Source organism: Achromobacter sp. UMC46 (assembly GCF_014170335.1).
GTDB lineage: Bacteria > Pseudomonadota > Gammaproteobacteria > Burkholderiales > Burkholderiaceae_B > Achromobacter.
Map to the genome: position 1 here is coordinate 1 of NZ_LZZS01000025.1, position 42,552 is coordinate 42,552.

Sequence of the window (42,552 nt, forward strand, 5' to 3'; positions counted from 1 at the left end):
GCACCCTCCCCCTTTCCAGCCATGAATCCCCCTGACTCGCCGCCCGAGAACCGCGGCGGTTTTTCCACCCTGCGCACCCTTTTCCCCTATCTCTGGCCCCCGGGCAGGACGGGGCTGAAGGTGCGCGTCGTCGCCGCGCTGCTCTGTCTGTTCGCCGCCAAGGCGGCGACCGTCTATGTGCCGCTGATCTACAAGCACGCCATCGACGAACTGGGCAAGGGCGCCCCCGGCGCCGTGACGGTACCGCTGGGGCTGATCCTGGCCTACGGCACCGCGCGCGTGCTCTCGCTGCTGTTCTCGGAACTGCGCGACGCCATCTTCGCCCGGGTCGGCCAGCACGCCATCCGCGCGGTCGGCCTGCGGATCTTCCGGCACCTGCATGCCCTGGCGCTGCGATTCCATCTGTCGCGCCAGACGGGCGGGCTGACCCGCGCCATCGAACGCGGCACCAAGGGCATCCAGACGCTGCTGTCGTTCCTGCTGTTCAACATCCTGCCGACGTTCTTTGAAATCGGCCTGGTCTGCATCGTGCTCTGGAAGATGTTCGACGTCTGGCTGGCGCTGGCCACCGGCGCGACCGTGATCCTGTACATGGCCTATACGCTTGCCGTCACCGAGTGGCGCGCCAAGTTCCGGCGGCAGATGAACGAGACCGACTCCGAGGCCAACACCAAGGCCATCGAAAGCCTGCTGAACTACGAGACCGTCAAATACTTCGGCAACGAAGAGCACGAAGCGCGCCGCTACGACGCGTCGTTGACCCGCTATGAGCGCGCCGCCGTGCGCAGCCAGGTCAGCCTGTCGATCCTGAACGTAGGCCAGGCCGCGATCATTTCCGTCGGCCTGACGCTGGTCATGTGGATGGCCGCCACCGGCATCGCCGAAGGCCGCTACACGCTGGGCGACTTCGTCCTGGTCAACACCTACCTGCTGCAGCTGTACCAGCCGCTGAGCTTCTTCGGCTTCATCTACCGCGAGATCAAGCAGGCCATCATCGACATGGAACGCATGTTCGAACTGCTGGGCCAGGACCGCGAAGTGGCCGACCGCCCGGACGCCCAGCCGCTGCAGATCGCGGGCGGCCAGGTCGAATTCCGCGACGTGCATTTCGGCTACGACGCGCGCCGCCCCATTCTGAAGGGCGTCAGCTTCACCATCCCGGCCGGCAAGACGGTCGCGGTGGTGGGCACGTCCGGGGCCGGCAAATCCACGATCGCCCGCCTGCTGTTCCGCTTCTACGACGCCGACAGCGGCGCCATCGTCGTCGACGGCCAGGATGTGCGCGACGTCACCCAGGCCAGCCTGCGGGCGGCGATCGGCGTGGTGCCGCAAGACACCGTGCTGTTCAACGACACCATCCACTACAACATCGGCTACGGCCGGCCCGGCGCCACCGACGCCGAAATCGAAGCTGCCGCCCGGCTGGCGCACATCCACAACCTGATCATGACGATGCCCGACGGCTACCAGACCATGGTGGGCGAGCGCGGCCTGAAGCTGTCCGGCGGCGAGAAGCAGCGCGTGGCGATTGCGCGGACGATCTTGAAAAACCCGGCCATTTTCCTGTTCGACGAAGCCACCAGCGCGCTGGACACCCACACCGAACGCGAAATCCAGGCGAACCTGCGTGAAGTCAGCCAGGGCCGCAGCACGCTGATCATCGCCCACCGGCTGTCCACGGTCGCGGACGCGGACGAAATCATCGTGCTGTCCGAGGGCCGCGTCATCGAACGCGGCCGCCACCCGCAGCTATTGGCCCAGGGCGGCGTCTACGCCGGCATGTGGGCCCGCCAGCAGGACGGCGCCGTCGCCGTCCCCGCCGATTGACAAGCCCGCCGCCCTGTCCGAAGATCGCACCCTTTTCCCAAAAGGCCCACCATGCAGGATGTTTCCGCCGCCCCCGAAGTCCGAGTCTGTGCCGCCGCCGAGCTCGTCAACGGCGGCCTGGGCGTGAAAGTGCCGGTGACCGACAACTCGGGGCGGACGACGGCATTCTTCGTGCGCTATCAGGACCGCGTCCACGGCTACCTGAATCGCTGCGCCCACGTCGGCGTCGAACTCGACTGGGAAGGCAGCTTCTTCACCCGGGCCGGCGACCTGATCATGTGCGCGCGCCATGGCGCGACGTACGAACCCGACACGGGCCTGTGCGTAGGCGGACCGTGCAAGAACGGCCGCCTGACCGTGCTTGCCGTCGATGAACGCAACGGCGACGTGTTCTGGCAGCCCAGCGGCAAGATCCGCCCCCTGGACGAGCCGGCCTGACGGCGCGGCTCATCCCTAGGCGCCGGCCACCGCCACCCGGGCCGGCTCGCCGCGTTCCGCATAGCGGCGCGCCAGGACGGCGCAAACCATCAGCTGCATCTGGTGGAAGATCATCAGCGGCAGCACCACCACCCCCATCTGCGCCGTGCCGAACAGCACGGCCGCCAGCGGGATGCCCGAGGCCAGCGACTTCTTCGATCCGCAAAAGACCAGCGTGATCTCGTTTTCCTTGGCCAGGCCCAGCTTGCGGCTGCCCCACGTCGTGATCAACAGCACCGCCCCCAGCAACAGCGCATTCACCAGCACCATCGTGGCCAGGTCGATCGCGGGAAACGCGTGCCAGATGCCCTGCGCCACGGCTTCGCTGAACGCCGTGTAGACAGCCAGCAGGATCGAGCTGCGGTCAACCTTGGACAAGGCGCGGTTGTTGCGCTGGGCCCACGCGCCGATCCACGGCCGCAGCAGGCTGCCCACCGCGAACGGCAGCAGCAGCTGCAGCAGGATGCGGCCGGCATCGGCCAGCCCGTGCCCGCCGCCCTGGCGATGCAGCAGCACGGCCACCAGCAACGGCGTCAGCACGGTACCCAGCAGATTCGATGCCGTCGCCGCGCAAATGGCGCCGGGCACGTTGCCGCGCGCCATGGACGTGAACGCGATGGACGACTGCACGGTGGAAGACAGGGTGCAGACGAACAGCACGCCCAACCACAACGACGGCGTCAGCAGGCCGGGGAACAGCGCCCGCAGCCCCAGGCCCAGCGCCGGAAACAGGATGAAGGTGCAGGCCAGGATCATCGCGTGCAGGCGCACATCCTTCACGCCCGCCACGATGGCGTCGGTGGACAGGCGCGCGCCGTGCAGGAAGAACAGCAGCGAAATGGCCACGTTGCTGGCCACCATCATGAACGACGCGCCCTTGCCCACTGCAGGGAAGAAGCTGGCGAAGACCACGGTGGCGATCAGGGTGAGCGTGAAGGAGTCAGGCAGGAAGCGGCGCATGGCGAAAAGGTTTTCCGGGTAGTTGCGGAAAACTATAGGCGCCCCTCTTGCCATCGTGAAGCCCACTGATTACTTTAACTGTTATCGGAAAATCCCATGACAAACTTTCGCCGCCATGCTTAATCCCCTGTGGCTCAAGACCTTTGCCGCCGCCGCCGCCGCGCCCAGTTTCACCGAAGCCGCGCGCCGCCTGGGCCTGACCCAGCCCACCGTCAGCGAACACGTCCGGCAGCTGGAGCAGGCCGTCAACCGCCGCCTGTTCCTGCGCGACACGCATTCGCTCGCGTTGACCAGCGACGGCCGCAGCCTGCTGGTGCACGCGGAAATCATCCTGGACGCCCATGAACGGGCCGAACGGCTGTTCGATGCGCCCCGCCTGCGCGGCCGCGTCCGCCTGGGAACGTCTGACGATCTGGCAATGGGGCCGCTGCCCGACGTGCTGGCCGCCTTCCGCCTGGCCCATCCCGAAGTGGAACTGGACCTGACCATCGGCGTCACCAGCGAGCTCTACAAGCTGCTGGACGACAACGGGCTGGATGTGATGATCGGCAAGCGCCGCCGCGGCGACCGCCGGGGCCAGACCCTGCACAAGGAGGCCCTGCTGTGGCGGGCCAAGGAAGGCTTGCGCATCGCCGCCGATGAACCGCTGCCGCTGATCCTGCTGCGCGAACCCAGCGTGACGCGCACGCTGACGCTGGATGCACTGGCGCGTGCCGGCCGCAGCTGGCAGATCGTCTGCACCAGCACCAGCTACGCCGGCTGTCAGGCCGCCGCCCGCGCCGGCCTGGGCATCACGGTGCAGCCTTCCCATCTGTCCACGGCTGGCTTGGCGGCGCCCGCCGCGGCCGCCCACTTGCCGGCCTTGCCGCAAGTGGAATTCATCGTCATCGCTGCCCCCGCCCCCAACAAGCCGACGCGCGCGCTGGCCGAGATCCTGATGCGCAGCACGTTAACGTGATGCGCGCTACTCCGGCAGGTGGTCCGGCACGCCGTCCTCGTCCACGCTTTTCACGCGGTCCAACGCGTTGCGCGCCGCCGACATGGCTTCGATCGCGCTGCGGAAACGCCGGCTGACGAAGATCTCGAAGGGCTGGCCTTCGGGCTTGTCCGCGTCCGTGTCTGTATCCAAATCGGCGGGCGGCGTCCCGGCGGCGTTCGCGTCCGTACCCGCCTCCGCGGGCTTGGCCTTGGGCGCAAGGCGCCTTGTCTCCAGGAACGCGCGCGCGGGCGTGCGGCCCTCGGGTTGCGTCGCGTACGCCACCACCGAAAATCCGTTGATCGTCTTCTCTAGCATTACGGTTCCCTATCGCCGCAGCCAAAGGCGGCGCAGCTCGTTGTTAGCGACAACGGCCGGCGATAAGAAAACTTAAGAACCCGATGGAAATCCGGAATTGATCTGCATCAACCCCGGCCTCGTACCCGTGTATACGCCCGCGATTACACCCGCAATCACACACGCGACTCTATTTTGTCGACGTGACGGCGTTCATGCGCACGCGCACATAATCCGCCACCTGTTCCAGCACTTGCGAAAGATGGCCGCGCAGCAGTTCAAAGCCCGCGTTGCGCTCGCGCGTGGCCTCGTCCATGTACAACGGGCGCCGGATCTCCACTTGCAGGCTGTGCCGGTTCAACGCCGGCTGCCCGATCTGCGCGATCAGTTGCACGCCCTTGTAGGGATCGTTGCGCGCCACCGTGTAGCCCAGATCGCGCAGGGCCTTCTCGATCAGCGCGATGAACTCGGGCTCGCAGGTCGTGCCGTCCCGGTCGCCCAGCACGAAGTCCGCCAGCGGATGTTCGCTCTGGCGGCCCAGGCGCTCGTAGGCGTCGTTGGGCATCGAATGCAGGTTCAAGTGCCAGACGGCGCCAAAACGCTGCTCGACCCGGCCGATCGCCTGCGACAGGGCCGCATGGTAGGGCTCGTAATACGCCTGGATGCGGTGCCGCACTTCGTCCAGCGTCAGCTTGCGGTCATAGATCGGCGTGGCCTTGTCCATCCGGCGCCAGATCAGGCCCTTGCCCAACCGGGTCTTCTCGCCCGGTTCCAGCGGTTCGGGCCAAGGCTCGGCCAACAGCTCCGGGTCCAGGTCCTGCAAAGTCCGGTTCGGGTCGATGTACACGCGCGGGAAGTTCGCCGCGATCAGCGTGGCGCCCAATGCGGGCGCCGCCGACCACAACGCATCCACGTGCGTGTCTTCGCCCTGGCGCAGCTGCGAACGCGTCGCGGCCGCCCCGAAGTCTTCGGGGTAGCGTTCGCCGCTATGGGGCGAATCACAGACCAGCGGCAACGCCGGCCCTTGGGGTTCATGCACGGAAACCGCGTTGAAGTCGGCGTTTCTCATCGTCAGTCAGCCTGGATGTTGGCGGCCTTGGCCACCTTGGCGTAGCGGGCCAGGGCCTGTTCGATCTGGACCTGGAACTCTTGCGGGGTCGTCGGCATCAGCGTACCACCCACGTCCTCGGCCTTCTTGCGGAACTCGGGGTCCTTCATCGCGGCGCGCACAGCCTGGTTCAAGCGGTCGACCACTTCGGGCGGCGTGCCTGCCGGCGCCACCAGGCCGAACCAGCCGCCCGTGCCCATGTCGGGATAGCCCAGCTCGATGTAGGTAGGCACGTCGGGCAGCAGCGGTGAACGCTCGGCCCCCAGCACAGCCAACGGACGCAGCTTGCCGCCCAGCACCTGCGGCAAGGTCGACGACAGGTTGTCGGTGATCGCATCCACCTGCCCGCCCATCACGTCGTTCAGGGCCGGGCCCGCGCCGCGGTACGGCACGTGCAGCAGCTTGATGCCGGACAGCATCATGAAGTTCTCGATGTTCACGTGGCCCAGCGAGCCCACGCCCGGGGACGCGAAGCTGTAGCGGTCGGCCGGTGCGCCCTTTGCCAGCGCCACGAATTCGGCCATGTTCTTGGCCGGCAGGTTCGGGTTGATCGCGAAGATGCTGGGCACGGCCACCACATTGGCCACCGGCACGAAATCCTTCACCGGGTCGTAGTTCATCTTGCGGTACACGGCCGGGTTCGAGCCGTGCGTGCTCATCGTGGCCATGCCGATCGTGTAGCCGTCCGGCGTGGAACGCGCCACTTGCTCCATGCCCATCGAACCGCCGGCGCCCGCCTTATTCTCGACGACGATGGTCTGCTTCAGGTCGCGCCCGGCGTACTCCGCCACCAGGCGGGCGACGATGTCGGTCGAACCGCCCGCGGCGAACGGCACCACCAGCTTGATGGGACGGGAAGGATAGTCGGCGGCTTGGGCAAAACCGGCGAAGGACAGGGTGGCGAACATGCCGGCAAGCGCGAAACGCGCGGACCGGCCCAACTGGCGGCGGGACATGGGGCGACTCCGAAAATTGAAATGTCGTTGTGGGTTTGCAGATACGGCCGCCAGTGTCCAAACTTTACGATCGCCTTTCAAACGACTATATTGCATTCCTTCATTACCAAAGATCATGCTCAATGCGCCTGCACTCGCCGTCCATGTCCGAGCTGCATGCCTTCATCACGGCAGCGCGCCTTGGCAGCTTCACCCAAGCCGCACAGACGCTGTGCGTGACCCAGGGCGCCATCAGCCGCGCCATCTCCCGCCTGGAAGCGCATTTCGGCCAGCCGCTAATGCATCGGAACGCGCATGGACTGACCTTGACCGATACTGGGCGCCGCCTATACGAAGGGGCTCAAGCGCCGCTTCACCTCATCGAGGCGCTCAGCACGGAGTTGCGCGCGGACGACCGTCGGCTGCGCCTCACGCTATCTACCGTCCCGACGCTCGCCAGCACCTGGCTGGTACCCCACTTACCCGACTTTCATCGACGTCACCCCGATATCCAGCTCACTTTCGCCGCGTATCGCCGCCACGAGGATTTCTCGGGAGCCACGCCTGACGCCAGCATCCTGTTCGGCACGCCCGAGCAATGGCCGGGTTGCCAGGCCGACTACCTGTTCGGCCGCGACGTAGTCGTCATCTGCGAGCCCGGACGACTCGCGGCACGGCAGGCGCAAGGACGATGGACAACCCCCCACGGCTTGCTTGAAGAACCGTTGCTGTATCACTCGAACAGCAAGGACAACTGGGCGAAATGGTTCGCCGCAGCCGGCGTGGCAACCGACGCGGTCACGCTGTTCAATGGATTCGACCAGGTGTCCATCCTGGTCCGCGCCGTCATGGCCGACATGGGGATCGCGGTACTGCAGCGTTGCCTCGTGCAAGACGAGCTCCAGTCCGGCCGCGTGGCCGCGCCCTTCCCCGACCTGGCCATCCGGCTAAGCCGCGGCTACCACCTGTGCGCACCGGCCCAGCGCCGTGACCACTACGCGCTGGCCTGCTTTCGCCAATGGCTGCTGCAGACCGCCCGCGCCGACCTCGCTGTGACGGCGGCCAGCTCCGCCCCTAGGGACCAAGCTGAATGGAAGCATGGTGTTTCAGACCAAGCCTGAAAATCATTTCAAAATAAAATGGGCCTCTTTTCAGAGGCCCAATTTCCTTGCGGCAACGCAACGCGACTCAAGGGGCCAGCTTGAAGCCCAGGTCCACGCCCCACTTATCGGTTTCACGCAACCATTTCGCCCCGCAACTCAGGCAGCGGAAATGGTCTTCACGGCTTTCCTCACGCCCTTTCTGGGTCGGATTGGTGAAACCTTGATGTCCCAGGTGCGAATGCGGCGCAACGCCTGACAGCCCCGGGTTAATGCGTTGGCAAGCCAAGCACATAACGCTCATTGATGCTTCCCCACAAACAGTGTTAGCAAATTGTAAGGGATTTCACCAATGTTTTTCTATCAAATCATGACAGCAGAACGACAATAATTGTTAACGCCGCAATTAAACAACGTCGGGCAAGGCTGCCAGACAGGTCGCCAGGTGGTACGGAGAGGTCGACGGCATGTCGGCCCGCACCACCGCCCCGCTTACGTCCAGACACTCGAACCAGCCCCCGTCGTGCAGAAAACGTGCTCGGAAATCGGCCAATCCCACCGTCAGCGCGGGCCAATCGCCCAGCACCGCCAGGGTCCGCAGGTATTCAGTCTGCGCCCAGATGCGCCGCGTGTCGTCGATGACGGCGCCCGATTCGTCCAACGACGCCAGCACGCCCGGCCCCCCCGCATCCACGCCATGCTTGCGGGACCACTGCACACCGCGCGGCAACGATTCCACCAAATCCAGACCATCGAAGACTTCTGCCGCGCCCTGCACCAGCGACAGCCACTCGAACTGATGCCCGGGCTCAAGCCGATTGCCGGCGGTGCCCTGCAACGCTTCCGAAATGCACTGGGTGGGCGCATGCACGAAGAACTGGGTGATCCCCTGCGCCAGGCTGCGCAAATGCTGCGCGAACAGCGCAGGCTCGGCCACCTGGGCCGCAGCCAGATACGCCTCGGTCAGATGCATCATGGGATTCTGCGCGGGCGGGCGCAGCGGCTGGCTCAAGTCCGGGCTCAGCGCAGCGTGGTATAGCCCATCGCGGGTCTTGAAGCGCGACTCGATCGTCGCGGCCGTCGCCAGCATGAGCTTGCGCGCATCGGCGTGGCGGCTGCGCTGAAAATAAGCAGCGGAAGCCAACACGATGAACGCGTGCGTGTACAGATCCTGGGTTTCGTCCAGCGGACGCGCATTGGCGTCCACGCTGTATCGCCAGCCGCCGTGCGCCTCGTCGCGGAACACGCGGCGCAACGATGCGAACAAGCGGTCGGCATGCTGGCCGGCAGCCACGCCCGGCGCCTGAGAAAACACGTACAGCTGGCGCGCGCATGCCATCGCGCGATAGCGCTGCGGCGGAAGCGGCGCGCCCGTCGCGGCATCCAGCGATTCATAAGGCAGACCGGTTGCGTCATTGAAGCCCTGGCCCATCCACAGGGGCAGGATGACGCGATCGAAATGTTCGCGCAATGCGCGGATATGCTGCGCGAGAGAGTGGTTGGTCTGTGCGGCAGTCATCTTGGAACGACGCATGCCCGAATAGGGCCCCAGGTTTTGGAGCCGCAACGATAACCGAAATTTTCGTCGCAAACTGTCGAGCATTCTCCGCAGCGTCATGCGCACACAGACCGGTTTAACCGCTTCGCTTCGCCCAGGGCGATTGCCCTATCGGAAGATATTTTCCTCAACCCAGTTCTGCGCGAAAATTTCCGCGCGATCACGTGCTTCGTCCAACGAAGCGCAGTTGCCCAAGTGGGAAAATGCGGCATCCACTTCGGTGCCGCCCTCGGCCGTTACCGTCAGCAAAACGCCATATCCGCCGGTATCCATGGCCGCTGTGGAAACGTCGATCAGTACTTCCTGGTCACGATGCTGCATGTGCTACCTCCCAGTCGGTTACCTAAACGCGTGAACCACGCGTGACGTGGCGGGAGCAGAAATCCCGCATAAATAAATAGACCTGAAAGCGTCACGCAAGTTCATCTTACTGGCGACGCAGCATGTGCGATACGTCCGGAAGATGCCAAATCGAACATTCAGTCTCAGGAGATTCCCGTACTGCGCCGCCAATGCACGTGAACTCGCGACATACAGCGAAAACATTCGCAAACTTTGCGGATATTTGGGCAGCGGGGGCTCAAGAAGCCGTGATGCGGGGATGATTGATTTGCAGCTGGACCAGCAATGCTGCGGCTGCCAAGCCACGCCGGCGCGGTGCCGGTCAACGCACGTGTATCGCGCCCGGCTCTTCCATGCGCAGGGCGAGCTTGCCCTTTTCGGTGATCATCCAGCGGCCGTCTTCACCGGCCTGAATGCAGCGCAGGGTGACCAGCGCCTCTGCGACGTGCTTGGGCACGTCGGCTTCTGCGGTGCCGGCCTCGGCGCTGTCTGAAACAAGCCGCAGCCAATGACCTAGTTCGCCCTTCTGGAAACGATGCAATGCCATGCGTGATTCTCTCTTGAATCCCTCAACGATAGCATGCCGGCCGCGCCGCTCTCGGCTACGCCAGCAGCTTGGGGACCGACGACGCCAGCAGCGCGATGCCGGAAAGCGTCAGCAGACCCAGCACGATCCGGCGGAACGCAAGATCGCTGATGCCCACGTACAAGCGCGCCCCCAGCAGCGTGGGCACCAGCATCGCGGGCACGATCATGGCGAACATCGGCAGCATGTCGCGCGTCACCACGCCCGTGAACACATAGGTGGCCATCGTCACCGCCAGCATGGACAAATTGAAGTTCTGGATCACGGAGCGCTGCACGTCGCGGTCGAAGCCTCGCAACGTGCACCACAACGTCGGGATGACGCCGGTGAACCCGCCGATGCCGCCCATGATGCCGCCCACCGCGCCCGCCACGCCGTCCGCCACCTTGCCGCCCGCGGTGATCCGCGGCAGCCGTGTCGCAAACAGCATGATCGGGCACCAGATCCCCAGCAGTCCGCCGATGAACGCCTTGAATATCAACGGTTCCAGATGCGGCAACAGCATCACGCCCAGCGGTATCCCCGCAAGGCCGCCCACGATGAAGGGCAACAGATGCGTCATCGCGAAACCGCGCCGCACCGTGAAGGCAGCCAGCAATTGCCCGGTCAGGGAACCGAACACCGCCATCGCGGCCGCCAGCCTGGGGTCGATGGTCCACGCCCAGAACGACATGGCCACCATCCCGAACCCGAAACCCGACAGGCCCTGCACAAACCCCGCGGCCATGGCGCCCACCACGACCAGCACATATAGCGAATCCATTTCAGCCCAGCATCCGGATGACGTGCCGGGCCCTCCCCGGCGCCAGCCATTCTAGAGCGTTCTACGAAGGACGCAGCACCATCGGGCGCTTGAATCGCGCGGCCACGGCGGAGGCCGCCACGCTCGCGCCGATCAGCGACAGGCCCAGCACCAGGTCGGCCGACATGCGCTCGTGGAACACCACCGACGACACGATGAGGCCGATCACCGGCACGCACAGCATCGCGATGGACGTGGCGGCAGGCGGCATCTTCTGCGTCATGCCCAGCACGACGATGAAGGTCAGCGCCGTGGCCAGCGGGCCGGTGTAAAAGATGATGGGCCAGGCCTCAGGCACCGCCAGAAAGTCCGGTGCACCGTCACGCATCCACGCCAGCGCGGCCAACGGCACGGTGGCGATAGCGGTTTGCCACGGGATCATGTCCGCGCCCAGGCGCACATGGCGATTGCCGCGCAGCTGGATGATGTTGCAGGCCCACGCGAACGAGGCGCCCAGCAACATGGCCAGGCCGATCACCGTATGCGCCTGCCATGGACTGAACGCAGGTGCGACGATCACGCCGATGCCCGCATAGCTCAACGCCGTCGCCAGCCATTGCCCCGCCGACAGGCGCTCTTTCAGGATCAGCGCCGACAACGGGATCACCCAGATCGAGGTCGCGTAGGCGATGACGGACGCGCGCCCGGGCGCCACGTACTGCAGGGCCCACAGCGCCAGCGCCGTGAAAGCCCCCATCTGCAGCAGCGCCACGCCCGCCACCAATGGCCATTCCTGGCGCGTCGGCAATCGCAAGCGCCCCATCGCGCCCAGCACCAGCACGCTGATCAGCGCCGCCGACCCGAATCGGCTGGCCGCCAGCCAAAGCGGACTCATGTGCGCCAGGCCCAACTTCATGACCGGCCAATTCCCGCCCCAGACCATGACCGCACCGATCAATGGCAAAAACTTGCGCAACGCGCTCTGCTGACTCATTACTGCTCGATCTACCGCTTGATTATTCTGCACTTTGGCCGACTGACCAAAGGAAGAAATAGTCTATAGGGTAAACCCCGGCATTTTTCACCTCAATTCACTTCGATAAACTACATTTGCAGCACAACAGAACTGCATATCGATAACAGCTAGGTGACTTATGCCGGAAATTAACCTGGATGCCACTGACATCCGAATTCTGAACGAACTCCAGCGCGACGCGCGCCTGACCAACGTCGAGCTTGCCGCCCGCGTGAACCTGTCGGCCTCGCCCTGCCTGGCACGCGTCCGCCGCCTCGAAACCGAGGGCCTGATCGACCGCCGCGTCACCTTGCTGAACGCGCGCAAGCTGGGCCTGAAGGTCAACGTGTTCATCCAGATCTCGCTGGACAAGCAGCGCAAGGCCGCCCTGGACGTCTTCGAACGCGAAATCGCCGTCCTGCCGGAAATCATGGAGTGCTATCTGATGTCGGGCGACGCCGACTACCTGATCCGCGCCCTGGTGCCGGACGTGGACGCGCTGGAACGCCTGATCGTCGAACACATCACGCGCATCCCGGGCGTCGCCAGCATCCGCTCAAGCTTCGCATTGAAGCAGGTGCTGTACACCACCGCCGTCCCGCTCGCCTGACGATACGGCGCGACGCTTTCGGAAACTTGCGGGATGCCGCCTGCGCCCGCACAATGGGCGCGTCGGCCGCAGTCATGCCGGCATCCCTCCCATCGCTTAGCAAGGAGCAAACCATGCCCGAAACTGAATGGTTCCCCGGCGGCACGCTACCCGATCGTCAGGGCTACTTTGAAGTGGAATTCGACACAGGCGAAACTGAAATCACGCGCTACGGCATGCTGGGTTGGGAACCCGAGCAAGAGCGCGGCCACATCGTGCGCTGGCGCGGCCTGGACCCGAAAATCGAAGAAGCCGAAATGCAACGCGAAAGCGCCGTGCGCAACAACGGCGACACCCTGCTCGGCTGAAGCCGCCGCCCCAAATACAAAACGCCGCGGAGCGCTTTCCGCGGCGTTTTGTTTGTAGTGCTACGCGCTTACCAGTTGAGCTTGGAGATCTTGGTGCCGGCCAGCGACACGCCAGCCATCAGGCCGCCGTTGTTCATCACGAAACCGACAACGGGCTGCTGCGCCGTATTGGTATCGATGCGGCCGTTCGCGCCCACGTTCACGACCGCCACCGTCGCATCGGCGCCCACGGTCCAGCCGCTGCTGTTGCGGAACTTGTTCAGCGCATCGTCCGTCATGAAGAGCAGGACCATGGCCTTGGATTGCGCGCCGGCCTGGAAGCCGACGGAACCCGCGGTCGTGCTGTAGTAACCCGAATTGGCGCCGCCGACCCGCAGCACGCCATTGCCGTGCTCGGCACCCACGATGAAGCTGCCGCTCAGCACGTCAGGAAACACCAGTACGCCCCTGGCGCGCGCCACCAATTCCTTGGATTGTGGCGAGGCCTCGTACAGCTTGGTCAACGTAGCGTTGGCCGCGCTGTTCATCGACTCGCGCTTCTCCGCTGAGGTCGCGGAGTCTTTGGGGCTGGTGGTGGAGCAGCCTGCGAACAGCAGACTCGCTACACCGATGGTCGCGGCCGCCAGGCCAACACGACGCAGGACAGGAAAAGTATCAAACATGGAACTCTCCTTTTTGTTGTCATCCGCTACCACTGTACCGGCCAAACCCACCGGTATACGGCACGCGATTGTGATAAACGAAACAAAACCTACCAGATGCCGCCTTCCTGATGCTTGACGCGGGCCTTGCTACTGGGCTTTCCTTACCGGATCTTGAACACATTTGGTAGGGCAATTACCCCGGTCCGCGCCCTTATAGAATGCCATAACGAGGCTCGCCCGTCGCCTGGTCCACCGAAACAATCCCCGAGAGCACCAGTTCGGCGTGGCGCCTGGCCACCCCCGCATCCGCGAACGTCACGAATCGGGGCAGCGACCAGCGCTGTTGGAAATCACCGGCGCCCGCGCGCCGGACCGTCACTTCGATGGCCAGAACGCCCGCGTCCAGACTCACGATCTCGCAACCCACTTGAAAGCCATCGATATGGCGCTGCGGCCACGCGCTCATGCTTATTGCTCCTGAATCGAATGCGTCCGGGCGCAATATGCCAAAAAAAAAAGCGCTTGAAAAGCAGTCCTTTCAACGGGTTATGGCGTACTAACCGAGGTAGTGCAGACGCATCTTGCGGCGGACAAAAAACGGGCGAAATCGGGCCTTTTCGACGCCGACCGGCCTTTTTTCCGGATTGCCGAAAACGATGCGCGACCAGCCTACTTCTGCGCCGCCTCTTCGCCCTGCGGCCGGATCCACTTCGACGCCCACAGGTCCTCCCCCCGCTCCAACGCCGCGCCCAGCGCTTTACGGCGGCGCTGGGCGACAGCGGCCAGCAACGCGTTGCACACCGAAAACGCCGCGGTATAGGAATCGAATGGCGACGCGCTGGAACTGCGTGCGATCAGCACATGGTGTGCCTGCGCCGCCGCCGGCGCCGATGCCGCATCGGTGATCAGCACGACCTTGCCACCGCGCTGCCTGAAAACCTGCACCGCATTCGCCGTCGCGACGGAATACCGCCTGAACGTGAACGCCAGCAGCACATCATCCGCGTCGATCCACAGCAATTGGTCTTCCAGGAACATCGGCCCCGCCCCGCCCATCGGCCGGACCGACGGCAGGCACAGGTTCAAGTACAGCGCCACATGGCTGGCCAATGGCGCCGCCTGCCGCAAGCCCAGCACATGCACGCGGCTCTTGCGCTGTGTCAGCAGGCGCACGGCGGCTTCGAACGCGCCCACATCGATCGCCGCGAACGTCTCTTGCAGGTTGTGCTGGTCATGCAGCAGCGCGTTGTGCAGGCATGCCCGCGCGGACGGGTTGTCGCCACTGACCGCATCGGCGCGTTCGCCCGGCGAAGCCAGCCGCGCCGTCACTTCCGCGCGCGCCTCCATCTGCGCCTGCGCATAGCTGCCGTATCCCAGCTTGGCCAGCAAGCGAACGACCGTGGACGCGCTGGTGCCTACGCGTTTGGCCAATGCGGTCGCCGATTCCAGCAGGCTTTGCGGGTAACGCGCCTGCATTTCCTCGACCAGCAGGGTTTCCATCCTGCTGAGTTTCTTGGCGTAAGTGGCGATGCGTTGGTTCAGATTCATGATGGCAGCGATTCCGCGAAGGAGCGGTTCTAGGTGATAACCCCAAATTCCACAACGTTCATTGCATCTTATATTTATATATGCAATATATATTGCAAAATAGACCAATCCGACCGCCACCACAAGAGAGCGTCTTAAAGGCCGGCGCCCTGCCCCCCGCCCGAAAACCAGACCCCGCAACACCCATCCCATGCAAAATCCTGCTTTCGAACCCGACACCGCCCCCCTCGAAGTCCTGCCCCGCGACCTCTCGGCCTACCGGCAGGGCAACACCGGCATCCCTTACGTCCACCGCTTCGAGTCCGGCGTGCCCGGACCGCACGTGCTGATCAACGCGATCACGCACGGCAACGAGATCTGTGGCATGGTCGCCGCCACCCATCTGCTGGACACCGGCGTGCGGCCCAAGATCGGCACGCTGACGGTCAGCTTCGCCCACGTCGAAGCCTACGAGGCCTTCGACATCGACCAGCCCTACGAAAACCGCCAGCTCGTCCACAACCTGAATCGCATCTGGTCGGCCGCCATGCTGGACGGCACGGAAGACAGCCCTGAACTGCGCCGCGCCCGCGAACTGCGCCCGGTGCTGGACGCCGCCGACTTCGTGCTGGACATCCACTCGACGCGTGCCCCGGTGCAGCCCTTCTGGGTCTACAACGAAATGGACCGCAACACGGCATTGGCCGCCGCCGTCGGCGCGCCACTGGTGCACCTGGTCATGCCCCAGCACAAATTCCCCGGCACAGGCGTCATGGGCTACGGCCACCACGGTGATCCACTGTCCGACAGCGGCGGTTCGCTGGTGGTGGAATGCGGCCAGCACTTCGCCAAGTCCGCCGCTGAACTGGCGACCGATGTCACGCTGCGGTTCCTGGCGCACACGGGCCTGATCGACGCGCCGGCCGACGCCACGCCGCCCCCGGCTCCGCAGCGGTACCGCTTGCTGGAAGTCCATATGGTGAAGTCCGAAGACTTCCGCTTCACGCGCCCGGTCATCGGCTTCGAGACCTTCAACAAGGACGAGCTCATCGCCACGAACGGCACCGAAGAGATCCGCTCGCCGTGCGACCACTGCACGATCTTCATGCCGACCCGCATGCCGATCGTCGGCCGCGAAGCCGTCTATCTGACGGTCGCGATCTAAGCGCTACCGCAACGCGCGAACAGATCCGGCACATCTCCGTGCCGGATCTGCCCTATTCATAGATCCGGGATCAGGCGCTTGCCCAGACTGACCACCTCGTCGCACGAGAAGCCCAGCGATTCGTAAAAGCCCTGCACGGCGACGTTGCCCGTGCGGATCAGCAGATTGATCTTGGGGCACCCCATTTCCAGCAACTTACGCTCCACGGCGCGCATCAGCACGGTGGCGTAGCCCCGCCGCTGATGTTCGGGCGACACGGCAAGATAGTTGATCCATCCGCGATGGCCGTCATAGCCGCCCATCAGCGTACCGACGATGGCGCCCTGCGCCTCGCCCACCAGAAACAGGTCAGATTGCACGGTGAGCTTGCGGGCGATGTCCTTCACCGGATCGTTCCACGGCCGGGTCAGGCCGCAATCGCGCCATAGCTGGACGATGGCAGCCTCGTCGGCGGGATGGTAGGGCCGGATGGAAAGGGCTTGTTGGGTCATGCTTCGTTCCTTGGACAAAGGGTACGAAGGCCTGGCGATACGCCTCGCGGACGGAATGGATAGCGCACAAACAAAAAGGCCACGAGGGGTATCGTGGCCTTCAGGAGGAAGCGCTGAAAACTCAGCGCCTGAACGTGACTTGCCACTCAACGTAGACGTCGAGTGATTCGTCGGTTATCTGCCCGGCATGCCGGCGCGGAGTGCATTGCGTTCATGCGAAAGAGCATACACGAGCCCCCGCGCGGCAGGCAATATCGGCACACGCCCGAATCAGGATGCCGCCGGCGCAGGCAGCGTCCCTTCCATGACGATGACCGCCTGGCCCGCCACCCCCGCCCAGACGCCGTCGGCACGGGGTTCGGCGTGCGCCAGCAACAGGCTGGCCCGGCCCATGTCCACGCCCTGCCCCACGCGCAAGCGCAACAACGTGTCGCCGCGCAGCGACGCGCGCAACGCCGTCATCGCCGCCGTCGCGCTGCCCGTGGCGGGGTCTTCGGTCATGCGTCCGGTGAACATCCGGGCCTGGATGTCCGTCGGCGCGTCCTCGGTATCCTCGGCCGTGTCCGTCGTATAGACATAGATGGACTTCGCGCCGTCCAGCGGCAGCAGCGCGGCATAGCCGCCAGCGTCCGGCGCCGCACGTCGCAGCGCATCGCGGTTGCGTAACTGCGCGACCAGGAAGATCAACCCCACCGAGACCACCTGCGGCGCATGCTCGGACGTGTCGATATCGGACGGGTCCAGCTTCAATGCCCGGGCCACCGCGGCCACCGGCACCTGGCTCGCGCGAGACAACGGCTGGGGCGCCAGAAGCTCGACGCCGTCCACGCCCTTGGCGCCCGCCGCAAGCGAGATCCGCACCAGACCCGCGGCCTCTTCGAACACGAACGCATCCGGCGCCGGGCGTCCGGCGGCGATCATCTCGCGCGCCAGCACCACGGCCGTGCCCACATTCGGATGGCCCGCGAACGGCACCTCGCGGTCGGGCGTGAAGATGCGCACCCAGGCGGTATGCGCCGGGTCTTTCGGCGGCAGCACGAAGCTGGTCTCCGAATAGTTGAATTCCCGCGCGATGCGCTGCATCTGCGCGGATTCCAGCCCCTGGGCATCCAGCACAACCGCCAACGGGTTGCCGCTATAGGGCTGGGTGGTGAAGACATCGGCGGTGACGTATCGGTAGCGCATGCAAGCTTCTCTTTGTCCGGCGGGAAAGACGCAGTATGCAAGGACGCAGCCATGGCGCGACAGGCACAGAACCGCAGAACTTTCGCCATAACAGCGCGGCTTGGCCCCTGCGTCGAGTAACCTGTCTGCGAAGGACGCATCCGCGCCCCAATGCACGCTTACCCCGAAAGGAATGCACCATGGAAAACCCTTTTGGCGACTCCGACGAACCGTCCAGCGACCACCGGCAATATCTGGTCCTGATCTCGGCATCGAAAGACAACGCCTCGCTCGCCCAGAAGCTGCTTGAAAACCTGAAGAAGCATGTCGATGAACGCGCCGCCCCGTTGTGGATCGACGCCAAGGGCATCGGCGTCCTGTTGACGACAGATCTGGTCGCGTCCGACATCTGGCGCGAAATGTTCCAGAAGGAACCGGGCCAGGACTACGGCGATACGCGCAATATGCTCGTGCTGGAAATCGGCCGCGATTGGGCCGCCCGCCGCGACGACAAGATCGAACACTGGCTGGCCAGCCACGTCGGCAATCCGCTGCCGCCCGCGCCGCGCAAGGCAGACAAGCGGCGTTGAATCCCTGCGCAACCCCATCACAGACCGACGCCCATGATCCGCACGCTGACCGCCCTTTCCCTGACGCTGATCGCCGCCGCGGCGCATGCCGCAGGCGCCAAGGATTACACCGCCCAGTATGATCGCTGCCTGTCGGAGGCTGGAGCCACCAACAACACCTCGGTGCTGAATTGCTCCAGCACGGTGTCGGCCTCTGTGAAGTCTGAAATCAACGCGCTGTACGGCAAACTGCATGCGCGTCTGGCGCAGCAATCGGCGGAAGACGCCGATAAGCTGGAGCAAACCCAAAAGGCTTGGCTCGCGTACCGCAACGGCCAATGCGACCTTGCCACCTCTTACGTCGGTTCACCGATGTTCGGCTACTGCCCCATGCGGCTGAACATTCAACGCGCCGATGAATTGAGGGAACTGCTGGGCGACTGATCTCAGGTGCTGCGGCCGCCCTGCGCCTGCTCGCGATATGCGACGGCGCACATCGTCGCGGCCGTCACCACCAGCGCGGCGCAAAGCACGACGCCGACGATGCCAAGCGCAATCGCGGCAGCGGACATGTCCGAGATGGCCGTCGAAAGCAAGGCGCCCGCAATCACCAGAAGTACCCCCAGCAAGAACAGAATTCCCATCATCGGCCACGCGTGCACTCGGCTCCCCTGACGGGTCCGCCAAAAATCGCAACGCCCCAAGATCGCCGCCCGCGCGAAGCTCTGGGAAAAGGTGCTGACCAGATACAGCGCCGGCACCCATATGGCCGCAAGCGCCAGGAACAGGGACACGAAGAACGCGCTATCGGCAACGCCATCCAGCCCAAAGTAAATCAGGATCGGCACTCGGGCGGTGGCGTACATCAAGCCCGTGCCTATCGCGATAAGCAGCACGAGCAAGGCAAGGACTTTCCACTCCGATCGCCCCCAACGCCAGTCCGCGATATCGGCATGACGGCCCGGCACGATCTGCCGCGACCAAGCGGTAGCCATGCGCGTCAAGGCCAGCACATTCACGATGACGAACAGGAAGAATCCGGAATACACCAGCGACAGGTGCGGCAGCAGCAGCGTGATCGGCAGCGTCAGGACAAACACGGAAAATGCCCACGGCGTAGACCGCCATAGACTGCCACCCTGTTGACGGAGCGTGCTTGCCGTCAACGCCAAATAGCGGTTAGCCGGGAGAGAGGTCGACACGGAGGTCCTTTGCACGAGAGCGTTGGTGTAATCCGCAGGAGTTATACCAGCACTTCGTGCACCCGGTACCGCATCCGGGCGGCCCCTACCCTCTTGCCAGCACCAACACGGCGCTACCGCTGAATTCCCCGTACTCGACGTTCTTGTCGAAGTCGAGCTTGTCCGTAACCTTAAGACCGTTTGCGCCTTTCTCAAGGGTCACTTTGGTGCTTAACCGCTGGCCTTCTACGTACAGCCATCCGGCTTCAACGCGGTTCAGATAAGGAATGCGTGTTCCCATTCGAAGGAGGTCCCATATCGCGAATGAATGCGGCCGCATGGCGTAGCGCACGCAAGCGTGCTGCGTTGGCTTGGGAAACGAAGTACGGCAAGCCGGCGCATCCGGACTTCGCACGGCTTCGCGTGCACGATCTAAAACATACGTTTGGGCGTCGGCTCAGAGCTGCAGGCGTTTCGCATGAGGATCGTCAGGTGCTGTTGGGCCACACGAATGGCAGCGTCACGTCGCACGACTCTGCCGCGGAGCTGGGCAAGCTGATCGAATTGGCCAATCGCATTACACGCACCAATGATCAAACGCCTACGTTGACGGTATTGCGCCGACAACAATAGAGCAAAGTCCCCAGAAAGTTCCCACAATGAGAAAGGGGGTTAGTGATTAATATCACTAACCCCCTAGGGTATTGCTGGTCGGGACGGCGGGATTCGAACTCGCGACCCCTTGCACCCCATGCAAGTGCGCTACCAGGCTGCGCTACGCCCCGAAAGAAAAAGAGTATAGCAGAACAAAAATTTGTTTGCACGCAGTGGTGCAAAAAAAGTGCTGAATACTCAAAAAAATTTGCGCCTCATGTTCGTCGCCTGCACATACTGCGTGCAAGGCGGCGCACAAGGCGCAACGTACTGCTTGCTTGCACCGCGCACGCTTCAAGCGCGACACGCGGTGCAGGTACTGCGTTCGATCAAACGATCTTGGACGGCAATGAATTCAGCACTTAAGCGGCCGAACCCACGGTGCTGCTGGTGGCACCGGCCGGTGCGCTGGCCGCCGTGTTCGCCGGCAGCCCCAACGCATCGGCCAGCATGGTCGAGACGTTGCCGAGCTCGTTGCGCAGGGCCTGCATTTCAGCACCCGACAAGCGCACGGCGGCGTCTTGATCATGCGGCATGTCGCGCGCATCGCCCAGACGATTACGTGCGCCGCTGATCGTGAAGCCTTGCTCGTACAGCAGGGACCGGATGCGGCGGATCAGCAGCACTTCGTGATGCTGATAGTAGCGGCGGTTGCCGCGGCGCTTCACGGGCTTGAGCTGCGTGAATTCCTGTTCCCAGTACCGCAAGACGTGTGGCTTGACGCCACACAGCTCGCTGACTTCACCGATGGTGAAGTAACGCTTGGCGGGAATGGGCGGTAAGGTAACGGTGGGTTCAGTACGTGTCATAAGCGAATTTTATGCCGCGCGGGCGCTGGAAGCCGATAACAATTACCGACAAAGCGTATCACTCCGCGGCGTCGGGTGCAGCAGGGGTCGCCTGCTCCACCACGCTCTTGAGTTTCTGACTCGCGTGGAACGTGACCACGCGGCGTGCGGCGATGGGAATGGTCTCGCCGGTCTTGGGATTGCGGCCAGGGCGCGGCGGCTTGTCGCGCACCTGGAAATTGCCAAAGCCCGAAAGCTTGACCGAATCTCCGCGCGCCAGGGCATCGCGGATTTCTTCGAAGAACGTATCGACGATGTCCTTGGCTTCGCGTTTGTTCAGGCCGACCCGCTCGAAGAGCAGTTCGGCCAGCTCAGCCTTGGTCAGAGTGCGCGGCTCGGCAGCAAGCATACTGTTCCCCATGGTTCAAGCACGCTGGCGCGCGCCGTGAGCACTGACCAATGCATCCTTGATGCGGGACAGGCAATCCGCCACACGGGCTTCGTCCAGAGTGACCTCAGTGTCCTGTAGCCAGAATCGGAAAGCAAGGCTTTTCTCGGTGACGGGTTCGCTGCCGTGGGCCTTCTCGCGCCACACGTCGAACACGCGGACATCCTGCACCACGGCCAGTTGCGCATCCGCCTTGACGGCCGCGGCCACGGTGTCCAGCATCGATTGCGTGGACACGGGAGCATCGACCCACAACGCCAGATCGCGCACCACCACGGGCTGGCGCGACAGTTCGCGCACCTGCGGCAGTTCGCCTTCGGACAAGGCATCCACGTTCAATTCGAACACGACCGGCGCATGCGCCAGATCTGCCTGCTGCGCCCAACGCGGGTGCAGTTCACCGATCCAGCCGATCGCGCGGCCATCCAGTTCAATGCGGGCGCTGCGGCCCGGATGCAGCGCGGGATGCGCGGCGGCTTCGAAACGCAAGCGGCGGCCGCGTGCGCCGAACAGCGCTTCGACATCCATCTTCACGTCGTAGAAGTCCACCTGGCGCGTCGCGGCGCCCCACTGCTCTTCCACCGCCGGGCCCCACGCCGCGCCAGACAGGCGCATCGGCTGCTTCACGCCCGCCACTTCCAGCGGACCGTCCTGGACGGATGCGTCGCGCATGAACACCCGGCCCAATTCAAACAGGCGCACGCGCGACTGCTTGCGATTGGCGTTGTGGCGGATGTTGGCGATCAGGCCGCCGATCAGGCTGGAACGCATGACCGACAAATGGCTGGCGATCGGGTTGACCAGGCGGACCGGCGTGTCGTTGCCGGCGTAGTCGCGTTCCCAATCCGCTTCGACGAAGCTGTAGTTCACGACTTCCTGGTAGTCCTGCGCGGCGGCCAGGCGGCGCAGCGCATGCGCGCCGCGATGCACTTCCGGCTGCGAGAACATCTTGGCGCGCGCCATCGGCGGCACGTCGGGGATGCTCTCGAAACCGTAGATGCGGGCCACTTCCTCGATCAGGTCTTCTTCGATCTGGAGATCGAAGCGGTACGACGGCGGGCTGACGATGAAGTCGTCGCCTTCGACCGTGAATTCCAGGCCCAGGCTGCCGAAGATCTTGGCGACCTGCTCTTGCGTGACGGGCACGCCCAGCACGCGGTGGCAACGCGCCAGGCGCAGGCGCACGGGCGGACGGGCCGGCAGGTTGACGATCTGGTCGTCGATGGGGCCGACCTGGCCGCCGCAGATATCGACGATCAGGCGCGTGATGAATTCAAGGTGCTCAGGGATGCTGGCGTAATCCACACCCCGCTCGAAACGGTGGCTGGCTTCCGAGCTGAACTTGTAGCGGCGCGCGCGGCCGGCGATGGCTTGCGGCCACCAGAACGCGGCTTCCAGATAGATGTTCTGCGTATCCAGCGTCACGGAGGTGGCTTCGCCACCCATGATGCCGGCCAGGCTTTCCACCTGGTCGCCCGCCACCACCACGCCCACCTTGGGGTCGAGCGTGACGGTCTGGCCGTTCAGCAGTTCAAGCGTTTCGCCTTCGCGCGCCCAGCGCACACTGATGTCGCCGCCAATCTTGTCCAGATCGAACACGTGCGACGGGCGGCCCAGTTCCAGCATGACGTAGTTGGAGATGTCCACCAGCGCGGACAACGAACGCTGGCCGGCGCGCTCAAGGCGCGTCTTCATCCAGTCGGGCGTTGCGGCGCGGGCATTCACGCCGCGGATCACGCGGCCGCCGAAACGGCCGCACAGGTCAGGGGCTTCGATCTTGACGGGCAGGCGCTCATCCAGCGTGACCGGCACGGCGACGGCGGTCGGCACGGACAGCGGCGCCCCCGTCAGGGCAGCCACTTCGCGCGCCACGCCCAGGATCGACAGGCAGTCGGCGCGGTTGGGCGTGAGCTTGAGCGTGAAGAGCGTGTCGTCCAAGTCCAGCGCTTCGCGGATGGACTGGCCAGGCACCATGTCGGCGGGCAGTTCCAGCAGACCGGCATGGTCTTGCGACAGGCCAAGTTCGCGGGCCGAGCACAGCATGCCCGACGATTGCACGCCGCGCATCTTGGCCACGCCGATCTTCATGCCGCCAGGCAGTTCCGCGCCCACGCGGGCCAGCGGCACTTTCAGGCCGGCCGCCGCGTTCGGCGCGCCGCAGACGATTTGCAGGCGCTCGCCGGAGCCGTCATCCACTTGGCAGACGCGCAGCTTGTCGGCGTCGGGGTGCGGCGCGATGTCGACGATATGACCCACGACCACGCCGGTGAAGGCGGGTGCGGCGGGCACGGTGTCTTCGACTTCCAGGCCGGCCATCGTGAGCCGGTGCGCGAGTTCATCGGTTGCGATCGGAGGGTTGACCAGCGTACGCAGCCAGGATTCGGGAAATTGCATGATCAGCCGTCTGTTATTCGTTGAACTGGCGCAAGAAGCGCAAATCGCCTTCGTAGAATTGGCGCAGATCGTTGACGCCGTAGCGCAACATCGTCAGGCGCTCAAGTCCGGAGCCGAAGGCAAAGCCGATGTAGCGCTCGGGGTCGAGACCGAAATTGCGCACCACTTCGGGGTGCACCTGGCCCGAGCCGGAGATCTCCAGCCAGCGGCCGCGGTTGGGACCCGAGGTGAACATCATGTCGATTTCGGCGGACGGTTCCGTGAACGGGAAGAACGACGGACGGAAGCGCACGACGAGATCGTCGCTTTCAAAGAAGCAACGCAGGAAATCGGTGTACACGCCTTTCAGATCGGCAAACGAGATGTCCTCGGCGATCCAAAGCCCTTCCACCTGGTGGAACATGGGCGAGTGCGTGGCGTCGCTGTCGACGCGGTAGGTGCGCCCCGGCGCAATGACCTTGATGGGCGGCTTGTGCATGCGGGCGTAGCGCACCTGCATGGGGCTGGTGTGCGTGCGCAGCAGCAGCGGCAGGCCGTCGGCGTCGTTCATGTCGACGTAGAACGTGTCCTGCATCGAACGCGCCGGATGGTCCAGCGGGTTGTTCAACGCGGTGAAATTGGTCCAGTCGTTTTCCACTTCGGGGCCGTCGGCCACATCGAAGCCAATGGAACGGAAGATGGCTTCCACGCGTTCCCAGGTCCGGATCACCGGATGGATGCCGCCCGGCGCGCGGCCGCGTCCCGGCAACGTGACGTCAATGGTTTCAGAGGCCAGCCGGGCATCCAATTCCGCCTGCGCCAACGCGGCGCGGCGAGCAGTCAGAAGCTCTTCGACTTGTTGCTTGGCCTGATTGATCCGGGCGCCCATTTCGCGCTTCTGCTCGGGATCGAGTTTGCCCAGGCCTTTCAGCAGCACCGTCAGTGCGCCTTCCTTACCCAGGAATCGAGCCTTTGCGTTCTCAAGCGCAGCGGCATCCGTAGCCGCGGCGAACCGTTCTTGCGCCTGGGAGACCAGGTCGTCAACCAATAGAGTCATGAAATCCAGCCTTCAAAACGCAAACGGGGCTATTACAGCCCCGTTTGCAGCGATGCGCGATGAGTTAAAGCGCGCGATCAGGCAGCCAAGGCAGCCTTGGCTTGCTGCACGATGGCGGCAAAGCCGGCCTTGTCGCGCACGGCCAGATCGGCCAGGACCTTACGGTCGAGTTCGATCGAAGCCTTCTTCAGGCCAGCGATGAACACGCTGTAGCTGACGCCATGTTCGCGGACAGCGGCGTTGATACGCGTGATCCACAGAGCACGGAACGTGCGCTTCTTGTTACGACGGTCGCGGTAGGCGTATTGGCCAGCGCGCATGACTGCTTGCTTGGCAATACGGAACACATTACCGCGGCGACCACGGTAACCCTTGGCGGCGGCAATGACTTTTTTGTGACGTGCGCGGGCAGTTACGCCGCGTTTGACGCGAGGCATATTAGATCTCCCTTATCAAGCGAAAGGCATCATGGCCTTGACGGAGGCCACGTTGGATTCATGAACGGCCGTCGAGCCGCGCAATTGACGCTTGGCCTTCGTGGTCTTCTTGGTCAGAATGTGGCGCTTGAACGCCTGACCGCGCTTGATGGAGCCGCTGCCGCGAACCTTAAAGCGCTTGGAGGCGCTTTTCTTGGTTTTCATCTTGGGCATGATGATTCCCTAAACTTAAACTCGTTGTTGATTTGACATGACGCGAGGTGTTTGGCGTTGCTGGCAAAAAGCCCTAGGGCTAGCACCGATGCGACGGCAAAACTTGTAGACCTGTTGCCACTTCTTGGGGGTACTTCGGGGTATTGCTGGGGTCTTGCTGGGGTATTGCAGGAAGCACATTGCCGGGTCACTTCCCAACTACTGCCGGGTCACTTCCCTGCTACTTCCCTGCTACTTTCCTGCCTCTTCCCACCGTGGCACGGCATTGCTGCCAGACACGATTTCTTCCCAGCTCTTGGCAAAAAAGTGGCCGAGATCCGGGAAAGCCTTTGATTATATGGTGATTTCCTGGTCTTTGTCGAGTCGGATGCGGCAAAAAGCCAAGCGGGCCGGGCCAGGAGATCCAACCGACCATCATACCCCCGGCCGCCGGTACTGCACCGCCTGCGCCACATGCCCGGCGCCCAGCACGTCTGCCCCGTCCAGATCGGCGATCGTGCGCGCCACCCGCAACGCCCGGTGCAGCGCTCGCCCGGACCCCGCCATGCGGCGCATGGCCTGAAAAAGCAGCGCCTGCGCCTCGCTATCCATGACGCAGTGCTGATCCAGTTCTGCCCCCATTAATGCGGCGTTCAGTTTGCCCTGCCGGGCCTCCTGACGGTCCCGGCAACGCATCACCCGGTCCTGCACGGGGCCGGACGCCTCGCCCGGGGGGCCGCCCATGGATTCGGGGTCGGATGGCGGCAGCGCCACATGCAGGTCGATGCGGTCCAGTAACGGCCCGGATATCTTGCCGACATAGCGCGCCACCTGATCGGGCGTGCAATGACAGACCCGCCCCGGATGCCCGCGCCAGCCGCAAGGGCAAGGGTTCATGGCCGCGACCAATTGAAAACGCGCGGGGAATTGGGCCGCGTGCAGGGCACGGGCGATGACCACCCTGCCCGCTTCCAGCGGCTCGCGCAGCGCTTCCAGCGTGCGCCGGCTGAATTCCGGGAATTCATCCAGAAACAGCACGCCATGGTGCGCCAGGCTGATCTCGCCCGGACGCGGCCGGCTGCCGCCGCCCACCAACGCCGCAACCGACGCGGAATGATGCGGCGAGCGGAACGGGGGATGCCCCATCAGCGCCTCGGGCAGTCCCGCCAGCGCCGCGACGGCGGCCGCTTCCAGCGCCTGACTGCGCCGCAAAGGCGGCAACAAGCCCGGCAAGCGGGACGCCAGCATGCTCTTGCCCGCGCCGGGCGGTCCGATCATCAGCAGACTATGGCCGCCCGCTGCGGCCACTTCCAACGCCCGCCGAGCGCCTGGCTGTCCACGAACGTCCGACAGACACGGCGCTGGCGGCGGCGCAGGCCACGCCTTGGGCACCGCATCCGGCAACCGGCAGGCGCCCGTGACATGAGCGGCAACATCCGCCAGGCTGCGCGCAGACAGCACGCGAAGCCCTGGCACCCAAGCGGCCTGCTCAGCACTGCCCGCCGGCAGGATCAGCGTGGCCTCGGGCGCCTCGCGCGCCACGCTCAGCGCAATCACCAAGGGGGCCGCCACGGGCACCAACGCGCCAGTCAAGGACAACTCGCCTGCCAGCACCAGGCCGGCCAAGGTAGGGTCCGCCACAGGCAAGTCCGGACCACCGCCATCGGTAGGCGCGGCCAACTGGCCCGAGGCCAGCAGCAACCCCAGCGCAATGGGCAGATCGAACCGGCCGGATTCCTTGGGAATATCGGCAGGCGACAGATTCACCGTGATGCGCCCGGGCGGAAACGCAAAGCCGCTATTCAAGATGGCGGCGCGCACGCGCTCCCGGCTTTCGCGCACCTCGGTGTCGGGCAGCCCCACGACGTTGAAACTGGGCAGCCCCGGACCCAGATGGGTTTCTACCCGGACGGCGTGCGCATGCAGCCCGCTGAGCGCCCGGCTGGCAAGAACGGCAAGCGTCAAGACGCTCTCCCAAAGGGAACAAGGCCGTCAGTATCGGCAATTGCGACGCGCCCGCAGGCCGATGCGTGACAAAAGCAGCCCGCGCCTAAGGCGTCTTGACGATCATTTCATGGATGGCGCGCAACAGGACGCCAAAATAAAAACGACCGCTCGAAGCGGTCGTTGCGGTGCCGGCATAGCGATGCGCGCCTACTTGTCCAACGCCGACAGGCGTTCTTCCAGTTGCTGCACCTGCGCCGACAATTGATCCACGCGGGCGCGGGTGCGCGCCAGCAGGTCGGCCTGCACGTCGAATTCTTCGCGGGTGACCAGATCCATCTTGGTGAAGGCCTGGGCCATCATCGCGCGCACGTTCTTTTCAACGTCCGCCGCGGGGCTGCGGGCGATCAGGTCGGAAATGTTCTTCTGGATGTCTTCCATCCACTGGGTGCGATTGTTCATAGCGGCCTCTCGGTGTTCTTGATGCCCCAAGTGTAGTGCTTCGGGCCTTGCGCTGCAGGACGAATGGGCAAAAAAAGAGGGCGGGCCGCATGCGGTGACCGCCCATCAAAGCACAGGAGAAAACCGGGCTGCCATGGCGGCAACCCCCTACCAACATCGTTACGGGCAGCCCATCTGGGTTGCCGATTGCGCGAACAGGTCCGACGATTGCTTGCACTGCGCAGCCAATTGGGTCTTGTCGGGAATCGCCGCCCACTGCGACTTGGCCGACTCGAGCTGCTGCTTGATGCTGGCAGCCGCCGGGTTGCTGTTGCCCAGCTTGTCCATGCAAGCATTGACCTTGGCCAGATACGCCTCGCACTCGGCCGGCACGGAAGCCGTGGAGCCCGTCGCCGGCGGCGTCGTCGCGGCAGGCGGTGTCGAGGCCGGCGGCGTGGCAGCGGGCGCAGGAGCCGTGGAAGCCGCCGGCGGGGCCGCCTTTTCGTCGCTCTTGTTGCAGCCGGCCAGCACGCCGACCGATGCGGCCAGCACCAAAATGCCGATCATCTTGCGTTGAATCTTCATGGTGTCCTCTTTCCGTTCTTGCTTCTTATTTGAGTGGGCCGCCGTACCGGGAACCTCGCCAGCCGCCCGATCCGCCCTGGCTTTTTTTGACAAGCCATGAGGTGTTATCGATTCTTCTTCAGTGCCCCCTCGGCAACAAGCGTATCCGTGTAAACCCCGGTATCAAACGCATCCCCATTTTTCGACGCCTGAACGCAAGCTGGCAGGCCGCTGAACCGCCCCCCTATTTCGTCCGACAGCCACGCCCTGTAACGCTGTGCGGCCCGGCGCGGCGTCACCGGCCATCTGCCGCTGCATGCCGAAATTCACGACAAACCGCAACATCCTCAGCATCAATTGGCTACAAATAGCGGGCTTGAAACATATTTCGTTGCAAGCCCCGCATTCCCCGCGTTACGCACCAAATTGAGGCTGAAGCATGGTGCAAGACGCACTACATTGGTGCGGACAGGCACAACTCAGGCGCCTGCCCCCCGCTTCCCCGGGTTCAACCGACATGGCATGGAACTTGCTTGATAGTCGAGGCCAACGTGCAACCATGAGAGGAAATGCCATGAAACTCATCATCGCCATCATCAAGCCCTTCAAGCTCGACGAAGTGCGGGTGGCTCTATCCGGAATCGGCGTCCAAGGTCTGACTGTTACCGAAGTCAAGGGATTTGGCCGCCAGAAGGGCCACACCGAGCTGTATCGCGGCGCCGAATACGCCGTCGACTTTTTGCCCAAGCTGCGGGTTGAAGCCGCGGTGCCCGACCACCTTGTCGATCAGGTCATCGAAGCGATCGAACAAGCCGCCCGTACCGGAAAGATCGGCGACGGCAAGATCTTCGCCGCCCCCCTGGAACAGGTGATCCGTATCCGAACGGGTGAAGCTGGCGAAGCTGCGCTGTAAATAAATAAGAAAGACTCATTGGAGCCTGAAAATGGATAAAGCAGATATCTCCTGGTTGCTCGTCTCTACCCTGCTTGTATTGATGATGGCCGTACCCGGTCTGGCGTTGTTCTATGGCGGCCTGGTACGCAGCAAGAACGTGCTGTCGGTGTTGCTCCAAGTGCTGTGCACGTTCGTGCTGGGCCTGGTTCTCTGGTTCATCTACGGCTATTCCCTTGCATTCACCGAGGGCAACGCCTTCTTCGGCGGCCTGTCGCGCGCCTTCTTCTCTGGCATGTTCACACCGGCTGACGGCAAGTACGCCATGTCGAACACCTTGACCGAGCTGCTGTTCGCCTCGTTCCAGGCCACGTTCGCCGGCATCACCTGCGCGCTGATTGTGGGCAGCTTTGCTGAGCGCGCCCGCTTCTCCGGGGTGCTGGTGTTCACGGTGATCTGGTTCACGTTCGCCTACATTCCCATCGCCCACATGGTGTGGTTCGCGTCCGAAACGGCGCCGGGCCTGCTGAACGCAAAGGGCGCACTGGATTTCGCCGGCGGCACCGTGGTGCACATCAACGCTGGCGTGGCCGGTCTGGTGGGCGCTTATGTGGTGGGCAAGCGCGTGGGCTACGGCCGCGAAGCCATGCAGCCGCACAACCTGCCGATGACGTTTATCGGCGCTGCCCTGCTGTGGGTGGGCTGGTTCGGTTTCAATGCGGGTTCGGCCCTGGCCGCTAACGAGAACGCCACCCTGGCCTTCTTCAACACGATGATCGCCACAGCGGGTGCAGTGCTGGCCTGGCTGTTCACGGAATGGGCCATCAAGGGCAAGCCCTCGATGCTGGGTGCCGCCTCCGGCGCGATTGCCGGTCTGGTGGGCATTACCCCCGCCGCCGGCCTGGTTGGCCCGGTGGGCGCACTGATCATCGGCGTGGTTGCCGGTATCGTCTGCGTCTGGGGCGTGAATGGCCTGAAGCGCATGCTGCGCGCCGATGATGCGCTGGACGTGTTCGGCATCCACGGCGTGGGCGGTATCGTCGGCGCGCTGTTGACGGGGGTGTTCAATGCGCAAGTCCTCGGGGGCCCCGGCCTGGCCGAGCCTGGCATGATCGCCCACCAACTGTGGGTCCAGCTGGAAGGCGTGCTGCTGACCATCGTCTGGTCCGGCGTGGTGGCGTGGATTGCCTACAAGATCGCCAATGCCCTGTGCGGTATGCGTGTGCCGGAAGACCAGGAGCGCGAAGGCCTGGACGTCACGAGCCACGGCGAATCGGCTTACCACAGCTAATCACAGCCAACCTCAGCGATGGGGTTGTGAAGGACAGAAAAAGCCCGGACCTTACGGTCCGGGCTTTTTCTATTCCACTGCCTGGCGGCGCCGAAGCGCGGCTCCGGTTCAGGCCGGATCCAGCGCGTCCAGATCCACCGGCAAGGCGCGGTTCAGCGCGGTGGCCACTTTGATCCGCAAGGCGTTGGAATGCGCCCGGCGCACCTCGCGCTTGACGTCCAGCAGCTGCTGCGGATGCATCGAGAACTCGGTCAGGCCCAAGCCCAGCAGCAGTCGGGTCATGCGGGAATCACCCGCCATTTCGCCACAGACCGCCACTGGCTTGCCAGCGCGCTCGCCCGCATTGATGGTGTTGGCCACCAGGCGCAGCACGGCAGGATGCAGCGGATCGTAAAGCGTCGCCACATCGTGGTCACCGCGGTCGATGGCCAAGGTGTACTGGATCAGGTCGTTCGTGCCGATGGACAGGAAATCCAGCGCCTGGACGAAGGGTTCGATCGCGATCGCGATGGCGGGCACTTCAACCATGGCGCCCACTTCCATCTGCGGCGCATACGCCTGCCCGCGGGCATCCAACTCGCGCCGGGCGGATTCGATCGCGGCCTTGGTCGCCACCACTTCATGCATGTGGGCGATCATCGGGATCAGCAAGCGCACCGGTCCGTGGGCCGAGGCCCGCAGGATGGCGCGCAGCTGCGTCGCGAACATCTCCGGTCGCGCCAGGCAATAGCGGATCGCGCGCTGGCCCAACGCGGGGTTGGTGGCCACGGTGGCCTCGCCGTCAAGCGTCTTGTCCGAGCCGATGTCCAGCGTGCGGATCGTGACGGGCCGGCCGGCCATGACCTTCACGACCGACGAATAGGCTTCGTACTGCTCTTCTTCGCCGGGCAGGTCCGGACGGCCCATGAACAGGAATTCGCTGCGGAACAGGCCGATGCCGTCCGCGCCCGACGCCAACGCCAGGGCGGCCTCGTCGGGCAGCTCGATATTCGCGTGCAGCACGATGTCGATGCCGTCCAGCGTGACCGAGGGCTCGTCGCGCAACAGGCCTAGTTCGGCCCGTTCGTCGGCGTACGCGGCCTGGCGGCGCCGGTACTCTTGAAGAATGCGGTCCGACGGGTTGACGACTACGGCGCCAGCGGCGCCATCGATGATCAACATGTCGCCGTCGCGGACCAGTTCGCGCACGTTGCCCATGGCGACCACGGCCGGCACGCCCATGCTTCGCGCGACGATCGCCGTGTGCGATGTCGGGCCGCCCAAGTCGGTCACGAACGCCGCGAAGCGGCCGCCGCGCAGGCGCAGCATGTCGGCGGGCGAGATGTCGTGCGCCACCACCACCAGAGCATCATCGCCGCCCATGTGGGACATGTCGGGCAGGATGGCAGAGGTGCCGGCCAGCACGTGCAGCACGCGCTCGATCACCTGGCGGACGTCGGCCCCGCGCTCGCGCAGGTACTCGTCTTCCATGGCGTCGAACTGCTGGCCCAGAATCTGGCCTTGCGTCGTCAGCGCCCATTCGGCGTTGTAATGGCGTTCGGCGATCAGGGCCAGCGTCTGCTCGGCCAGCAACGGATCGCCAAGCAGCAGGCTGTGCACATTCAGCATCGCGCCCAGCTCGCGCGGCGCATCGGCCGGCAAGGTGTCGGCCAGTTGCCGGAGCTCGTGCTGCGCCGAAGCCAGGGCGTCGGTCAGGCGGGCGCTTTCCGTGGGCACGTCTTCCGGAGATATCCGGTAGTGCGCCACTTCCAGCGCGGCGGCGCCCATGACGACCGCTCGCCCGATGGCGTATCCCTTGGCAACCCCCTTGCCGTAAAGACAAACGACGGGGCTGGCAGCGCCAGATCCGTCGTAAGCAGGGCCCAGGGTCGAGGACGAACCGGCCCGGGCAGCGCTCAGGCCGGCGGATTCAGAGGGGGTTCTATTCCTGCTCACCGAATTTGCTGTCGAACAGAGTTTCGATTTCGGAAAGGGCTTGATCGGCGTCGCCGCCGGAAGCCTCCAGCTTGACCGTCACGCCCAGCCCGGCCGCCAGCATCATGACTCCCATGATGCTCTTGGCGTTCACGCGCTGCGCGCCGCGCGAGATGAAGATCTCGCTTGAGAACTTGCTGGCAAGTTGCGTCAGCTTGGCGGCCGCCCGCGCATGCAAACCCAATTTATTGCTGATGACGATGTCTTTTGTAGGCATAGGAAATATTATGACCGCGGATGAACGCCGCAGTGTTGATCACAGCAAAACGCCAAACCGCCAACTGCTTTTCGGCTGGAATTGTCAGCCGACATAATAGGACAAATTCCCGCCCGTCAGTCTACACGCAAGACACCCTGCACCCCGCCAGCCAGGGCCTTCTCGCGGGTTTCCGCCAACGGCAGGTTGCGGTAGGTCAGCGCCCGCAGCAGCATCGGGGTATTCAGGCCCGCCAGCACGCAGCATTGAATGCCCTGCGCCTGCGCATCGGCCACCGCCCGCTTGGAGATATTGGCGGGCGTAGCGCCGATCAGGTCCGTCAGCACCAGCACGCCGGCGCCGTGGTCCTGCCCCAGGATGTCTTTCAGGACATCCGGCGCCAGGTCGTCCGGCCGGTCTTCGGGCTGGATATCGTGAATGGCCAGCATCCCGTCAAGGTTGCCCATGACGTGGCTGGCGCATTCGCGCATCGCCGCGCCCAAAGGCGCGTGCACGACGATAACAATACCCGTGGTCATGACGGTTTCCAGAGAGATCAGGCTGCCCGGGCAGTGGTCGCCACGGCTTTTTCAAGCGCCTGGACGAACATGCCTGCAACATCGAAACCGGTCTGTTCGGCAATCTCTACGAAACAGGTGGGGCTGGTGACGTTGACTTCGGTGACGTAGTCGCCAATGACGTCCAGGCCGACCAGCAGCAGGCCGCGGGCGGCAAGCTTGGGGGCCACGGCTTCGGCGATTTCGCGGTCGCGCGCGGACAGTTCCTGCGCGACGCCGCGGCCGCCGGCAGCCAGGTTGCCCCGCGTTTCACCGGCCAGCGGGATGCGCGCCAGCGAATACGGCACCGGTACGCCGCCGATCAGCAGGATGCGCTTGTCGCCCTTGACGATGTCGGGGATGTAGCGTTGGGCCATGATGGTGCGCGCGCCGTTGTCGGTCAGCGTTTCCAGGATGGCGTTCAGGTTGGGGTCCTTGGGCTGCAGGCGGAACACGCCCGTGCCGCCCATGCCGTCCAGCGGCTTCACGATCACGTCGTGGTGCGTGTCGTGGAACGCCTTCAGCCGGGCCATGTTGCGGGTCACCAGCGTGGGCGCGGTGAATTCGCTGATCTCAGTGATGGCGAGTTTTTCGGGATGGTTGCGGATGGCCGCGCCGCTGTTGAACACGCGGGCGCCTTGCGCCTCGGCGTATTCGAGCAGGTGCGTGGAATACACGTATTCCATGTCGAAAGGCGGGTCTTTGCGCATGACGACTGCGCCAAAATCCGCCAGCGGCAGATCCTGGGGGGCCGATTCCGTCCACCAGTCGTGACCATGCAGGTCGGCGTTGGCCGACAGCGTAATCGGCGTGGTGACGGCCTTGACGACGCCCGCCTCGATGTAAAGGTCGCCTTGCATGGCCACGCTAAGCGTGTGGCCGCGCGCCACCAGGGCACGCATCATGGCGACAGAGCTGTCCTTGTACGCCTTCAGCAGCGGCAAGGGATCCAAAACGAACAAAACATGCATCGCGACACCCCGAACGTACGCCGCCTTCCCTGGAGGGAAGGCGGCTTTATGACATCGTAGCGCAGAGCCGCCCAATAAGCGAACCCGCCGGTCACAGGACGGACGGCGGGTCGGAAGCGTGGCGGCCTAGCCTGGAAGACCAGGCTGCGGCTGGAACTCAGGCAGCCGTTTCGGGCTTGCCCGCAGCGGGCAAGGCCTTCTTCTTCGGCGCCAGCACCATGACCATCTGACGGCCTTCGAGCTTCGGCATGGCTTCGACCTGGGCAAGTTCCAGCAGATCGTCGCGCACACGTTCAAGCACCCGCATACCGAGTTCCTGGTGAGCCATTTCGCGGCCACGGAAACGCAGCGTCACCTTGGCCTTGTCGCCCTCTTCGAGGAAGCGGCGCAAGTTGCGCAGCTTGACTTGGTAGTCGCCCTCGTCGGTGGCCGGACGGAATTTGACTTCCTTGACCTGAATGACCTTCTGCTTGGAACGAGCTTCGGCTTGGCGCTTCTGCTCTTGGTACTTGAACTTACCGTAGTCCATCAAACGGCAGACCGGCGGCTCGGCGTTCGGCGCGATTTCCACCAGATCCACGTCGCTTTGCTCGGAAAGACGGAACGCGTCGGCGATCTTGACGATGCCCAGCTGTTCTCCTTCCAGACCTATCAGGCGCACCTCGGGGACGCGGATTTCACCGTTGATGCGATTGGCTTTTTCAGTGGCGATGTTGAAAGCTCCTAGAAATGTTAAGCAGCACTGCTATCAGGTTGATTGACGTCGCGACGGGAGGACACATCCTCGGACAATCGCGCGACGAACTCGTCGTATGCGATGGCGCCAAGGTCCAGTCCGCCCAGACCGCGTACGGCTACGGTGCCGTTTTGCTTCTCCTTGTCGCCGACGACAAGAATGTACGGCACCTTTTGCAGGCTGTGCTCACGAATTTTACGAGTGATTTTTTCACCACGCAAATCGGACTCTACTCTAAAGCCTTGTTTTTTCAGGCTTTGTGTGATTTCAGCCGCATAATCGGCCGAAGGTTCGGAAATGCAGCATACGACAGCCTGCACCGGAGCCAGCCAAGGAGGCATCGCACCGGCATGGTTTTCGATCAACATGCCGATAAAACGCTCGAGCGAACCCAGAATGGCACGGTGCAGCATGACCGGCGGACGACGCTGGTCGTTCTGGTCCACGTACTCGGCGCCCAGGCGCACGGGCATGGAGAAGTCGACCTGGATGGTACCGCATTGCCAGTGACGGCCGATGGCGTCCTTCAGGGTGTATTCCACCTTCGGGCCGTAAAACGCGCCTTCCCCGGGCGAAATCTCGAATTCGCAGCCCGTGCGGCGCAAGCTTTCCATCAGGGCCTGTTCGGCCGTGTCCCAGACTTCATCCGAGCCGATACGTTTTTCAGGACGCGTGGCGACCTTGTACAGCACCTCGGTGAAGCCGAAGTCGCGGTAGACCTTCTGCAACAGGGCCGTGAAGTCGGCGCATTCGTCTTGAAGCTGTTCTTCGGTACAGAAAATGTGGCCGTCGTCCTGCGTGAAGCCGCGCACGCGCATCATGCCGTGCAGCGAGCCCGAGGGCTCGTTGCGGTGGCACTGGCCGAATTCGCCATAGCGCAGCGGCAGCTCGCGGTAGGAATGCAAGCCGGAATTGAAGATCTGCACGTGGCCCGGGCAGTTCATCGGCTTCAGGCCGTAGACCCGGTTCTCGGACTCGGTCGTGAACATGTTTTCACGGTAATTGTCCCAGTGGCCCGTCTTCTTCCACAACGACAGGTCCAGGATCTGCGGCGCTTTGACTTCCTGGTAGCCGTTGTTGTTGTAGATGGCGCGCATGTACTGCTCGACCTGCTGCCACAGGGCCCAGCCCTTGGGGTGCCAGAAGATCAGGCCCGGCGCTTCGTCCTGGAAGTGGAACAAGTCGAGTTCGCGGCCGATCTTGCGATGGTCGCGGCGTTCGGCCTCTTCCAGCATGTGCAGGTAGGCCTCCTGGTCTTCCTTGGTCGCCCAGGCGGTGCCGTAGATGCGCTGGAGCATCTCGTTCTTGCTGTCGCCGCGCCAGTAGGCGCCGGCCACCTTCATCAGCTTGAAGACCTTCAGCTTGCCCGTGGACGGCACGTGGGGGCCGCGGCACAGGTCGACGAAATCGCCTTCGCGGTACAGGCTGAGCGGCTCGTTCGAAGGGATCGAAGCGATGATCTCGGCCTTGTACGTTTCACCGATGCCCTTGAAGAATTCGACGGCGTCGTCGCGCGACCATTCTTCGCGCGTGACGATTTCATCCTTCTTGGCCAGTTCGGCCATCTTCTTTTCGATGGCGGCCAGGTCTTCCGGGGTGAACGGGCGCTTGTACGAGAAATCGTAGTAGAAGCCGTTGTCGATCACGGGGCCGATGGTGACCTGCGCGTCGGGGAACAGCGACTTGACGGCGTAGGCCAGCAAGTGGGCCGTGGAGTGGCGGATCAGGTCGAGGCCGTCGGCGTCCTTGGCGGTCACGATCGCCAGGCGCGCATCGCCTTCGATGCGGAAGCTGGTGTCGACCAGCTTGGATTCCGCGCCTTCAACCGTCACGCGGCCGCCCAAGGCGGCCTTGGCCAGGCCCGTACCGATCGACTGCGCCACTTCGGCAACCGTTACCGGCCCCGGATATTGGCGCTGCGAACCATCGGGCAATGTGATCTGTACCATCGGGAGTGCTTCCTGGGGTTCTTGGAACTGGAAAAATCGAAAATCGGAAACGAAAAACGCGGCCTGAGAGCCGCGTTCTAGTGGTTGTCTTGCTGAGTCCTACCGCTGACCTGACACGGTGAAACCCGACGCACGAAAAACTAACGCGACATAGGGCGAAAGTTCCGGGTCGTAGTTCGTGCCAGCGGGAAAAACATGGTTCTAAGCCTGTTGGTACGCGCCCGAGGCGGCGCGGAGCAAAGTGGCGCAATCGGGATCAACGGATCAATTGCGTTTATCGTTGCCGATTGTAGCACCATTTGCGCCCTTTCCGTGGCGTAAGCGCGACAACCCGACCCTGTCACGCCAGATTGCGGCTGCCCGCAATGGCAGCCAGCGCATGCCGGACGCCTTCCTGCCACGGCGGCGCGTGGATGCCGAACTGCCGCTCGAGCAGGCCGGTATCCAGGCAGGAGTTCAATGGCCTGCGCGCCGTGGACGGGTATTGGCTGGACGTGACCGGCCGGATGTCGGCCGGCGTCAGCGTGACGGGCAGCCCCGCTGTCCGGGCCTGCCCGGCCACGAAGCAGGCGTATTCGTGCCAGGTGGCATGGCCCGCGGCGGCAAGGTGGTACAGCCCGAACGGGAACCCGGCGCGCTCGCTCAGGTAGCGCGCCACCGCCAGCGCCGTCACGTCGGCGATGAACGCGGCCCCGGTCGGCGCGCCGCGCTGGTCGCTGACGACGCGCAGCGGCTCGGGCTGGCGCAGCGCCATCAGGATGGATTTCAGGAAGCAATTGCCGAACACGCCGTAGATCCACGACGTGCGGAACACCAGATGCGCCGGATTCAAGGCCTGGACAGCACGCTCGCCCGCCAGCTTGCTGCGGCCATAGGCGTTCAGCGGCGCCGGCTCGTCAGTTTCGACGTAGGCACCCGGTTTGGCGCCATCGAACACGTAATCCGACGAGTAGTGGACAATCAGCGCGCCCCGGCTCGCCCCCAGGGCAGCGAGTTCGCCCGCCGCCTCGCCGTTGATCCGCATCGCCCGCACGACGTCTTCCTCGGCGCGCTCGATCGAGGTAAGCGCGGCGGCATTGACGATGACGTCGGGCTTTTCCCGGCGGACCAGCCGCGCCAGTTGCAAGGGGTAGGTCAAATCGCAGCCGCTTTTGCCCACCGCCACCACGTTGCCCAGCGGCGCAAGGCTGCGCCGGAGTTCAAAGCCCAATTGGCCGTCCCGACCTAACACCAGAATCTTCTTGGGCATGCTCACGCTCTTTATCAGGCCAAGGGTGCAACAGTCTGATTTTGGCGCGTTTCCCGTCCGAACAACCATACGAAAACGTAATCTGCCTTCGCAAATTTCAGACAACTCGCGACGCGTGCTTCGGATTTCGCCCTGAACCGGATGAAACCGCCACCGGCGTTCCCATTTTTTCCGGCCTATGGGGCACTGATGAAACCTGTTTCAACGCCTGAGCATACGGCGTCATTCTTTTCGCCCCTTCCACGCGGCGGCGACAGCGATGACCGTCCTGGCGCGCGCCGGCACCTGTTGCTGTCGCGCCCGCCGCCGACCATCCGGATCGCCGTGCTGGACGACCATCCCGTCGTGGCGCTGGGCGTCTCGGCCTATCTGGAAAACCGACCGGGTTTCCGGGTCGTCCACCGGGAGACGTCGGCGCGCTCCTTGCTGGAAAAACTGACTCATTCGCCCTGTGACGTGGCCTTGGTCGATTTTTATCTGCCCCAGGAACCTTGGGACGGCGTGAACTACCTGCGCCGTCTGCGCCGGTATCACCCCAACCTGGCGATCATCACGTTTTCGGCCGGCAACCTCGAGGAGACGCGATATGCCGCGTTCCGAGCGGGCGCCAACGGCTACATGGCCAAGCAGTGGGGCATGACGTTGTTGCCGGACATGGTCCGCAGCGTGTTGAACGGCAAGCACCCCTTCCTGTCGGTGGTGGAAGGCAAGGTCCGCCCCCTGCAGCCCACGCACCCGCACGCGCTGCTGACCACGTCGGAAGTCGAGATATTGCGCCATATCAGCCAGGGCCTGTCGGTGACGCAGATCGCAATCCGGCTCATGCGCAGCAAAAAGACGGTCAGCACGCACAAGCGCCGCGCCATGCGCAAGCTGCAACTGGCCGACGACCTGTCGCTGGCGCTGTATCTGCGCGAGAAGTTCGCTGAATGAGGCGGCAGGCGCGAGGCCTTGGGCCAGCCCCTTCGGGGGGTCAGATAATCCGGGAATAGCTGGCGGTGGTGCTCACGCTGCGCAGATAGCCGTCGAAGGCCATGGCGACGGCGCGCACGAAATACCAGCCCAGGCCGGTCACCTGGACCTCGCCGGGGTGCAGGTTCACCAGACCCAATTCGGCCAAGTTCGCCATTTGCAGCAACTCGCGGCTGAAATAATCGCCGAAACGCAAGCCATGCCGCGCTTCGATCCGCGCAAAATCCACGCGGCCTTGGCACATGATGTCCATGATGACTTCGCGCCGCACAAGATCATCGGCATTGAGCGTCAACCCGCGCTCGACCGCGAAGTGTCCGGATTCAATCGCGGCGTAATACTCGTCCAGGACTTTGGCGTTCTGGCTGTAGGTGTTGCCGATACGGCCGATGGCGGACACGCCCAGCGCGACCAGATCGCGGTCGGGCTGCGTGCTGTAGCCCTGGAAGTTCCGGTGCAGTTCGCCCCGCTGCTTGGCGATGGCCAGCGCGTCCGTGTTCAACGCGAAATGATCCATCCCGATGTACGTGTAGCCCTGCTGCAGGAAGCCGTCGATGGCCGAGCTGAGCAGACCGACCCGTGTGGCGCGGTCGGGCAGGTCGGCCTCGTTGATGCGGCGCTGCGGCTTGAAGCGTTCCGGCAGATGCGCGTAGGCGTACAGCGCGATGCGGTCGGGCCGAAGCGCCACCACTTGCGAAATCGTGCGCGCGAAAGATTCGGTGGTCTGCAAGGGCAGCCCGTAAATCAGGTCCACGTTGATCGAGTCGTAGGCCAGCGCCCTGGCGCTTTGCATCAGCGCCCGCACGTCTTTGAAGGACTGCACCCGGTGCACGGCCACTTGAACTTTAGGATCGAAATCCTGCACGCCGAAACTCAACCGGTTAAAGCCCAGCCGGCGCAAATGAGCCAGGCGCGCGGGCGTGGCCGTGCGCGGGTCGACCTCGATCGAGATTTCCGCGTCCGGCTCAAACCGGAAACCCGCCCGCAGGTCCTGCATCAGGCGGGTCAGTTCGTCGTCGGACAGGAAGGTCGGCGTGCCGCCGCCGAAGTGCAGTTGCGACACGGGAACGCCTGCCCCCAATTCCTGGACATGCAACGCGATTTCGCGGGCCAGCGCGCCCAGATAGCGGGCGGCGCGTTCGTGGTGGCGCGTCACCACCTTGTTGCAGGCGCAGTAGTAACAGACCGAATCGCAAAATGGAATGTGCACGTATAGCGACAGGGGCTCGTCCGGTGTCGCCGCGCGGCGCTGTTGCAGCGCCTGCCGATAGTCCTGTTCGCCGAAGCCGCCGTGATAGCGGTCAGCCGTGGGATAAGAGGTGTAGCGCGGCCCGTTCTTGTCCAGCCTGGCCAGCAACTGGGGCGGAAAAAAAGGCTCGGAGGCGGCAGAGGCCGACGGTTCGGGAACGAGTGGGCGTGGGGCGGCTTGCATACCCTGAATTATTCGCCGGTGGCGCCCTTCCCACCTTGATCTTGCGCAAACCACGCGCCGAGCGCATGCGCGAACGCTCTGGCCCTTAAAATGCGTCCATTCACGATGCGGAACAAGGACATACCCCATGGACACTGAACTGGACGGCCGATTGCTGGCCATGCGCCAGGCGTTGGCGATCGCCATCGCCCTTTCCACCCGCAGCAGCCCCCAGGCGACCGATATGGCGCTGGAACTGCTGAACGACCTGAAGTCGAACATGGATCGGGCGCCGTCGGACAGCCCATTCGAAAAGCCGGAATGGGTGGTCGGCGCACACGACGAGCTGGACGGCATCGCCCGCCTGGTGCGCGCCTTCACGCAAACGCCGGAACCGGACGGCGACGCGCAGTAGGCCCCGCCTAGCCGCCCGCGCCGCAGGCGGCGCCAGGCGGTTGCACCCGCCAGTACAGGCCGGGAAAATCGTCGCCGACCGGATCGAAGCCCGGGGGACGCGCCTTCACGCTCAGCTCCAGCACGCCACACGCGGCCGCCAGCCCGGCAGGCACCCAAGGGCTGAATCGCGGTTGCCCGTCGATCAGCACCAGCGGCTGCTCGGGCAACCGCAACGCCAGTGCCCCCGCCTCATCCGGCGGCCCCGAAATGATGCGGACCGGTCCGCCCAAGGCGAGTTTGGTGCGCTCATGCAGGGCGTGCGCCAATGCCTGGGAATCGAAATACCGCCAATCCGCCGCGCGCCGCGCCAGCCCCGCCCCCGCCGGCGAGGTCAATTCCACTCGCGCCATCAGCAGCAACTGGATCAGCACGAAGACCACCACCGCTTCGCTCGGCCTGGCATGCCCCCACCCTGCGCGGCCACGCAGCAGCTCCATCACCGCCGGCACCGCGAACAGCAGATAGGGCGTACCCCAATGCAGCTGGATGCGGGAACCGGTGGCCAGCGTCATCGCGCTGACGAAGATGAGCGGCGTGAAACCGAAAGCCAGCAGCAACGCGCGGGCCGGATCGCCGGGCATCGCGGCTGGCACGACAGGCATGGCAGTACCCGGCCACGCGGACGGCCTGCGCCGCGCCAGCCACCCCAGCACGCCCAGCAGCACCCATGCGGGCATGGCTCGGTTCAGCAACTGGTCGCCCCACCATCGCGCAACCTCTTGCATACGGGCGGCCCCGGACAAATTGGCCGCCAGCGACGACGACATGGCATAGCCCAACGACTCGAAGTCGTTGGCCGCCAGCCAGATCAGATGCGGCGAAAACACGGCCAGCGCGGTCAGCCCCGCCACCTCCAAGCCAAACACCTGCATCGGGTCGCGCCAGCCCCGCTGGCTTAGCCAGAAGACCAGCACCGCCGCGCCCGCCGCCGCAATCTGGTATTTGGCGAGCGCGCCCAGACCCAGGCAAATGCCCAACACGATCCACCAGCCGATGCGTCGCGTCGTCCAGGCCTTCCAGCAGGCCACCGCGCAACCCACGGCCAGCGGAATCAAGACGATCTCGTGGTTATAGAAGTACAGCCGGCCGTTGTAGAAGGTGATGCACAGGCCAGCCAGCAAAGCTGTCAGCGCGTAGGCGCGCCCGCGCAGCTCGCGCAGCAAGCTCCAAAACAGCGCAAACGCCCCCAGCGTGCACAACGCGCCAGCCACATACGTCGCCCAGGCCGACCACCCCAGCACGCGGACCACCGGCCATAGCAGCCACGTCGGCAGCGGCGGGTGCTTGTAGTAACCCCATTCCAGGCTGCGCACCCAGGTGAGTTGTTCGATATTGTCGGTCGGCGGCGCCAGCGCCGCGCGATCCAGCAGCGGCAGCCA

Annotated in this window: 49 protein-coding genes and 1 tRNA gene; 14 read left to right on the plus strand and 36 right to left on the minus strand. The window is 64.2% G+C overall.

All coding sequences use genetic code 11. From position 1 onward, the window contains the following. Window positions 1-21 precede the first annotated feature (21 nt). Both A9973_RS18095 and A9973_RS18100 read left to right on the plus strand, forming a co-directional pair. Window positions 22-1,827 (plus strand): ABC transporter ATP-binding protein/permease, encoded by a 1,806-nt coding sequence (locus A9973_RS18095; RefSeq protein ID WP_183015107.1) that lies wholly within the window; start codon window positions 22-24, stop codon window positions 1,825-1,827. 51 nt (window positions 1,828-1,878) lie between these two features. Next, a complete protein-coding gene (locus tag A9973_RS18100; protein WP_183015108.1) occupies window positions 1,879-2,265 on the plus strand; it encodes a Rieske (2Fe-2S) protein in 387 nt (128 codons plus the stop codon). A gap of 15 nt (window positions 2,266-2,280) precedes the next feature. Here A9973_RS18100 and A9973_RS18105 read toward each other — a convergent pair whose 3' ends face one another. After that, window positions 2,281-3,264, minus strand: coding sequence for a bile acid:sodium symporter family protein (locus A9973_RS18105; protein ID WP_183015109.1), 984 nt, complete (start codon window positions 3,262-3,264; stop codon window positions 2,281-2,283). Window positions 3,265-3,379: 115 nt separating this feature from the next. Here A9973_RS18105 and A9973_RS18110 point away from each other — a divergent pair, with 115 nt between their 5' ends. Next, a complete protein-coding gene (locus tag A9973_RS18110) occupies window positions 3,380-4,222 on the plus strand; it encodes a LysR family transcriptional regulator (RefSeq protein WP_183015110.1) in 843 nt (280 codons plus the stop codon). Between the two features lie 6 nt (window positions 4,223-4,228). On the opposite strand, the gene A9973_RS18115 is transcribed toward A9973_RS18110, so the two are convergent. The 3 genes from A9973_RS18115 to A9973_RS18125 all read right to left on the minus strand — a co-directional run bounded on the left by A9973_RS18115 (window position 4,229) and on the right by A9973_RS18125 (window position 6,601). Then, window positions 4,229-4,558, minus strand: coding sequence for a hypothetical protein (locus A9973_RS18115; protein ID WP_183015111.1), 330 nt, complete (start codon window positions 4,556-4,558; stop codon window positions 4,229-4,231). A gap of 169 nt (window positions 4,559-4,727) precedes the next feature. Continuing rightward, window positions 4,728-5,606, minus strand: coding sequence for an N-formylglutamate amidohydrolase (locus tag A9973_RS18120; protein WP_183015112.1), 879 nt, complete (start codon window positions 5,604-5,606; stop codon window positions 4,728-4,730). Between the two features lie 2 nt (window positions 5,607-5,608). Continuing rightward, a complete protein-coding gene (locus A9973_RS18125) occupies window positions 5,609-6,601 on the minus strand; it encodes a tripartite tricarboxylate transporter substrate binding protein (protein WP_183015113.1) in 993 nt (330 codons plus the stop codon). A gap of 122 nt (window positions 6,602-6,723) precedes the next feature. On the opposite strand from A9973_RS18125, the gene A9973_RS18130 reads away from it, so the two are divergent. After that, window positions 6,724-7,701 (plus strand): LysR substrate-binding domain-containing protein, encoded by a 978-nt coding sequence (locus A9973_RS18130; protein WP_183015114.1) that lies wholly within the window; start codon window positions 6,724-6,726, stop codon window positions 7,699-7,701. 67 nt (window positions 7,702-7,768) lie between these two features. On the opposite strand, the gene A9973_RS31385 is transcribed toward A9973_RS18130, so the two are convergent. The 6 genes from A9973_RS31385 to A9973_RS18155 form a co-directional block, all read right to left on the minus strand. Next, window positions 7,769-7,984, minus strand: coding sequence for a hypothetical protein (locus A9973_RS31385; RefSeq protein ID WP_082386981.1), 216 nt, complete (start codon window positions 7,982-7,984; stop codon window positions 7,769-7,771). 102 nt (window positions 7,985-8,086) lie between these two features. Then, a complete protein-coding gene (locus A9973_RS18135) occupies window positions 8,087-9,199 on the minus strand; it encodes an AGE family epimerase/isomerase (RefSeq protein ID WP_183015141.1) in 1,113 nt (370 codons plus the stop codon). A 147-nt stretch (window positions 9,200-9,346) separates the two neighbouring features. Then, on the minus strand, window positions 9,347-9,559 hold the full coding sequence (locus tag A9973_RS18140) for a hypothetical protein (protein WP_006218759.1): 213 nt from the start codon (window positions 9,557-9,559) through the stop codon (window positions 9,347-9,349). A 343-nt stretch (window positions 9,560-9,902) separates the two neighbouring features. Next, on the minus strand, window positions 9,903-10,127 hold the full coding sequence (locus A9973_RS18145) for a hypothetical protein (RefSeq protein ID WP_183015115.1): 225 nt from the start codon (window positions 10,125-10,127) through the stop codon (window positions 9,903-9,905). Between the two features lie 55 nt (window positions 10,128-10,182). Then, window positions 10,183-10,929, minus strand: a complete 747-nt coding sequence (locus tag A9973_RS18150; RefSeq protein WP_183015116.1) for a sulfite exporter TauE/SafE family protein — start codon at window positions 10,927-10,929, stop codon at window positions 10,183-10,185. A gap of 61 nt (window positions 10,930-10,990) precedes the next feature. Continuing rightward, on the minus strand, window positions 10,991-11,902 hold the full coding sequence (locus A9973_RS18155) for a DMT family transporter (protein ID WP_183015117.1): 912 nt from the start codon (window positions 11,900-11,902) through the stop codon (window positions 10,991-10,993). 160 nt (window positions 11,903-12,062) lie between these two features. On the opposite strand from A9973_RS18155, the gene A9973_RS18160 reads away from it, so the two are divergent. Together A9973_RS18160 and A9973_RS18165 are read left to right on the plus strand one after the other, a co-directional pair. After that, a complete protein-coding gene (locus A9973_RS18160) occupies window positions 12,063-12,533 on the plus strand; it encodes an Lrp/AsnC family transcriptional regulator (RefSeq protein ID WP_006226939.1) in 471 nt (156 codons plus the stop codon). A gap of 113 nt (window positions 12,534-12,646) precedes the next feature. Continuing rightward, on the plus strand, window positions 12,647-12,880 hold the full coding sequence (locus tag A9973_RS18165; RefSeq protein WP_183015118.1) for a hypothetical protein: 234 nt from the start codon (window positions 12,647-12,649) through the stop codon (window positions 12,878-12,880). 68 nt (window positions 12,881-12,948) lie between these two features. Here A9973_RS18165 and A9973_RS18170 read toward each other — a convergent pair whose 3' ends face one another. The 3 genes from A9973_RS18170 to A9973_RS18180 all read right to left on the minus strand — a co-directional run bounded on the left by A9973_RS18170 (window position 12,949) and on the right by A9973_RS18180 (window position 15,072). Then, window positions 12,949-13,542, minus strand: coding sequence for a YSC84-related protein (locus A9973_RS18170; RefSeq protein ID WP_183015119.1), 594 nt, complete (start codon window positions 13,540-13,542; stop codon window positions 12,949-12,951). Between the two features lie 193 nt (window positions 13,543-13,735). Next, window positions 13,736-13,990 carry a hypothetical protein gene (locus A9973_RS18175; RefSeq protein WP_183015120.1) on the minus strand — a complete coding sequence of 85 codons (255 nt, stop codon included), beginning with the start codon at window positions 13,988-13,990 and terminating at the stop codon, window positions 13,736-13,738. Window positions 13,991-14,193: 203 nt separating this feature from the next. Continuing rightward, the gene (locus A9973_RS18180) at window positions 14,194-15,072 is read right to left on the minus strand and encodes a MurR/RpiR family transcriptional regulator (RefSeq protein ID WP_183015121.1); all 879 of its coding nucleotides are present in this window, start codon (window positions 15,070-15,072) and stop codon (window positions 14,194-14,196) included. A 190-nt stretch (window positions 15,073-15,262) separates the two neighbouring features. Here A9973_RS18180 and A9973_RS18185 point away from each other — a divergent pair, with 190 nt between their 5' ends. Next, window positions 15,263-16,216, plus strand: a complete 954-nt coding sequence (locus A9973_RS18185) for a succinylglutamate desuccinylase/aspartoacylase family protein (RefSeq protein WP_183015122.1) — start codon at window positions 15,263-15,265, stop codon at window positions 16,214-16,216. Between the two features lie 56 nt (window positions 16,217-16,272). On the opposite strand, the gene A9973_RS18190 is transcribed toward A9973_RS18185, so the two are convergent. Then, on the minus strand, window positions 16,273-16,707 hold the full coding sequence (locus A9973_RS18190; protein ID WP_183015123.1) for a GNAT family acetyltransferase: 435 nt from the start codon (window positions 16,705-16,707) through the stop codon (window positions 16,273-16,275). Between the two features lie 270 nt (window positions 16,708-16,977). After that, the gene (locus A9973_RS18195; RefSeq protein ID WP_183015124.1) at window positions 16,978-17,892 is read right to left on the minus strand and encodes a PhzF family phenazine biosynthesis protein; all 915 of its coding nucleotides are present in this window, start codon (window positions 17,890-17,892) and stop codon (window positions 16,978-16,980) included. A gap of 179 nt (window positions 17,893-18,071) precedes the next feature. Between A9973_RS18195 and A9973_RS18200 the strand changes: the two genes are divergently transcribed. Together A9973_RS18200 and A9973_RS18205 are read left to right on the plus strand one after the other, a co-directional pair. Further along, complete coding sequence (locus tag A9973_RS18200) at window positions 18,072-18,461, plus strand: hypothetical protein (RefSeq protein ID WP_183015125.1); 390 nt, start codon at window positions 18,072-18,074, stop codon at window positions 18,459-18,461. Between the two features lie 33 nt (window positions 18,462-18,494). Beyond that, a complete protein-coding gene (locus A9973_RS18205; protein ID WP_183015126.1) occupies window positions 18,495-18,884 on the plus strand; it encodes a lysozyme inhibitor LprI family protein in 390 nt (129 codons plus the stop codon). 2 nt (window positions 18,885-18,886) lie between these two features. Here A9973_RS18205 and A9973_RS18210 read toward each other — a convergent pair whose 3' ends face one another. Both A9973_RS18210 and A9973_RS30980 read right to left on the minus strand, forming a co-directional pair. Beyond that, window positions 18,887-19,540: a hypothetical protein gene (locus tag A9973_RS18210; RefSeq protein WP_183015127.1), complete on the minus strand. Its 654-nt coding sequence runs from the start codon at window positions 19,538-19,540 to the stop codon at window positions 18,887-18,889. Between the two features lie 187 nt (window positions 19,541-19,727). Then, entirely contained in the window at window positions 19,728-19,922 is a 195-nt protein-coding gene (locus tag A9973_RS30980; protein WP_220805561.1) for a hypothetical protein, read from the minus strand. A 23-nt stretch (window positions 19,923-19,945) separates the two neighbouring features. Between A9973_RS30980 and A9973_RS18215 the strand changes: the two genes are divergently transcribed. Further along, a complete protein-coding gene (locus A9973_RS18215) occupies window positions 19,946-20,254 on the plus strand; it encodes an integrase (RefSeq protein ID WP_255469212.1) in 309 nt (102 codons plus the stop codon). A gap of 75 nt (window positions 20,255-20,329) precedes the next feature. Here A9973_RS18215 and A9973_RS18220 read toward each other — a convergent pair. The 10 genes from A9973_RS18220 to A9973_RS18265 form a co-directional block, all read right to left on the minus strand. Beyond that, a tRNA-Pro gene (locus A9973_RS18220) sits at window positions 20,330-20,406 on the minus strand. A 231-nt stretch (window positions 20,407-20,637) separates the two neighbouring features. Further along, a complete protein-coding gene (locus A9973_RS18225; RefSeq protein ID WP_183015129.1) occupies window positions 20,638-21,084 on the minus strand; it encodes a MerR family transcriptional regulator in 447 nt (148 codons plus the stop codon). A 58-nt stretch (window positions 21,085-21,142) separates the two neighbouring features. Continuing rightward, complete coding sequence (locus tag A9973_RS18230; protein ID WP_006218744.1) at window positions 21,143-21,484, minus strand: integration host factor subunit alpha; 342 nt, start codon at window positions 21,482-21,484, stop codon at window positions 21,143-21,145. A gap of 3 nt (window positions 21,485-21,487) precedes the next feature. Beyond that, window positions 21,488-23,905, minus strand: a complete 2,418-nt coding sequence (gene pheT, locus A9973_RS18235; RefSeq protein ID WP_183015130.1) for a phenylalanine--tRNA ligase subunit beta — start codon at window positions 23,903-23,905, stop codon at window positions 21,488-21,490. A 13-nt stretch (window positions 23,906-23,918) separates the two neighbouring features. After that, complete coding sequence (pheS, locus tag A9973_RS18240; protein ID WP_105558844.1) at window positions 23,919-24,941, minus strand: phenylalanine--tRNA ligase subunit alpha; 1,023 nt, start codon at window positions 24,939-24,941, stop codon at window positions 23,919-23,921. Window positions 24,942-25,018: 77 nt separating this feature from the next. Beyond that, window positions 25,019-25,378 carry a 50S ribosomal protein L20 gene (rplT, locus tag A9973_RS18245; protein ID WP_006218741.1) on the minus strand — a complete coding sequence of 120 codons (360 nt, stop codon included), beginning with the start codon at window positions 25,376-25,378 and terminating at the stop codon, window positions 25,019-25,021. A 15-nt stretch (window positions 25,379-25,393) separates the two neighbouring features. Continuing rightward, window positions 25,394-25,591 carry a 50S ribosomal protein L35 gene (gene rpmI, locus A9973_RS18250; protein ID WP_006218740.1) on the minus strand — a complete coding sequence of 66 codons (198 nt, stop codon included), beginning with the start codon at window positions 25,589-25,591 and terminating at the stop codon, window positions 25,394-25,396. 414 nt (window positions 25,592-26,005) lie between these two features. After that, window positions 26,006-27,535, minus strand: coding sequence for a YifB family Mg chelatase-like AAA ATPase (locus A9973_RS18255; RefSeq protein WP_183015131.1), 1,530 nt, complete (start codon window positions 27,533-27,535; stop codon window positions 26,006-26,008). Between the two features lie 189 nt (window positions 27,536-27,724). Further along, entirely contained in the window at window positions 27,725-27,976 is a 252-nt protein-coding gene (locus tag A9973_RS18260) for an accessory factor UbiK family protein (RefSeq protein ID WP_183015132.1), read from the minus strand. A gap of 159 nt (window positions 27,977-28,135) precedes the next feature. After that, entirely contained in the window at window positions 28,136-28,540 is a 405-nt protein-coding gene (locus A9973_RS18265; protein ID WP_183015133.1) for a DUF5339 family protein, read from the minus strand. Window positions 28,541-29,093: 553 nt separating this feature from the next. On the opposite strand from A9973_RS18265, the gene A9973_RS18270 reads away from it, so the two are divergent. Both A9973_RS18270 and amt read left to right on the plus strand, forming a co-directional pair. Then, complete coding sequence (locus tag A9973_RS18270; RefSeq protein ID WP_006218735.1) at window positions 29,094-29,432, plus strand: P-II family nitrogen regulator; 339 nt, start codon at window positions 29,094-29,096, stop codon at window positions 29,430-29,432. A 31-nt stretch (window positions 29,433-29,463) separates the two neighbouring features. After that, window positions 29,464-30,702, plus strand: a complete 1,239-nt coding sequence (gene amt, locus A9973_RS18275) for an ammonium transporter (protein ID WP_054422326.1) — start codon at window positions 29,464-29,466, stop codon at window positions 30,700-30,702. A gap of 108 nt (window positions 30,703-30,810) precedes the next feature. On the opposite strand, the gene ptsP is transcribed toward amt, so the two are convergent. The 7 genes from ptsP to rfbD all read right to left on the minus strand — a co-directional run bounded on the left by ptsP (window position 30,811) and on the right by rfbD (window position 38,334). Continuing rightward, window positions 30,811-32,568 carry a phosphoenolpyruvate--protein phosphotransferase gene (gene ptsP, locus A9973_RS18280; RefSeq protein WP_183015142.1) on the minus strand — a complete coding sequence of 586 codons (1,758 nt, stop codon included), beginning with the start codon at window positions 32,566-32,568 and terminating at the stop codon, window positions 30,811-30,813. A 55-nt stretch (window positions 32,569-32,623) separates the two neighbouring features. Then, window positions 32,624-32,893 (minus strand): HPr family phosphocarrier protein, encoded by a 270-nt coding sequence (locus A9973_RS18285; protein WP_054422328.1) that lies wholly within the window; start codon window positions 32,891-32,893, stop codon window positions 32,624-32,626. Between the two features lie 116 nt (window positions 32,894-33,009). Next, window positions 33,010-33,411, minus strand: coding sequence for a PTS sugar transporter subunit IIA (locus A9973_RS18290; RefSeq protein ID WP_006226963.1), 402 nt, complete (start codon window positions 33,409-33,411; stop codon window positions 33,010-33,012). 17 nt (window positions 33,412-33,428) lie between these two features. After that, window positions 33,429-34,400, minus strand: coding sequence for a glutathione synthase (gene gshB, locus A9973_RS18295; RefSeq protein ID WP_183015134.1), 972 nt, complete (start codon window positions 34,398-34,400; stop codon window positions 33,429-33,431). A gap of 157 nt (window positions 34,401-34,557) precedes the next feature. After that, window positions 34,558-35,112, minus strand: a complete 555-nt coding sequence (infC, locus tag A9973_RS18300; protein WP_183015143.1) for a translation initiation factor IF-3 — start codon at window positions 35,110-35,112, stop codon at window positions 34,558-34,560. 20 nt (window positions 35,113-35,132) lie between these two features. Beyond that, window positions 35,133-37,085, minus strand: a complete 1,953-nt coding sequence (gene thrS / locus A9973_RS18305; RefSeq protein WP_183015135.1) for a threonine--tRNA ligase — start codon at window positions 37,083-37,085, stop codon at window positions 35,133-35,135. A gap of 340 nt (window positions 37,086-37,425) precedes the next feature. Continuing rightward, window positions 37,426-38,334: a dTDP-4-dehydrorhamnose reductase gene (gene rfbD / locus A9973_RS18310; RefSeq protein ID WP_183015136.1), complete on the minus strand. Its 909-nt coding sequence runs from the start codon at window positions 38,332-38,334 to the stop codon at window positions 37,426-37,428. 189 nt (window positions 38,335-38,523) lie between these two features. On the opposite strand from rfbD, the gene A9973_RS18315 reads away from it, so the two are divergent. Then, window positions 38,524-39,267, plus strand: coding sequence for a response regulator transcription factor (locus A9973_RS18315; RefSeq protein ID WP_183015137.1), 744 nt, complete (start codon window positions 38,524-38,526; stop codon window positions 39,265-39,267). Window positions 39,268-39,307: 40 nt separating this feature from the next. Here A9973_RS18315 and hemN read toward each other — a convergent pair whose 3' ends face one another. Further along, complete coding sequence (gene hemN, locus A9973_RS18320; protein ID WP_183015138.1) at window positions 39,308-40,738, minus strand: oxygen-independent coproporphyrinogen III oxidase; 1,431 nt, start codon at window positions 40,736-40,738, stop codon at window positions 39,308-39,310. A 127-nt stretch (window positions 40,739-40,865) separates the two neighbouring features. On the opposite strand from hemN, the gene A9973_RS18325 reads away from it, so the two are divergent. After that, window positions 40,866-41,132 (plus strand): hypothetical protein, encoded by a 267-nt coding sequence (locus tag A9973_RS18325; RefSeq protein ID WP_183015139.1) that lies wholly within the window; start codon window positions 40,866-40,868, stop codon window positions 41,130-41,132. A gap of 7 nt (window positions 41,133-41,139) precedes the next feature. Here the strand turns inward: A9973_RS18325 and A9973_RS18330 are convergent. After that, the coding region (locus tag A9973_RS18330; RefSeq protein WP_183015140.1) for a glycosyltransferase family 39 protein at window positions 41,140-42,552 on the minus strand (1,413 nt) is incomplete at its 5' end.

What these genes read in the sequence shown, in the direction of transcription:
- A9973_RS18095 (WP_183015107.1), top strand. Translation starts at nt 22, where the DNA reads ATGAATCCCCCTGACTCGCCGCCCGAGAACCGCGGCGGTTTTTCCACC.
- A9973_RS18100 (WP_183015108.1), top strand. Translation starts at nt 1,879, where the DNA reads ATGCAGGATGTTTCCGCCGCCCCCGAAGTCCGAGTCTGTGCCGCCGCC.
- A9973_RS18105 (WP_183015109.1), bottom strand. Translation starts at nt 3,264, where the DNA reads ATGCGCCGCTTCCTGCCTGACTCCTTCACGCTCACCCTGATCGCCACC.
- A9973_RS18110 (WP_183015110.1), top strand. Translation starts at nt 3,380, where the DNA reads ATGCTTAATCCCCTGTGGCTCAAGACCTTTGCCGCCGCCGCCGCCGCG.
- A9973_RS18115 (WP_183015111.1), bottom strand. Translation starts at nt 4,558, where the DNA reads ATGCTAGAGAAGACGATCAACGGATTTTCGGTGGTGGCGTACGCGACG.
- A9973_RS18120 (WP_183015112.1), bottom strand. Translation starts at nt 5,606, where the DNA reads ATGAGAAACGCCGACTTCAACGCGGTTTCCGTGCATGAACCCCAAGGG.
- A9973_RS18125 (WP_183015113.1), bottom strand. Translation starts at nt 6,601, where the DNA reads ATGTCCCGCCGCCAGTTGGGCCGGTCCGCGCGTTTCGCGCTTGCCGGC.
- A9973_RS18130 (WP_183015114.1), top strand. Translation starts at nt 6,724, where the DNA reads ATGCGCCTGCACTCGCCGTCCATGTCCGAGCTGCATGCCTTCATCACG.
- A9973_RS31385 (WP_082386981.1), bottom strand. Translation starts at nt 7,984, where the DNA reads ATGAGCGTTATGTGCTTGGCTTGCCAACGCATTAACCCGGGGCTGTCA.
- A9973_RS18135 (WP_183015141.1), bottom strand. Translation starts at nt 9,199, where the DNA reads ATGACTGCCGCACAGACCAACCACTCTCTCGCGCAGCATATCCGCGCA.
- A9973_RS18140 (WP_006218759.1), bottom strand. Translation starts at nt 9,559, where the DNA reads ATGCAGCATCGTGACCAGGAAGTACTGATCGACGTTTCCACAGCGGCC.
- A9973_RS18145 (WP_183015115.1), bottom strand. Translation starts at nt 10,127, where the DNA reads ATGGCATTGCATCGTTTCCAGAAGGGCGAACTAGGTCATTGGCTGCGG.
- A9973_RS18150 (WP_183015116.1), bottom strand. Translation starts at nt 10,929, where the DNA reads ATGGATTCGCTATATGTGCTGGTCGTGGTGGGCGCCATGGCCGCGGGG.
- A9973_RS18155 (WP_183015117.1), bottom strand. Translation starts at nt 11,902, where the DNA reads ATGAGTCAGCAGAGCGCGTTGCGCAAGTTTTTGCCATTGATCGGTGCG.
- A9973_RS18160 (WP_006226939.1), top strand. Translation starts at nt 12,063, where the DNA reads ATGCCGGAAATTAACCTGGATGCCACTGACATCCGAATTCTGAACGAA.
- A9973_RS18165 (WP_183015118.1), top strand. Translation starts at nt 12,647, where the DNA reads ATGCCCGAAACTGAATGGTTCCCCGGCGGCACGCTACCCGATCGTCAG.
- A9973_RS18170 (WP_183015119.1), bottom strand. Translation starts at nt 13,542, where the DNA reads ATGTTTGATACTTTTCCTGTCCTGCGTCGTGTTGGCCTGGCGGCCGCG.
- A9973_RS18175 (WP_183015120.1), bottom strand. Translation starts at nt 13,990, where the DNA reads ATGAGCGCGTGGCCGCAGCGCCATATCGATGGCTTTCAAGTGGGTTGC.
- A9973_RS18180 (WP_183015121.1), bottom strand. Translation starts at nt 15,072, where the DNA reads ATGAATCTGAACCAACGCATCGCCACTTACGCCAAGAAACTCAGCAGG.
- A9973_RS18185 (WP_183015122.1), top strand. Translation starts at nt 15,263, where the DNA reads ATGCAAAATCCTGCTTTCGAACCCGACACCGCCCCCCTCGAAGTCCTG.
- A9973_RS18190 (WP_183015123.1), bottom strand. Translation starts at nt 16,707, where the DNA reads ATGACCCAACAAGCCCTTTCCATCCGGCCCTACCATCCCGCCGACGAG.
- A9973_RS18195 (WP_183015124.1), bottom strand. Translation starts at nt 17,892, where the DNA reads ATGCGCTACCGATACGTCACCGCCGATGTCTTCACCACCCAGCCCTAT.
- A9973_RS18200 (WP_183015125.1), top strand. Translation starts at nt 18,072, where the DNA reads ATGGAAAACCCTTTTGGCGACTCCGACGAACCGTCCAGCGACCACCGG.
- A9973_RS18205 (WP_183015126.1), top strand. Translation starts at nt 18,495, where the DNA reads ATGATCCGCACGCTGACCGCCCTTTCCCTGACGCTGATCGCCGCCGCG.
- A9973_RS30980 (WP_220805561.1), bottom strand. Translation starts at nt 19,922, where the DNA reads ATGGGAACACGCATTCCTTATCTGAACCGCGTTGAAGCCGGATGGCTG.
- A9973_RS18215 (WP_255469212.1), top strand. Translation starts at nt 19,946, where the DNA reads ATGAATGCGGCCGCATGGCGTAGCGCACGCAAGCGTGCTGCGTTGGCT.
- A9973_RS18225 (WP_183015129.1), bottom strand. Translation starts at nt 21,084, where the DNA reads ATGACACGTACTGAACCCACCGTTACCTTACCGCCCATTCCCGCCAAG.
- A9973_RS18230 (WP_006218744.1), bottom strand. Translation starts at nt 21,484, where the DNA reads ATGGGGAACAGTATGCTTGCTGCCGAGCCGCGCACTCTGACCAAGGCT.
- pheT (WP_183015130.1), bottom strand. Translation starts at nt 23,905, where the DNA reads ATGCAATTTCCCGAATCCTGGCTGCGTACGCTGGTCAACCCTCCGATC.
- pheS (WP_105558844.1), bottom strand. Translation starts at nt 24,941, where the DNA reads ATGACTCTATTGGTTGACGACCTGGTCTCCCAGGCGCAAGAACGGTTC.
- rplT (WP_006218741.1), bottom strand. Translation starts at nt 25,378, where the DNA reads ATGCCTCGCGTCAAACGCGGCGTAACTGCCCGCGCACGTCACAAAAAA.
- rpmI (WP_006218740.1), bottom strand. Translation starts at nt 25,591, where the DNA reads ATGCCCAAGATGAAAACCAAGAAAAGCGCCTCCAAGCGCTTTAAGGTT.
- A9973_RS18260 (WP_183015132.1), bottom strand. Translation starts at nt 27,976, where the DNA reads ATGAACAATCGCACCCAGTGGATGGAAGACATCCAGAAGAACATTTCC.
- A9973_RS18265 (WP_183015133.1), bottom strand. Translation starts at nt 28,540, where the DNA reads ATGAAGATTCAACGCAAGATGATCGGCATTTTGGTGCTGGCCGCATCG.
- A9973_RS18270 (WP_006218735.1), top strand. Translation starts at nt 29,094, where the DNA reads ATGAAACTCATCATCGCCATCATCAAGCCCTTCAAGCTCGACGAAGTG.
- amt (WP_054422326.1), top strand. Translation starts at nt 29,464, where the DNA reads ATGGATAAAGCAGATATCTCCTGGTTGCTCGTCTCTACCCTGCTTGTA.
- A9973_RS18285 (WP_054422328.1), bottom strand. Translation starts at nt 32,893, where the DNA reads ATGCCTACAAAAGACATCGTCATCAGCAATAAATTGGGTTTGCATGCG.
- A9973_RS18290 (WP_006226963.1), bottom strand. Translation starts at nt 33,411, where the DNA reads ATGACCACGGGTATTGTTATCGTCGTGCACGCGCCTTTGGGCGCGGCG.
- gshB (WP_183015134.1), bottom strand. Translation starts at nt 34,400, where the DNA reads ATGCATGTTTTGTTCGTTTTGGATCCCTTGCCGCTGCTGAAGGCGTAC.
- thrS (WP_183015135.1), bottom strand. Translation starts at nt 37,085, where the DNA reads ATGGTACAGATCACATTGCCCGATGGTTCGCAGCGCCAATATCCGGGG.
- rfbD (WP_183015136.1), bottom strand. Translation starts at nt 38,334, where the DNA reads ATGCCCAAGAAGATTCTGGTGTTAGGTCGGGACGGCCAATTGGGCTTT.
- A9973_RS18315 (WP_183015137.1), top strand. Translation starts at nt 38,524, where the DNA reads ATGAAACCTGTTTCAACGCCTGAGCATACGGCGTCATTCTTTTCGCCC.
- hemN (WP_183015138.1), bottom strand. Translation starts at nt 40,738, where the DNA reads ATGCAAGCCGCCCCACGCCCACTCGTTCCCGAACCGTCGGCCTCTGCC.
- A9973_RS18325 (WP_183015139.1), top strand. Translation starts at nt 40,866, where the DNA reads ATGGACACTGAACTGGACGGCCGATTGCTGGCCATGCGCCAGGCGTTG.